We start from the raw sequence: 57,671 nt of genomic DNA on the forward strand, positions 1-57,671 counted from the left end.
GAATTTTAATTCAACATTCAAGGCCTGACCCAAGTCGTTTTAACCCAAGTCGTTTTTTTAGCCTGCCTCCAAGAATTACTTCATTTCTGCGATGATAGCCTGCAAGCCCTTCAGCGAAGCTTCGACACTTTGCATTGGTGTCATTCCAGCAGGATAAGATTCTTGTTCTACCACCAGCCATTGAGTGCCGCCTATGGTTTTATTGGCGGTGATTAAAGCTTTCCAGTCCGTGGTGTCTTTACCAATAATAGGATTTTCAGTATTACCGGGCTCAGGTGCTGAGGCCTTGTAGTGAGTGGTGATAGTACGGCCAGGATAAGCTTTGACAAAATCGACCGGATCTTTGCCTGCCACTTCAGTCCAGCCTACATCTTGCTGCAAAATCACTTTGCTGTTGGTGTTTTTACCAATCACATCCCAAGGAGTTTTCCCCATCTCACCCAGCATTTCTGGTTTATGGTTGTGATAACCGACCTGCATGCCATATGGCGTCAGTTTTTCCTGCACAGCAGCTAAATCGGCAGCTACGGCTTTTGCACCTTCCACGGTAAAAGCACGCTGATCCATTGGAATAATTAAATAATGGCAATCTATAGCTTTATAAAAAGCCACAGTAGCTTCAAGTTGCTCCGCGCTAAGCTTTTCAAAAGGTACATGGGCACCTGAAGCTTTTAATCCAAGTTTAGTTAAAAACGCTTTTAAAGCAGCAGGGTCATTGGCGTATTTGCCAAAAAAGCCTGCAAACTCAACACCATCAAAACCCATAGCTGCGAGTTTGGTGAGAGTCCCTTCAAAGTCGGCCTGCATAGCATCTTTCACTGACCATAACTGCACACTCAATTGAGGTGCAGTCTCTACAACCTGCTCTGTGTTGGCATAGCTAAAATCCGATGCTGTGCTGGCTAAAACCAGACTTAGTATCCCTGCAACTTTTGTCAGTTTATTGTTGAAAAAAAGCATACCCCTGTCCTTTTTATTGTCATTGAAAGCGATTTCAGAGTGCTTGATTTTCGCTTATAGATCAATGCTAAATGCGTTAGTTGGCGGTCAATTTTGGCAGTAAATGCTAGCAAGATTAAGTTGGGGCTTTACTCTGTATTGTGATTGCATCCCGCCAAGGCGTTTTGACATAAACAGGCTGGAGGTCTGAGAGCAACAGCGCACTGAATTTAACCGGGCAATCGCAATTTAGGCCAAAGCTTCAGCCAGTCTTTTTGCTGTATCCGCTTTGCAAAAAGTTCAGCTTTTGGGTTTTGTGGATTGAGTTGTACATCAAGACTCCAATTCTGCTCCAGGCCATAGGCCGCACAAAAGCTAAAAGAGTCATCTTGCTCCAGTCTGACGCCAACACAAGTTTGAATTTCAATCCATAGACTTATAGCTTCGGCTGTATTTTGATAAGGGGCATGGCCGTGCATCAGATGCATTCTGGCCTGATTACGCACTTGCCAGGGAACATCAGGCTGCAGTTGATTCAGCCGCATACTGAGCTGTTGCTCAGGCTCCATGGATAGGTCTGAGTCGTCAAAATACACCAGGTCGAGATCGTCTAGTGGCGTAGATGTGGGCACATTGTGCAGATGATCCCAGATGGCGTTGCGCAAAAAACCAGCTGCTACATAGTAGTCCCGCAGCTGCAATTGCCGGGCAGCTTTTAAACAGTCCATCCGAAAAGTATCACGGCGCAATAATTCTGTGGTCAGGGTCTGATAATTCGGCATGGAAAAGCACTAAGCTGTTTTTTTCAAATCATATAACAAACTCTATCTGGCAGCAGATAAAAAAAGCCCCTTGGCAGGGGCTGTCAAAGTCAAACACCCGGGGAGGTGTTATCAGGGATCGACTATCAGTGTGCCGGCGTTAACCACAGCACCTGATAAGGTAAAAGTTGTAATGGACCAGCAGCTAGCTTTTGCGCTGTCAGTTCATCGAACCAGAATTGGCCTGATAAAGAGCTGCAATGCTGCGGATGTTCAGAGAAATTCACTACTGCAACTAAGCGTTTACCGTCCAATTGACGCTGGTATAAAAACAGATGTGGATTATCATCCTGCAGTATTTCTGTAGTGCCTGATCCCAATAATGGCAGCTGCGCTCTGGTGCGGATGAGCTGTTGTAATTGCTGATAAATACGGCCAGACAGCGAGTCCGTGTTACCGGCGAGAGCCAACTGCTTGTCTGTGACTGCGACTCTGTTAACCCAACGGCTGTCGTCTTTTTTCGCAGGGTCCAGCACGTAGCTATAGTCATTTTTTAAACCCAGCTCGTCGCCCATGTATAACAAAGGTAAACCGCCGATACTTAAAATGACTGAATTCAGCAAATAGATCCGATGCAGTGAATGCTCAAGATGTATAGGGTTTGCCTCAAGTTCAGCCTTTTCGGCACCAACCAGAGAGGACAGCATACCAGCAACTCTGCAATCACCTGTTACAGGGTTTTGCTGGAAAGGCACGCCTGCGGCAAAACTACCTTCAAACTGCCCTGTATAAAACTGGTTTAAAAACTGGCGGTGATGATCTGGGTTAATACCCAATTGCCAGGCAATGCTGTCATCAAAAGTCCAACCGATATCATCATGACAACGAATGTAATTAACCCAGCTGCAGTTCGGATCAATAGCAAAGCGTTTTCGCAGGGACTCGGTTAATAATCTAGTATGGCGTGTCGCTAAACTTTCCCAGAGTAGCGCCATTAATAGCGGGTTATACGATAGCTGGCATTCTTCCGGTGCTATGTATTTCACCACTTCATCAGGGTGAACAATGGCTTCAGATTTAAATTGCAAAGCCGGTGCAGCTATACGTGCTACTGAGTTAAAAGCTTTGATTAAAGTATGAGCCTTGGGCAAGTTTTCGCAGTTAGTGCCGGCTTGTTTCCAGACAAAGGCCAGCGCATCTAAACGCAGCACAGAAGCACCCTGATTGGCCAGGAATAACATTTCTTCAGCCATTGCATTAAATACGGCAGGGTTAGCGTAGTTCAGGTCCCATTGAAAACTATTAAAGGTAGTCCAGATCCACAAGCCAGAGGTTTTATCCTGAGTAAAGCAACCGCGGCGAATTTCCGGGAAAATTTCGCGCAAAGTGGGTGCAAATTGATCGCGTTGCTGTTCTGTCAGGAAAAAATAAAACTCGCGATACTCTTTATCTCCAGCTTTAGCCTTTTCTGCCCAGCGATGTTCGTCAGAGGTGTGGTTAAAGACAAAATCCAGCACAGGTTTAATACCTTGCAGGTGTAATTGTTGCATCAGCTCAGCCAACTGCTGCATGGTACCAAGTTGCGGCATGGTGCTGCGGTAATCAGAGACAGCATAACCGCCATCACTGTTGGGCTCTGGAGCTTTGAACAGCGGCATCAGATGCAAGTAGTTAATACCGCTCTGTTTTAAGTATGGGATGCGTTTTTCCAGCCCGTTGAAATCTTTAGCGAATAAATCAACATAACAAGCTGCACCCAAAGCTGTTTCAGCCTTGTGCCAGTCTTGTGATTCTGCATCCTCCTTTCTTAAATAGGCCGGTCGTTGTGCGGAGCTTTTAGCCAACAGTTTTAGCAGCTGTTCGAGATGGTGGTAACAATCGTAGTTATCAGCATATAAATGCAGATAAAGCTCAAGCAAAGCGGGGAGTTGTTGTTCAAGCCGGACTTTAAGCTCTGGCCAACAGTCTTTAGCCACTGCTTTTAAAGATGAGCTTAATCGTTTAAGTATCTTTTGGCTTTCAATAGTCAGCAGCTCTGGGTTCTCCAGGAGCTGGGCTGTGGTTCTTGGCATAGAAATTCTTCCGGTCTTGAGCTGTAATGCTTGTAATAGAACTCCATTTTTAGCATTTTGGCAAGGCTTTTAGCGGTGAAAACTTTAAATTTAGTGTTGAATATTTACACTCGGGCTTTTACTAGCTAAAGTTGATCTGAAACGTTTTAGTTTTGCCTCTTTGTGATGGGGCATCCAACAGGAATAAAGCTGATGAAACCGACTCCGGTATGCTGTTTTGGTGAAGTGTTGATCGACTTTTTGCAGGATAAGACCCAGCCAGGTTTATTTCATCGTTTTGCAGGAGGGGCTCCGGCCAACGTGGCTGTTGCAGTCGCCAAGTTAGGTGGTCAAAGTAAATTTATAGGTATGCTGGGTAAAGATATGTTTGGTGACTTTCTGCAGCAGGAGTTGCAGAGTTATGGCGTCGATTGCAGCGCTGTGCGTCAGACTATGGACGCTAAAACAGCCTTGGCTTTTGTCGCCTTAAATGAGTTCGGTGATCGAAGTTTTTCGTTTTACAGGCCGCCAGCTGCAGATTTACTATACAAAGCAGAACATTGTCCGACTGAACTTTGGCAAGATAAAGGCATTTTGCATTTATGTTCCAATAGCCTGACTGAGCCTGATATAGCTCAAACCAGTTTTGCTCTGGTAAGACTTGCTCAGCAACATGGCTGGCTGGTGTCAGTAGATGCCAATTTACGGCACAATTTGTGGAGTGAAGGGAAAGCCAGCATTGATTTGGTTACTCAACTACTGGAAATGGCTGATCTGGTGAAACTAAGTGAAGATGAATTAACCTATCTGGCTGGAGAGCAAAATGCAGCACAATGGTTACAGCATATTTTAACCTTTCGGCCGTCCTGGCTGGTGGTTACTGCCGGAGCAGATGAAGTGCAAAGTTACAGTAAAACCAGTTCTTTTTCTGTTCCTGTAGCCACTGTCCCTGTGCTGGATACCACAGCGGCTGGCGACGCCTTTGTTGGTGCCTGGTTGTTTCAGGTCGCAGATAAGTTAGCGTCTGGTAGTAGCTTTTCTGATCTGTTGAGTCAAAGTGAACTGCAAAATTCGATTATCACTCAGGCAATCAAAGCAGGCTCCTTAACTTGTCAGAAGTTTGGTGCCTTCACTGCGTTACCTACTGCAGCAGAGTGGTGTTAATGTAGTCGCGCTGCTTATCCCCAGTTCAGTTTGCTGAAGCTGAGCTAACTGGTTATCAGGACACTCAGCTCTACACCGACTAAATAGAAAGGGCTAACGCAAGTTAGCCCTTTTTATTTAGTCGCAGTCATCCTTACTGCTTACCTTAGAGGCCACTGCTTCATGGTGCAAAGGGTCGACGCTAAGACCTTTTACACCTTGATGTCAATATTCTGACCCAGGTTGCCGACAGGAACCGGACTTGGCGACTGCAATGCCGGAGACGATTTTACAGCACTATCAAGCAACTGCATCGTTTGTCTCCCTTCCTGTTTTTGCTGGGTTTTTGCCAGACTGGCACCCAGTAGTTCATAGCTCTGGCTGACTGCAGCTGAGCCTACGGATTGTGTCATAGTCACTCCCATGCCATATTTCCATACATCGTATCGGCAAAAGGATCCCAGACTTTAGATTTTTTTTCAGGATCTGGAAAAAAATGAAGCCGCTCGTTGCAGCGAGCGGCTTCGGTCTTTAGGCGAGCGGAGTGACTTATGTTCCAAATGCCTGAAGTTGCTGAACTCTTTGTAAAAGTTCGTTTATTAACAGCTGATCTGTCAGTGGATCATGGCCGTTGATTGTGAGCGAATACCTGACTCCGGAATAATTGCAGGTAAAGTGCTGGCTTGAGCTGCAGGTTGCAAAGGGCGAATTGGTCTGGTTGGGCTTTTCTTTACTGTGCCTTTGAGCAGAGGCTCAGGTTTCAAATTACTTTGACCTATTTTCGCCGCTAAGCCTTGCTGAATATCGGCTATTGTATATCCTGCTTTGATTTTCATTCGCACATATGGAATACCAGCTGCTTCAAAAGCGCCGCTAACAAACCAGTCTGGCACCGCTTTATGACCGTCTTTGGTGTTATTATTCACTAAATCGACTGCAGCAACTATGCTCATATCAGTTGGATCGCAGAGCACAAAATCCAAGTATTTTGCGTTCAGTTTTACTGAAGCAGCTATACGAGACTTTGCATCAACATTGCTCTTCAATTCCAGAATGTCGGCCATTTTCACTCTGTTCATCACTTTGTACTTACCTTTAACCGCTTGTTCCAGCATGTTCAGGTAAGAACGTTCGACCTGAGTAAAAAGGCTGCTTTTTTTACTGAATGGAAAAGGGTTGCCATGGCTCATAAAACGGCTCGCTAAAAAAGCGGCAACCACAACCAACACTGTTAATACTAAAATTAATACTTCCATTAACGACCTCCGACAAACTTTTGACTCTGCAGTTCTCATTTTTTGACTGCATGGAGGGTTTAGCATAAGGCGTGCCAATAAGTTAGTGTTAATACTCTAATTTGTATAGCTTTGCTGAATGTTTGGCATATTGCCTATTGATGGCTGAAATGGTGGGGTTCGGCTTATAGTGAGATGACTTCCTATTGCTACAGACAAGGATCAATACAATGACAAGCAGCAACACTGCAGGATTAGAGATCAAAGGTCGTTTATCGGCTGAGTTCCAGACTATTTTAACGCCGGAAGCGTGCCGTCTGGTAGTTGAGCTGACTCGCGAGTTTCGAGCGCCATTAAAGCAATTACTGCAGCAGCGCAGCATCGAACAGGCGCTTTATGATTCAGGCGCTTTACCAGATTTTCGTGCTGATACTGCCGACATCCGTGCTGGTGACTGGACAGTTGCTGCTATTCCTGCCGACTTACAGGACAGGAGGGTTGAAATTACTGGCCCTGTCGATCGCAAGATGATCATTAATGCGTTAAACGCTGATGTAAAAGTTTTTATGGCCGACTTTGAAGACTCGCAAGCGCCAAGCTGGGATGGTGTGATTGAAGGCCAGATTAACCTAAGGGACGCCAACCTGGGCACTATCAGCTATAGCGATCCACTGTCAGGTAAGCAATATGCGCTGAGGGACAAACAGGCATTATTGATAGCCCGTGTTCGTGGTTTACATCTGTGGGAAAAGCATTTAGAAGTGGATGGCGAAGCTGTACCCGGTTCGCTGGTTGATTTTGCTTTGTACTTTTTCCATAACTACCAAACCCGTTTAGCCAAGGGGTCTGGTGTTTATTATTACCTGCCGAAGCTGCAAAGCTATAAAGAGGCGGCATGGTGGGATGCAGTATTCCGTTTTACTCAAACGAAGTTTAATCAGCCTGTTGGCACTATCCGCGCTACTGTGCTGATAGAAACTCTGCCAGCTGTGTTTGAAATGGACGAAATCCTGCACGCACTGCGTGAGCATATAGTGGCATTGAACTGTGGCCGTTGGGATTATATTTTCAGTTATATCAAAACTTTAAAGAATCATGCTGACAGAGTCCTACCAGACCGTCAGGTGGTCACTATGGACCAGCCGTTCTTATCAGCATATTCAAAATTGCTGATTAAAACCTGTCATAAACGTGGTGCTTTGGCTATGGGTGGCATGGCGGCCTTTATTCCGGCCAAGGATCCTGTTGCCAATGAAGCGATTTTAACCAAAGTAACAGCGGATAAAGAGCGGGAAGCCAGTAACGGTCATGATGGCACCTGGGTAGCGCATCCGGGTTTAGCAGCTACAGCTAATGGGGTCTTTAATAAATACCTGACGGATGGCAATACCAATCAGCTGCATATCAGCCGTGCTGATGATGCGCCTGTCACAGCCGCCGATTTATTGACACCAAGCGCAGGTGAACGCACCGAAGCAGGTATGCGCATCAATATCCGCGTCGCTTTGCAGTACATAGCGGCCTGGATCAGCGGCAAAGGTTGTGTGCCTATTTATGGTCTGATGGAAGATGCAGCAACGGCGGAAATTTGTCGCACCTCGATTTGGCAGTGGATTAAGCATGGCAAAACTTTGAACAATGGTCAGTTGGTCACGAAAGAACTCTTTGCCGAAATGCTGCAACAAGAAGCTGCTGTGGTACGCACAGAAGTAGGAGAGGAGTTATGGCAACAACAGCAGTTTGAGCGCGCTCAGGCACTGCTTTTGCAAATTACCACAGCCGATCAACTGGTGGATTTCCTGACGCTGCCAGCGTATGAGCTGTTAACGGCTTAATAAAAATGGGGTCAGCTCAGATTAGTTATGAGTAACTAATCTGAGCTGACCTCGTTTTAGTTTTTATAGATGCAACTCGTCTGCCACTTCTGTAATTAAGCGCCGCAGCCAGATATGACTGGCATCCTGATGCAATAACGGGCTCCAGATCATCTTCAGCTCGATAGACGGAATCGGAAAAGGTGGATCCAATACTTTCATGGTTACATCATTCTGATACAAAAGCGCAGCCCGTAAAGGCAAGGTCGCTATCAAATCTGTTTCTACCGCCAAATGCATAGCTACATGATAATTTCGGGTAAAGACACTGATGCTTCGCTGTTTACCGAACTTCGCCAAGGCTTCATCCACCCAGCCAAGCTTCTGCACATCGGCCGGATCCATGCCCACACCTACACCAAAACCAGTTTTACTGACCCAGATATGCTGTGCTTTGAGGTAAGTGTCTAAATTAAAGTTGCCAAGAATAGGGTTTAAGCTATTGACCAGACAAGCAAAACTATCGCGCCATATGGTCTTTTGATGAAAAGACTGTGGCAGCTGATCAAAGCGGTTTATCGCCATATCCACTTTGCCGTTTTCCACATCATGAAAGGTCACGTCTGACGGTGTCATGATATCCAGCGAGGTACCTGGCGCCTGAGCCCGTAGCTTTTTTAATAAAGCTGGAATAAGGGTAGAAGCCGCATAATCGCTGGCCATAATACGAAATACCCTATGGCTGTGTTCTGGCTCAAAATCTTTGTTCGGTTGTAGAGTTTCTTCCAGAGTGAGCAGAATCCCCCGCACTACAGGCGCTAATTCTTTGGCTCGTTCTGTTGGCACCATACCGTCAGAGGTACGGACCAGAATAGGGTCGTTCAGCAAATCCCGCAGTCGTTTTAAGCCATTACTCATGGCTGGCTGAGTGATATTGAGCTGGTTCGCTGCCCGGGTAACGTTTTTCTCCCGCAGTAATACGTCCAGATACACCAACAAATTCAGGTCAATTTTACTGATATTCATTTGTTTCCACTTTTTATAACTGACTAAGTCTCGATTGCATGCTTTATATATTCACACAATGAATGATGAGAATCAAAAAAATCAGCTATATGAATCCTCTTTTTGAAACCTATAGTGAATGTCAACAGAGGCAGTTACCAAATGCCGGCTAAACAACAGACAACAAAACGAGGAAGCATCATGTCAGCTTATCAACAGATCATTAAACAACTGGAACAAAGCTGCAAAGCGCAAGGAACAGGCTGGGCCGCTATCAATGCGGAGTCTGCTGCCCGCATGCAGTTACAAAACCGCTTTAAAACAGGGTTAGAGATTGCGCAGTATACTGCCGACATTATGCGTGAAGACATGGCTGCTTATGACGCCGACAGCAGTCAGTACACTCAGTCTTTAGGCTGTTGGCATGGCTTTATCGGCCAACAAAAACTGATCGCCATCAAAAAACATTTCGGCAGCACTAAACGCAAATACTTGTATTTATCTGGTTGGATGATTGCAGCGCTGCGTTCAGAATTTGGTCCTCAACCTGATCAGTCTATGCATGAAAAAACTGCAGTGCCTGCCTTAATCGAAGAGTTATACACCTTCTTAAAGCAAGCAGATGCCCGTGAATTAGGTGGTTTATTCCGTGAACTGGATGACGCCCGCGCTAAAGACGATCAAGCCAAAGCAGCCGAAGTGCTGGCTAAAATTGACAACTTCGAAACTCATGTAGTGCCTATTATTGCCGACATCGATGCTGGTTTTGGTAATGCCGAAGCAACCTATTTACTGGCGAAAAAGATGATTGAAGCCGGTGCCTGCGCCATTCAGATTGAAAACCAGGTGTCGGATGAAAAACAATGTGGTCACCAGGACGGCAAAGTTACAGTGCCTCATGCTGATTTCTTAGCGAAAATTAATGCAGTGCGTTACGCCTTTTTAGAATTAGGCATAGAGAACGGTATTATCGTTGCCCGCACTGACTCTTTAGGTGCTGGTTTAACCAAACAAATTGCGGTCACCAATGAAGCCGGTGATTTAGGCGATTTATACAATAGTTTCTTAGATGGTGATTACATTCAAAGTGCCTCTGATATTCAAAACGGCGATGTGGTGGTTAAAGCGAACGGTAAGCTGTTAAAACCAAAACGCCTGCAAAGTGGCTTGTTTCAGTTTAAACAAGGCAGCGGTGTCGACCGTGTAGTGCTGGATTGTATTACCTCGCTTCAGCACGGTGCGGATCTGCTGTGGATTGAGACAGAAAAACCTCATGTCGGTCAGATCGCTGAAATGGTCAATCGTATTCGTGAAGTGGTGCCTAATGCTAAGCTGGTTTACAACAATAGCCCGTCATTTAACTGGACGCTGAATTTCCGTCAGCAAGTTTTTGATGCATGGCAAGCTGCGGCTAAAGATGTATCTGCTTATGACAGAGCCAAACTGATGAGTGCCGACTACGACACCACGGAGCTGGCATTAGAAGCCGACAATCGCATACAGACTTTCCAGGCGGATGCTGCCCGTGAAGCAGGTATTTTCCACCACCTGATCACTTTGCCTACTTACCATACGGCTGCCTTGTCGACCGACAATCTGGCGAAAGAGTACTTTGGTGCTGCAGGTATGTTGGGTTATGTGGCTGGCGTACAACGCAAAGAAATTCGTCAGGGTATTGCCTGTGTCAAACACCAGAATATGTCTGGCTCTGACATTGGTGATGATCATAAAGAGTACTTCTCTGGGGAAGCTGCGTTGAAAGCCTCAGGGAAAGACAACACCATGAACCAGTTCTCCTAACCAACTGGTGCATGGCGACTATACCTAAGGTACTGACAGGGCTGAGGGTGGATGTCCCCGACCTAATTGCTGAAAAGAAGAGTGACTCAAAGTAATTGATGTCGCAGTCAACAACGCTGCGGCTTCAAGTACGAAGAGTATTTGATTTACGTGGTCGGGTTATACTGACATTGGCAGCCGCAAGGCTGCCTTTTTTATATGCGCAATAAGGCTTTAGTCTTGTCTTTATTACCTAAATCTGACATTTTCACTACCTCACTAGCTATTTAATTTAAACCAAAGGGAGCTTCATTATGATAAATGCTGTAAAGCATGCAAAACGTAACGCTTTGAAAAATAGTCTAAAAGTTGTAATTGTAGGCTTTCCGTTGGTAGGGGTTTTGGTAGGTACAGCTTTTGGCGTCATGCTGGGTGCTGGTTTTCATCTGGAGCAAAACTTATGGCAGTCACCAGCTGTGTTCTCGCTGGTCGTCGGTACAGCGTTATTACTGGGAGTGACTTGGTATTACGCTAAAAAAATAGAGCAGTTATAATCCAGCTAAGCTCTTCTGTACATAAAAAAGGCAATATGGCTTGGGCCATGAGTCCTGAATCCAGAATCATACAGAGATTATAAGCAACAGATCACCACCTGGATACAGAGCTTTTGCCCTGTCCGTCAGGTTTAAAAAATAACAATGGTTCTGTGCTTTTTGCTGCGGTATCTTGTTATTGCAAAGTAAAGTGTTGAGCAAAACAGCCAGAACTGCGAATTAACGCAGAAGTCTGACCAATAGGCTTGCTTTCTGGCTATTCAGCTATTGATATGGCAAATTAAGCGGCGTATGAAAATTTAAGTTCAGAATAATTATAAGGAAGGGAAATGGAAGGCTTTATTAGTGCGCTAAACAGCATAGTCTGGAGCCCGGCGCTGATTTACCTCTGCCTTGGCGCAGGCTTGTTCTACTCAATACTCACCCGTTTTGCTCAAGTGCGTCATTTCAAAGAAATGTGCAAACTGATGCTCAACAACAACGAATCTGACAAAGGTATCTCGTCATTCCAGGCTCTGGCTGTGTCTTTATCTGGCCGGGTTGGTGTAGGTAATATTGCTGGTGTTGCAGCTGCTATAGGTTTTGGTGGCCCAGGTGCTGTGTTCTGGATGTGGATAGTCGCCTTTTTAGGTGCCAGTACAGCTTATGTGGAATCAACTTTAGGTCAGTTGTACAAAGTTGAAGAAAATGGCCAGTACCGTGGTGGTCCGGCCTATTATTTTGAACGTTGTCTCGGCTGGCGCTGGCTGGGTATCTTGTTTGCTATTTCCGCCATTATCGGCTGCGGTATCTTTTTACCAGGTGTGCAGGCCAATGCGGTAGGTAATGCTATTACTCAGGTTTTTGGTGAAGGCACAGCTGTAGTCACCAGCTTTGGTGAAGTGGGAAGTCATAAGCTAATAGGCCTTGCTTTTATCCTGATTATCCTTGCTTTTATTATCTTCGGTGGCATCAAACGTATTGCTAACTTTACCCAAATTGTGGTGCCTTTTATGGCCCTGGGTTACATCATCCTGGCGCTTATTGTGGTGTTTCTTAATCTGGACAGAGTCCCTGCTATTTTTGGTTTGATCCTCAGTGATGCTTTTACAGCTCAGGCTGGTTTTGGTGCTGCTATCGGCTGGGGGGTAAAACGGGGTATTTATTCTAATGAAGCAGGTCAGGGCACTGGCCCTCATGCAGCTGCAGCAGCAGAAGTTGACCATCCCGCTCAGCAAGGTTTAGTGCAGGCATTTTCCGTCTATGTGGATACTTTATTTGTCTGTACAGCGACAGCTTTAATGATTTTGATGACTGGGCAATACAATGTTCAGACGGAAGATTTTAATGCGGCCACAGGTGCAGGCACTATGATCATGCAGAATATTGATGCATCCACTGTGGTGGCTTCACCTGCGTTTACCCAAATGGCTTTGCATAGTGTATTTGGTCAATTTGGTCAGGTGTTTGCTGGTCTGGCTATTTTCTTCTTCGCTTTTACCACTATTCTGGCCTACTACTACATCACAGAAACCAACGTCGCCTACCTGAATCGCCTATTCAACAATAAACTGCCTAATCTGGTATTTAAGTTGATATTGATGTTTATGGTTGCATACGGCACAGTCAACAGCGCTGGTTATATCTGGAATATTGGCGACTTGGGCGTGGGTATTATGGCCTGGGTGAATGTAGTGGGCATTCTGGTGATCTTCTTTATGTACAAGCCAACGATGCGCTGTCTGCGTGATTATGAAGAGCAGAAAAAGACTGGTGGTCCTGTAACTTTCGATCCCGTGAAGTTGGGCATTAAAAATGCGACTTTCTGGGAGAAACGCCTGGAACAACAGCAAAAAGATCAGAAGTAACAACTGATTATCGTGAAATTAGGAGCCGCAAATGGCTCCTTTTTTTTAAGAGGGAATTGATGGTGATTTGTAAAACCGAGCGTTTAACTTTGCGTGAGCTGCAGCTAAGTGACGCTGAGTTTGTTTTGCGTCTCTATAACGACCCCAGCTTCTTACAGCATATAGGCGATAAAGGTGTTCGTACTGTTGAAGATGCTGAACAGAATGTGCGACAAGGTGCGATCGCCAGTTATGCACAGTATGGCTATGGCATGTGGCTGGTTGAAAATCAGCGGGGCCAGGCCATAGGTTTATGTGGCCTGATTAAACGCGACTTCTTAGCTGAAACAGACCTGGGCTATGCTTATCTGCCTGAGTTTTTTGGTTTAGGTTATGCCTATGAAGCTGCAGTGGCTGTATTGGCTTATGTGGCAGAGCACAGCAGTTTAAAAACACTGGTTGCTATAGTGTCACCCGACAATCTGGCGTCTAAGGCCTTGTTACAGAAACTTGGGTTTGAGCAGGATGGTCAAGTGCTGGTGCCGGATAAAAATGAAATGGTCGATTTTTACCGTATTCAGTTAGATATAAAGCCTGCTACTTCGATAAATTAGAGCTCAAGCTTTTGCCTCTGTGATGAGGCATTGCAGTACAGCGAAGAAGAGGCTAACCCCAGAGTGGGTTGTTTTATTGATTTTTTGACTCAGAAGCTGGTGTTGTAGGAGGCTGTTGCTGCTTCTGCTGTTTTAAATACTCTTGATAAGTTCCGCCCTGACGTTCAAGACATTGAGCTTTAACTTGTGCCGGAAGCTGATTGCACTGAGAACGATGATCCCTTTGCATTCTTTCATACCACCATTCATCTGAGTTCCTGGGGCTGTAAGAACAGGCACTTTGCAACAGAACCAGCAGCAATATGGCAATACGCATAAAGAGTCTCCGTTTCAATAAGTTGATATAGCCAAAGTAACTGGAGTTGCAGCCAGATGACAAGAGCGTGAGACCCCATGAGTACAGTGTCCTATGTGATTGGGGCGAGCGCACGCAGTCAAAAAAGCTGCAGCTTCAAGTACGAAGGTTATAAAAGTATGCATGTCTCAAGGGCTGATTACCAGAGTTTTGTCCCTGAGTGCTCAGGCCACTGCTGTCATTAAAAGTTCATCAAAAAAACTCAAACGCCTGCAACACAACCTTTTATTCTGATGATAAATCAATTCATTGGCGCTCACTGTGCAAACCAAAAGACAACGTTCTCTGTTACCTGAACTGATCCGGCTGGAGGCACTGATCGATACTTTACCTGCAACTATTAAAGCCACAGAACTGGCCCGTTTTCAATCCGGTTTGCATTCATACCCCAGTTACTTGATAGAAATGGCAAGTTTTGACGCCAGCAAACCTACTTTGCTATTGACTGGAGGGGTACATGGTCTGGAGCGTATTGGCTCTGCAGTGCTGATTGCCTTTCTGGAAAGTTTGCTGCAAAGACTGGAGTGGGATCATGGGTTACAGCATCAGCTCAGCCAATTGAATGTTTTATTTTTACCTATGGTGAACCCTGTAGGTATGGCGACTCACAGGCGCAGTAATGGCAATGGTGTGGATTTAATGCGTAATGCACCAGTGCACTGTGAAGATAAAGCGGCGTTTTTAGTGGGGGGGCAGCAATATTCAGCTCGTTTGCCCTGGTTCAGAGGCAATCCGCAGCAACCTGAAGCTGAAAATCAGGTGTTGTTCGAGCTGGTGCGGCAAAAGTTATTTCAAAGCTCTTTTAGCATGGTGCTGGATTGTCACTCTGGGTTTGGCCAGGTCGACAGGATCTGGTTTCCTTATGCCAAAAGCCGTAAACCTCTGCCGCATTTAGCTGAACTCTACCGCTTACGCCAGCTGCTGTTTGACAGCTATCCGCATCAGGCTTATCAGTTTGAACCTCAGTCGCTGCATTATTTATGTCATGGCGATTTATGGGATTATTTGTACGACGAGTCATTGCAGCAAAACACTTTGTTTTTACCTTTAACTCTGGAAATGGGCTCATGGAACTGGGTGCGGAAAAATCCCTTTCAGTTGTTATCCAGTTTAGGTTTGTTTCATCCGGTCAAACCGCACAGGGTAAAACGGGTGTTGCGTACTCATTTAACTTTATTTCATTTTTTAATAGCAGCCACTGCGTCACACCAGCAGTGGCGGCGGGTGATGCATCCACGCATGCTCAGGCAAGAGGCAATGGAGCTATGGTATTGAATCCGGATAAAACCCCGGTACTTTTGATCCGTGGGCTATTACGTGAAAGCCGGCATTGGTTGGATTTCCCGGTTTTGCTCAGTGAGCAGCTGCAACGGCCCGTTTTGACTCTGGATTTGCCGGGTTGTGGTGCTTTACACAAAGAAAAATCGGCTGCCTCCATCCCAGCTTTACGCTCTGCACTGCAACAACAATTTGCAGCGCATTATCCACAATATCAGGGGCAGCAGCTTCATGTGGTGGCTATATCCATGGGCGGCATGCTGGCACTGGACTGGGCGCTTGATGCGCCACAGCAGGTGAAGTCTTTGTCGATGATTAACAGCAGCAGTGCTGGTCTAAGTCCGTTTTGGCACAGGCTGCAGATGCGTAATTACTTGAAAGTATTATTAGCTGTGTTGGCAGGTCCGATACAACGCGAAGAGCTGATCTGGCAAATGACAGTCAGTTCAGCACTGCAGCCTGAGGTGTTAAAACAATGGCAACAGTGGGCTATAGAGCAACCTGTCAGTAGAAGCAATGCATTGCGCCAGCTTTGGGCCGCCAGCCGTTTTCGGGCTGAACGCAAGCCACTTTGTCCGGTATTCATTCTTTCCGGTCTGGCGGATCAACTGGTGTCGCCACTATGCAGCGTAGCTCTGGCCAATCAACTACAAGCGCCTTTATTGACACATCCGACCGCTGGACATGATTTGCCTCTGGATGCGACAGATTGGCTGATAGAGCAGTTAATTTCTCATCTGTCATTCGATCATGAATCTAGATTGCGGTGTTAACTTCATAGATAAGTTAGTTTTTGTACTCTGGATCTAATGAGCACGTCAGTGGTTTGAGCTGGTTTAAACTCAGGGATATACAACTTCTATTAGCCTGCTGTCATGCAGTTTTCCATCTGCCCGGTTTATTCCGCCTAAGGAGGGGGCATAGTCATTATTGATGTTGAGTTTGAAGATAAAACACATAAAGCCAGCATTGACTCATGCACTGAAGTAAGTTGGATTAACACTCGAGATGAAAAAGTAGACTTGGTTTGGTAGTCGGCAGACACAGGCCGAAAAACAAGCTTGGCAGGCTCCTGGTGCAGCGCCTTAGCGCTGCAGAAAGTCAACATGAGGCTGAAGTACTGTACAAGGCAAATCCGTTAGCTGAGTTTTGTCAATTTCTACACAGACCTCTTTTAAATCACCCATGTAACTTTTTGATAGCGCAAGATAAAGTTTGTTGTCCTGCACTACAAAGGCCGCGATGTCGTGATCATAAAACTGCTGCCAAAAGTCAGTAACCAGCACAAAACTGCCTTGGGCGCGATACAAAGTACTGGTTGTTCCTGATGTTGCTCCGGCCATGTTGTTGGTTTCGACAAAATACATAGCTCCATCAAAGGGGTGATAGGCAATGACAGAGTTGGGTTTAGCTGTTGGGCCAAGCCAATAATAGAGCAGACTCATCAAGATAAACCTTGTGACCTTGTGTTTGAACTTTGCTTCTTTGCGTTTTAGCCCTACAAAAAAACAAAGGGAACTCAGTAGTATCACGACTATAGTTTCTAAGCCGCCACCCACAATTTCCCAATAAAAGCTGAGGCCATTCCACAAGAATATCGCCCAGAGGTAAAATGGAAAATACAAAATAAGGTGAGTAACAGCAGCGGAGCTCAGCGCTTTATTCAGATCAGTATTCAATTTCAATAGAGCTCCAGGCAGTGGAAATGATCTGGGAATGTCTTCAATTGTGGCTCTGTCAACAGACGCTACTGTTGTAACGAAGAGTTTGTTTTGAGTTATTAATTTTGTAAATTTGCTTTAATTAAATGCTTCATTTTGGTGCTATTTGAAAATCAGATGCGGTTTTCCCGCTATGTAGTTTTTACGAAAGATAGCAAAATAGGTTGTCAGCTCCTCTGCTGCTTTGCCATCACCAGCCAACTCCAACACAGCAATACCTACTTCAGCAGTACAAAGCTGATGCTCATGAGCGGCTTCGCGTAACTGATACAAGGAACTTTGTTCTGGTTGAATGCCAAGCACAGGAAAACCATCTAAATATGGGCTTTTACTGAACATCTTTTTGGCTTCGCGCCAGGTGCCGTCGAGCATGACAAAAAGCGGAATTTTATCGCCAGTGTCGACTGCGTTGATACAACGTTCAGCCGCCGCGTATTGCTGAGGGAAAACCACTATAGGGGCGTAGCGAGGATTTTTTAGCAAAGCCAGAAGCTCTGGATCAGGTTGGGTTCTGTCCCAGACAAAAGCAAAATTTTCCGGCGCTACATCGGCAATTAAACGCCCTGTATTGGTGGGCTTATAGGCTTCGCCTTTGTACATCACAAAACAAAAGGCACTGCGGCTGGATGGCGTTGGTTTGGCAGCACAAATACAATCCGGCACAGGCAATAAACACAAAGGGCAGCGAATAACCCGGCTACCACGGGCATTAAATACCCTGACCGTTTTTTGTAATTCGCGCTCTCTAAGCGCCATCACTGAATTGATATGAGACACAAACCGGATCCTTTCTTACCGCCAGACACCATGCCAAACGGGCGGCGGCATTGTACTTAAGCCTTAGTCTTTTGCATACTCTGCTTGATACAAAGCGTTAAAGCGCTGGCTTTGAGGATAAGGAAATACATCCTCGACTATTCCATCACGAATACGCTGCTGCTTCTCCTGCCAATAGCTGGCATCCATCAGTTCAGGATGGCTTTGAATTAACATCTGGCGTATATCATTTTGTGCTGTGACATAAGTGGTAATTTGCTCCGGGAATACATCACCAGGGCCCACTGAATACCAGGGCTCGTTGCTTAGCATATCGTCGTAGTTATCGGTTTTTGGAATAAAGCGAAAATTAACATCCAGCAGGTACTGCACTTCGTCGTAATCATAAAAAATCACACGACCGTGGCGGGTGACACCAAAGTTTTTCAGCAGCATATCACCAGGAAAAATATTGGCGGCAATCATATCTTTCAGTGCCTGACCATAATCCGCCATCATTTTTACTTTCTGCTCATAGCTTGCCTGCTCTAAATACAAGTTCAAGGGCAGCATGCGCCTTTCGATATACAAGTGCTTGATAATGACTCTATCGTCTTCAATTTGCATAGAGCCAACTATGCTTTGTTGCAATTCTTCCAGTAGTTCAGGGCTGAACCTGCTCAGCGGCAAGGCTACATCTGAGTATTCCATGGTATCGGCCATACGGCCCACTCTGTCGTGTTTTTTCACCAGCAGATAACGGGCTTTGACTGTGTCGCGGCCAAATTCTTTGGTGGGCGCAAACTTGTCGCGAATGACTTTAAATACATAAGGGAAAGAGGGCAGGGTAAACACCATCATGACCATGCCGCGTATGCCTGGCGCTGCGACAAACTGATCGCTGGATTTATCCAGATGCGTCAACAGTTCACGGTAAAACTCGGTTTTGCCTTGTTTATGCAGGCCAATGGATGAATAGAGTTCGGCCAGGGTTTTATGCGGCAGCAGCTCTTTCAGAAAATGCACCAAAGCCGAGGGAACCGTCATTTCCACCATAAAATAAGCGCGGGAAAAACCAAAAATAATGGTCATTTGTTGTGGATCTGTGATCAGCGTATCGACATAAATACCCTGATCTTCATTATGCAGCAGCGGGATAATAAAAGGCTGCTGACCGTCAGGAGTTACCACCCGTCCTACAATATAGGCGGCTTTGTTGCGGAAAAATAACGATTTTAAAATATCAAAGCGCACCAAGTGCACAGGGAAATGACCATGGCTGGACTGACCGATAAAAGTGCGTACCAGCAGGCGGATATCCCGCTCTAAATCGACAAATGGTGCCTGCAGATGAAAGCTGGCAACAATAGCTCTGATACTTTGTTTTAAACCATATTGAGCCGGAAAATAACTTTCATACACCGAAGCTACTGGAGCTGGTAAACGTTGTTTGCTTAAGGTGGACTCGACAAAAATATTCTGATTATGAAAATACTTACGCTCGTACAGTCGGCAAAATACTGAGTTATAAAAGGTTTCAGCCAGTTCAGCCTGAGGGTGAAATAACAAATACTGCTGGTACTGCTGCTTTACCTGTTGCCACAAACAGTCATTTAATTCAGTGCCCGTCAGCTTTTGTTGCAGCAAGTTCAGGGTTTCATTCACCCGCAAGTCGTAATAAGAAATGCGCTCCGAGCTGATACGTTGCAACTCCAGCCAGTTTTTTTCGGCAAAACCTTGCTGCGCCAAAGCGGTGATTTTTTGAAACAAGCTAAAATGGCGGCGAAAGCCTTTTAAAATAAGATCAGCTATTTCTGTAGCGTGCAGCATAAGCAGATATCCCGAAGTTCGTTGGTTTAGAAATAACTGAAATCCGACCAGATATCAAATGATGCTTCAAGTAAATAGTTGCTGCACTGAGTCTACAAATCTGGCTGACTGGTATTTATATCATACTGTGTTTGCTTCTCGGTGTTGCCTTGTCGAGCCACAGCCAGCTGTGGCGTTCGAAAAATGTACAGAAATCCACAGAAATAGGCGAATGCAGTCAGTAAAAGCGTAAGCCGATTGTATAAATCAGTTTATCTAAATGATGTATTGGGTGACCGGATTGAACACTGGCTTACAATCTTTCTTTTGCAGAAAAACCTGCCTTTGGGTTCTATTTTTCGTTGCACAAGCCACTGCATATTTACTGATCAGCGGCTTTGAAATCCTGAGGACTGAACCAGTATCTGCTGTCATTCACTGGAGTATCAGAGCTTAGCAGCGGGTTTTTCAGGCTGATCCATGGATCGGAACTATGGTGCTTCAGAGGAAATATGTGGCGCGTGAGCTCCTGTTGTTGCATATGTTCCAGTAATTCTCCGTCATCAATCATCTGCTCCAACCCTTGTTCAATCCACAGCGCCAAAGCTTCATTGCTTTTGTGGGTGAAAAAGTAGATAGCAAAAGGGTAGTGCAGCATGATCGGGTTATACCTTACCAATTCAGGATATATAGCCAGGCGTTTTTCCAGTTCAATCGCACCTTCGTGCACGCCACGCGGAAAATAATCACAACGTTTGGCTGCTACTTGGCGAAAGATATTTTCATAAACAGGAGCTTCTTCTACTTTTAAGCCTGAGTACCGCATAATTTCCACATCAGGCCAGAACGCGCCCTGGCAAGCTGTGAATTGCTGCAACTGGTGCAGGCTGCGGATGCTATTAAATGTTGCGACTGAGTCTTTGTGCAGAATAAACTTACGAAAGCCCATTAAACCGCGTTCCAATGGAATACGAATAGCGCGGAATTCTTGTTCTTTCTTTATATCCGTACCAACCCACAATAGATCCAAAAATTCTCCTCTGCTTAGTTCTCGCAAAGCGCGGCCTTGCTCCATCACAAAAGTGGTTTTTATTTCAGGTATGGTCCGCCCTGCTGCTGCTTTCGTCAGGGCTTTATTCAGTAAGCTGGTGTAGTACTGATGGTCGACGTCAAAGGTGGAATGAGGTTTAGTGATTAAAACCTGAGTTATTGTTTCTGAGCAGCTTGCTGCAGCGCTCATACAGCTGATCAAGGCGCAGACTAAGATTGCTGGAAATAACTTCATGAAAAACCTCATAGAGTCGGTATAGGTAAGTGTAAATGCCACCCACGCAAAGGCCTAATTTTATTCACGAGCGTTTTGTTATTGATAGAGAGGCTTAGCTTTGATGTTAAAATTAATTGTTAATGAATTGAATATTATTCTTCGATGGTCGTAAAAATCCGGTAAGCTACACCCCAGAGTCTAGGTTTCTTTTTAGGACAAGTTATGCTTGAAATGAATTTAATTGTAACTGGCGCTTTGGTATTGGCGGTACTGATCCTGATTAGCAAAACTGTGGTGATTTTGCCACAAAATATGGCTTATATTATTGAACGTCTCGGTAAATACTACGAAACCCAAACTGCTGGTTTGCAGTTTGTTATCCCTTTTATCGACCGTATTGCTTACAGGGTATCGCTTAAAGAAAGCGCTATTGATATTCCAAGTCAGTCTGCCATTACCAAAGACAACATAAGCCTGACCATCGACGGTGTATTGTATATCAAGGTAATGGAACCTTATAAAGCCTCTTATGGTATTGATAACTATGTGTATGCAGTGATCCAACTGGCTCAAACCTCAATGCGGTCTGAAATTGGTAAGCTGGATTTAGACAAAACCTTCGAAGAGCGCGACAGCCTGAATATTAAAATTATCCATGCCATTAATCAGGCGTCTGCAGCCTGGGGTGTGCAGGTCATGCGTTATGAAATTAAAGACATTAACCCGCCAGCTTCAGTATTAGACGCTATGGAAAAACAGATGCGGGCAGAGCGGGAAAAGCGAGCTTCTATTTTAGATTCTGAAGGCAAACGTCAGGCTGCCATCAACATAGCTGAAGGGGATAAACAAGCAACTGTATTGGCCGCTGAAGCTGAACGTGAACAGCAGGTTCTGAAAGCTGAAGGTGAAGCGCGTTCTATTACCTTAGTTGCAGAGGCAAAAGCCAGAGCATTAACCATGATAGGTCAAGCTGCAGCTACTCCAGAGGGGCAGGCTGCAGTGTTACTGGACTTAGCTTCGGAAGCCATAGCCGCCAAAAAAGCCATAGCCCGCGAATCTACCGTAGTGCTTATGGATAACGACAAATCGTCAGCTGGCAGCACAGTAGCTGAGGCTTTGGGAGTCGTTGCTGCTATTCAGAAATCCGGGGTTTTATCTTAAGGCACATTAGAGGGGCATTTATGGAGCTAAACTTGTTATCTGGCTTATTATTGCTGGCTTTACTCTGTCTGGCGTTGTTACCTTTTGCCATTCCCGGAGTATTGGAGGTATTACTGGCATTGGCCATTGCAGCTTTTGCCAGTGCTGGACTGATGTGGTTTGATTGGTTGCCGCAAGATGCCAGCCTAGTGCTGCTTACTTTGGCGATGTTAACGGCATTATCTGCAGTGTTGCTATGGAAGCCTTTACGTAAACTGCAAAAAACAGGTGTCCGCTTACAAGAAGACAGCGCTATATCTGATTTTGTTGGGACAGAATTGGTACTCACACAACAGGCGCGTAAAGACTGTGATAGTTATATTCAGTTTTGTGGTCTGGAATGGCGGGTGAGGTTAGATCCAGAAGAGACTGCGTCCGTGGCTGAGACTGGACAAACTGTTGTTATCAGTTCCGCCATGGTGGGTTTGTTACTTGTGAAAAATAAAAGTATCTGATGCTGTCTATCCGAAAGCATGTGAAGTCAGGGCAGCCTGCAAACCTGCTGTAGCAGAGATTCACTTTGGAACAGTGGGCTGCAAATACAACAAAGCCATAGCTTTAAGTACGTATAGCAACAAGCTATGGCCAAACGGAGCATTTAGTGGCGGGGGTTATCCCGGGTTCACATCAGGTTACTTAACCTGAACTCGGGATAATGAGTGTCGACTTTTTTCGATTTAATGAATTAAATCAACGAAGTAAAATTGTTATGTTAAGCAAACAAAGTCTCTGCTGACTGAATGCTTCGACACTCTCAGTTTAGGTTAATTTAATCTGAAGCCCTGCAGTTCAAATTCAATCAACCATTGGCTAAACATCGCAAAGGGCATAGGTTTAGCCAGTAAATAGCCTTGGATCGCATCAGCGCCGAGACGCCGGACAAAATCCAGCTCTTTTAAGGTTTCTACTCCCTCGATCACAGTATAAAGCTGTAGTGACTTACCCAGCATAACGGCATACCTTAATACAGTGTCATCATTCAATCGTACCGCCTGACACAATAAGTCACGGTCAATTTTCAGTTCTCTCAAAGGTAAACCCTGTAAGCGTGACAAAGAGGATTGTCCCACACCAAAGTCATCTAAAGAGATGCAAATATTAGATCGTTCCAGCAGTTTAAGCGCTTGTTCTGAGTCTTTGACTAAATCAACAAAAGCAGTTTCGGTCAGCTCTAGTTGCAAGGGCACAGTAGAGTTACTTGCGCTTTGTACGGCCGCTATCACCTTCGAAATCAAAGCGGTATTGCGCAAATCCAGTGGTGATATATTTATCGATAATCGCAGATAAACACCAGCGTCTGCTAATTGCTTTTGTAAAAGCAGAGTTTTATCGAGGACCCATTCTGTCACTTGGCTGATCATGCCGGTTTGTTCTGCCAAAGGTATAAAATCATCAGGTGCTATCTGGCCCATCTTGGGGTGATACCAGCGAATAAGTAACTCAGCAGCATGTATTTTTTGTTGCTTCAAATCCAGAATAGGCTGCACATAGAGTTCAAGTAGATCATCTTGCAGCGCAATATTTAGTTCGGACAACAGGTGAATATGTTCCAGGTTATGTTCCAGATACAATGGCTCATAAGGCAGGTAGAGCCCGGCTTTGTCAGCATGTTCTATGGTCGCCAAGGCTAAATCCAATGTATCAGAAGCTTTAGCGCAATCTGTCGGATAACGCACTGAGCTGTAAGCCGTGCCTAAATCCAGTTGCAGATTATCTACTTTCAATAATTGGTCCAACTGATGGCGCAATTGTTCAAACTGCGAACGAAAATCTGTCGGGGCAATAAGCACAGCATAACTGTCACGCTCCAATACAAATATAGCTGGATACTGAGCCTCTGTTTGGCGCTGTTGTTCGGTCCAGCGTTTGAGCAATTTACTAAAACCAACAATAGTGTGATTGGCCTCCTCAACCCCTAAAGCCCGTTCAATCTGCCGAAAACGCTGATGCTCGATCATCACCAGATAAAAGTTGCTGTTTGGTTGTCGATCCAGTTCTTCCAGCCTGTTGATTAAGGCCTGCTTATTCGGCAAACCAGAAATATGATCTTTTAGTGCCTCAGCCAGTGCTTTGTGCTGAATACTCTGGATATGTTGCTGTTGTGCAAGAATTTGCTGTTGGAAAGCAATTTTTTTATTCTTTTCCAGATACAAATTTTGCAACATAGCAAAGACAAAAAACAACGCAGATAAAGCGTTGCCTATTTCCATCGCTGAATTGGTCAAAACAACCACAGGCAGGTAACCTTTGCTGCGAAGTATCATCACAGCGATACCTGTTAACATGGTCAATAAGGCCATAGACAAAAACAGGGCATTGGTATGACGCTTATGGAGCAACCAAAAACTCGCCAACAGCATAAGGCTGCCAGTTAAAGCAGTGAGTTCCACGCCTATTTTTTTTAACCAATAGACACCCAGCCATGGACTGGCAACCAGCAGAGCCACTGCAAAAACTCTGATTAACTGAAATGGCCACATTAGCCAATTTGGAGTTTGAGTATTACGGAAAAACGACAGCATAAAAGTAGTAGCAAGCAGAGATCCCAGCACTGTGCCATAGTCGGTCACAAAATTGTTGTTCGGTGACTGAGGCCAGACATAGGCAAAGAGTAAGCCGTTAATTTCCAGCTGGATTAATACAATGGTTAAAAACATACCTGAAAATGCAAGGAAATAGCCATGGCGGTAAATCAGATAAAGCCCTGCAGAAAGTGCAATAAGACATAGAAAAACACCGCTGAACAGACTCTGAATAAATACCGACTGCTGTTCCTGTTGCTCCATATCAACCATGCTACTTCGTTGCAGCGGCAGCATATTTGCACCTTTGTTGGTTACTTTGGCAAAAAGCCACAGGTCCTCTGCACTGGCAGGTATTGGGATAACAAAGTTCAGCGTAGGTAAAGGTCGCAGATTGTAGACTTGTTGATCTCCGAGTTGGTAACTGTGTAGCAGTTTGAATTGCCTGTCCAGCACATAGAGTTCTAGCTGATCCAGAAAGGGTGCCAGTACCGATAGTGCGGTTTCAGTATCGCTGGGCGACAGGCGTGTTTTATACCAGTAGGCGTTTTGCTGATAGCCCAAACTGATGGAAGAACTGGGCAGAACTTGCCATTGCTCGGCTGGTTTGAAAATTAGTTGCTGTAATTCCGCGCTTTGTTCTGTCACAGGATAATAATGCACTTCACTCAATGGTTTTAACATCTGTTGTGGAACCAGATGTATCAGTAGTAATGCCATCAGCAGAAAAACACACAAGGCCAAAAAAAATAAGTGATGGAACAACGGGGATTGGCGAAAGGTCATAAAAGCTCAAATCGAATACACCTGATTTAACCTTAGCTGGCTGCACCTGAGATGCAACGGGCAAATTGATAAATTTAATAAAATTTTTATAGTTCGATGTTTTGTTCGAATTTATTGAACAGCCTTATCAATTTTTATTGCTTTTTAATTAAGCACTCAGGACTGATACTTAACTGGTGCCCCAAACTGACAGGCGCCAACGGATTTTTAGTAAAGAGGATTTTTATGCAAAGGTTTATAGGGATCAAAGCTCTGAGTTTAGCGGCGTTGACAGGAGTCCTACTACTGTCTTTATCTGGTTGCTCTCAAAAGCAGGCTTTGAACTCAGTTGTCTGGCAACAGCAACTAAACTTGCCTTCTGTACTGCAGTCTACTGTAGTGGCTCAAAACTTAGCGCTGACGGTAGAGGAAATAAGTTTTGACTGGCTGGATCAAAGTAGAAATAGGGTAGTACCAGCCTTATTGTTTAAGCCTTCCCATCAGCAAAAAGCCAAAGCGCTCATCGTATTTTCTCATGGTTTAGGTGGTTCGAAAGAACGTTATGCCTATCTGGGGCAATACTGGGCCAGCCAAGGTTACGCCAGTTTACATGTGCAACATGATGGCAGTGACCGTAAGGTATGGCGTGGTAACAGGCTTTTGTTACCTTTTCGCTTAATGGATGCAGCAGATGAAACTGAAGCTTTAGCCAGAGTGCAAGACGTGAAGTTTGCCTTGGATCAGCTCTTAGACTCAGACTATGCTGCAGATTTTGACCAACAGAATATCATGATGGCTGGCCATTCTTATGGCGCCAATACCTCTATGCTGTTAAGCGGCGCACAAGTTGAGCAAAATGGTCAGCTAGTCAGCCTGAAAGATGAGCGGATTAAAGCTGCTATTTTAATTTCAGCCCCGCCTTTTTATAACGATCAGCCTTTGGATCAAGTGCTGGCACAAGTGACTATTCCCACTTTGCATATCACCACCACTGAAGATGAAATTAAGGTGCCTGGTTATTATTCATCCCCATCAGACCGATTTGAGCTTTATTACGCTATGGCCAGCAGTTACAAAGTACTGGCAGTGTTCAGCTCAGGCAGCCACAATATTTTCTCAGGCTGGCGCCGTGATTCAGACACAGCACCGCAGCAACAAGTGATCAAAGCCGCCACTCAGGCTCTATCCAGCGCCTTTATCGAACAAGTCACCACAGGAGATGGCCGTGCTATGAGCTTGTGGGCACAACAGCATCAGGCTGTGTTATCCGATTTCATCCGTTCAGATTTAGTGGCTGTGCTGGATTAGATCATTGGTCTTGTGGCTTGAGTTGGTCTCCCAGCAATTGTGCCCCTAAATGCCCCACTTTGACATAAATCAGTGCGCCTTCAGCACCAGTAAAAGGCTGGTGCTTGCTCCAGCGGGGGCTGCGTAACCAGCTGCCTTTTGGGTAACTACCAAACTCGTCCTGAAACACCCCTTCGAGTACATAAATTTCTTCACCCCCTGCGTGCACATGAGGTTGAAAAGTGGTGTTGGGTGCCCAGCGCACTAAGGCTGTGTTGATACCATCAAACTGGTGCAAGGGTAAAACCTGTAAGCCTGGCACTAAACCCGGCAACCAATGCTGTTGTTCGGGTCGTATACACAACTGCTCTGTATCGTCTTGGCTGAATTGCCACAGTTTTACCAGTAGTAAGCAACCTTCTTTGGAAAATGGCGCGTGAGAGGTGCCGGGTGGATTACGTAAGTAAGTGCCAACTGGGTAATCGCCATTTTCATCGGAGAAGGTACCTTCCAATACCAGAATTTCTTCGCCGCCACCATGCTGGTGTGAGGCAAACTGGCTGTCGGGTAAATAGCGCACTAGGCTGGTCGCTTTGGCGACTTCCGCACCTATTCTATCTAAAGGCCTTCTGTGAATATCTTTGGCCGGAGATTCGAACCACAGAGCTTGCTCTGGCGTTTGCACAATGCGCTGACTTAAATCAGTATTTATTTCGGCACTCATTTGAGTCCAGGGTAATAAAGTCATTTTAACGATCTATCTCTTGTACTGAGTGGGACAGTAGCCACGATTAATTTCTGGAGATCGCAGCTTTAAATGTTTGGTAGTGCGGCCTGTGGTGCGTTTACGCCATAACTCAAAGCTGCTGCGTTTTAGCTCTTTACGCATCAGCTCAATCAACTGGTGCTGGTTTAAACCATACAAATCCTCTATGGCTTCAAAAGGTGTTCTGTCTTCCCATGCCATTTCAATAATTCTGGATAATTCTTCGGGACTGTAGCGGTTCACTTTGCTTTACTTCGTCTGTTGGCTGGTGCTGTCTTTACGTGAGTTGTGGCTATACAGACCAATACAAAGCCATAAATTACCATTTGGCATAATGATCTTCTGCCAGGCCTTTTACAGTGTTCAGTTCCAATCTTGTGCCATCTTGAAGCCACACAAAACCACTATAAAACCCAACATACTGGCGGAAGTTACTGGCAAGTAAAGCTATATTGACCTTCTCCTGACGGCAATACAAAGGTGTAAATTCAAGCTGAACTTCGCCGCAAAGACTGCCGACTTGCCATGCTTTTGTATGGTCTTTACGGTCAAACACAAAAGTGGCAGGACTGAGATGCTGAATATGGCCACCGAACCAAAGCGCATTTTCACAAAGCCCGGTTTCGTTCACTCCAGCAGCCATATTCAAACCAAAAGCTTTACCTTCAAGCATTGTATTGACACTGGCCCAGCGCCAGCTGGTGTGGCGGCGCATAAAACCTGCTGAAAAATCATAACCAGCTAACGCTTGAGCTAGATCCAAGGCTTTGCTTTGAAATTCGAGTGAGCCAGTCACCTTTAAGCCATTGGATTTTTCGGTGTAAGTAAAGCCGTTGTAGCCTGTAGGCGCACATAAAGCCATAGGCATTTGGCTGGCTTTTTCTATGGCTAAACTGGCCTTTAACTCTTTGGTATTTATGTTCAATTGCCAGTCAGTTAGGCTGGTTTTTATTGTTACCTGGTAAGCTCCAAACTGTTGTTTGGCTTCTCCGGTACTGGGCGAATCACTCATCCGGCAGCCCAAAGCTCCGGGCAATAACAAGCCTTTGCTGACAGCCAGGTTCATGTCAAAGCGATACAAATACGCGAAACCTGAGTTGGCATAACGAATATCGGCAATAGCGACAGCCAGTAACCAGTCAGAGCCTGTGACACAAATAAACTGAAACTGCTTATAGTGAAAATAACGGGCCAGGGCGCTGGCTTTGTTATCCATCAGATTCTGATAAATAAAATCCTGCAGATTAAAATCCACAACTGAAGCATCAAACAAACCAAAGGCCGGTTGGCCATTGGCTTGAATAAGTTGTGCTGGTGCTTTGGTCAGTAGTGGCTGATATCTGCTCATAATGCATCTTAGTAAAACCTTTGTTTTACTTTACTGCAAAGTGATCAGGCTGTGCCAATTAAATCCTTTTGCTGCATCAGCTTTGCAAGCTCTGATAAACAGGCCGGGTCGTCTATGGTGGATGGCACTGTATAGTCACTGCCAGTGGCTATTTGGCGTAGCAATTTACGCAATATTTTGCCTGAGCGGGTTTTAGGTAAACGCTGGACTATAATGGCTTTTTTAAAGCAAGCCAAAGCGCCTATTTCTTGTCGCACCATAGCAACAAGCTCTGTCTCAAGTTGGCTTTCACTGATATCCACACCATTTTTTACCAGTACCATAGCCAAAGGTTGTTGGCCTTTAATGGCCTCGTAAATACCTATTACACAACATTCGGCAACGGCAGGGTGGCTGGCGACTATTTGCTCCATTTCACCTGTGGATAAACGATGGCCTGCTACGTTAATCACATCGTCAGTGCGACCCATGACAAATAAATAGCCATCCTCATCTATATAACCACCATCGCCGCTGGCGTAGTAGCCAGAGAAAGTGGACAAATAACCATCGACAAAACGTTCGTCATTGCCCCAGATACTGCTTAAACAGCCAGGAGGTAACGGCAGCTTAAGCGCTATATAACCTTGCTGATTGGCAGGCACAGGCAAGCCACTTTCATCCAGAATGTCCACATTAAAACCTGGTACAGGCACTGTGGATGAACCTGCTTTGGCAGGCATTAATTCAAGCCCAGCTGGATTGGCGCTGATAGGCCAGCCGGTTTCGGTTTGCCACCAATGATCGATCACTGGTTTGCCAATCTTTTCGACCACCCAATGGTAAGTGGCAGGGTCAAGTCGCTCGCCCGCCATAAAAATATACTTCAGTGCAGATAAATCATAAGTTTGAAGTGCCGCTTCAGGGTCTTCTTTGCGAATAGCTCTAAAGGCGGTGGGAGCGGCAAATAACACATTGACTTTATGTTCGGCGCAGACCCGCCAAAAGGCACTGGCATCGGGCGTAAATACAGGTTTGCCTTCGTACAGCACTGTAGTGCAGCCTGAGAGTAAAGGCGCATACACAATATAAGAGTGACCAACCACCCAGCCGACATCTGAAGCTGCCCAGAATACGTCACCTGGTTTGGTGTCATACACAGCTTGCATACTGTAATTTAATGCCACTGCATGGCCGCCATTATCCCGCACAACCCCTTTGGGTTTGCCTGTAGTGCCTGAGGTATACAGAATGTAAAGCGGATCTGTAGCAAGCACTGGCACGCAGGCAGCAGGTTCTGCTAATAGCATTTGTTGTTGCCAGTCCAAATCACGGCCAGGGACTAAATCACAAGGTTGCTGCTGACGCTGATAGACAATACTGCAATTCACCTTATGACTGGCTTTTTGCAAAGCCTCATCCAATAGCGGTTTATAGGCAATAATGCGGTTAATTTCGATACCACAGGAAGCGCTGACAATAAGTTTTGGCTCTGCATCATCGATACGCATCGCCAGTTCATGTGAGGAAAAACCGCCAAAAACAACAGAATGCACAGCACCTAAACGAGCGACAGCGAGCATAGCTATGGCCGCTTCTGGGATCATCGGCATATAAATCACTACCCGGTCACCTTTTTCCAGGCCATTGGCTTTGAGTACACCGGCAAAAAGCGCCACTTGATCCCAAAGCTGCAAGTAGCTGTATTTTTTACTTTGTCCTGTGACAGGGGAGTCGTAAATCAAAGCCGTTTGATTGCCACGGCCTTGTTCAATCTGATGATCCAGCGCCATATAACAGGTGTTCATCACGCCGTCGCTAAACCATTGGTAATGATGATCATCCAGCTTTTTTAACATGCTGGTCGGCTTTTGATACCAGGCCAGTGTGTTGGCCTGTAAAGCCCAGAACTGCTCTGGATCTGTTTTTGCGAGCTCGCTATGCTGCTGATAAAGTGAGGTGCTTGCTGTCATAGAGGTACCCTGTCAGATTTTAGTTATAGCTATGCTTTTATGATCGCCTTACTTTAGCGAATTATGATGCGAAGCGAACTTAGACTTAAGGTGCATAGACTTTAGGTGTAGCCCAGTCAAACAGAGCATAAAACAAAAAGGGCATCAGTGTTAGCTGATGCCCTTTATTGATACATTGGCGAGACAGGCGGGTACTGTAGGGGCTGGGCTTGTCCCTGCCCGTCAACCGCCCCTACAGTAAATCCGATTTAAAATCAGACGTTTAAATAGTCCAAAATCCCCTCAGCCGCCTTACGGCCCTGAGCTATGGCTGTGACTACCAGGTCTGAGCCTAACACCATATCGCCACCTGCGAAGATTTTTTGCTGGTTGGTCTGAAGTGGGTAGGTGCTTTTTTCGCTGGCCACAACGCGGCCTTTGTCATCAAGCGCTACACCCATATCTTTTAACCACTGCGGTGGGCTTGGCTGGAAACCAAAAGCGACAATCACAGCGTCCGCTTCTAACACCTGCTCAGAACCAGGCACTGCTTCGGCGTTACGACGGCCTTTGGCATCGGCAGCACCCATAGCAGTAGTGACCACTTCCACACCACAAGCATGGCCTTCGTTGTTTAACTTGATGCCCAGTGGCTGCAGGTTAAACATAAATTCCACACCTTCTTCACGGGCATTTTGTACTTCTTTGCGCGAACCCGGCATGCTGGCTTCGTCACGGCGATAGGCCAATGTGACTTTGCTGGCACCCTGACGAATAGCGGTACGCACGCAGTCCATTGAGGTGTCACCACCGCCTAACACCACTACTTTTTTACCAGCCAGATTCACATACTGGTGTTCTGTCTGCCAGCCCATCAGATTGTTGATATTACCAATCAGATAAGGCAGGGCTTCATAGACGCCAGGTGCTTTTTCGTTAACTAAACCACCTTGCATTGGGGTGTAAGTACCTAAAGCAAGAAATACTGAGTCGTATTCCTGCAGCAGGCTGTCAAAGCTGACATCCACGCCCACTGTGGTATTTAAACGGAACTCAATACCCATAGCAGTGAAAATTTCACGGCGTAATTTCAGTACGTCTTTTTCCAGTTTAAATGGCGGAATACCAAAGGTCAGCAAGCCACCAATTTCTGGATAACGGTCAAATACCACTGGGGTAACGCCATTACGGATCAGTACGTCAGCACAAGCTAAACCAGCAGGGCCTGCGCCTATTACCGCCACTTTCAAACCGGTTTTCACCACGGCTGATAAATCCGGCCGCCAGCCCATTTCAAAGGCTTTGTCGTTAATGTACTTTTCAATAGAGCCTATGGTGACTGCACCAAAACCTTCATTCAGAGTACAGGCACCTTCGCATAATCTATCCTGCGGGCAAACCCGGCCGCACACTTCAGGTAAGCTATTGGTTTTATGCGACAATTCAGCCGCTTCAATAATCTTGCCTTCGTTTGCCAGCTTCAGCCACTGCGGAATATAGTTATGTACAGGGCATTTCCATTCGCAGTAAGGGTTACCACAGTCCAGGCAACGGTCAGCCTGACCTGAGGCCTGGGTATCTGTCATAGGTTGATAAATTTCTACGAACTCAATGGTCCGCTCACGGTGTGACTTCTTTGGTGGGTCAACCCGCTTTACGTCGATAAATTGATAAACATTCTGTGCCATAGTTGCCTCCCTTACATCGCCTGAACCCGCAGCTCATCGGAAGAGCGTGCGCGGTGACCAAGCAAGGTATTGACGTCACTTGTTTTGGGTTTAACCAGTTTGAACTTGCTTAAGTAGTTGTTGAAATCCGTCAGGATCCGGTGCGCTTTTTCACTGCCGGTGGCCTCAACGTGTTGATGCAACAAGCTACGTAAGTGTTCCTGCAGAATTGGTGTGCTGACATCCAGCGCTTCCACCAGTTCAGGGTTCACCCGCAGGCATAAGTCATCCTGTTCATCTAATAAATAGGCAAAACCGCCTGTCATACCAGCACCAAAGTTAACGCCGGTCTGACCTAATACCAGTACCACACCACCAGTCATATATTCACAGCAGTTATCGCCTGTGCCTTCTACAACTACTATGGCGCCTGAGTTCCTTACGGCAAAACGCTCACCAGCGCGGCCAGCAGCGTAGAAACGGCCACCTGTTGCACCATATAAACAGGTGTTACCTGCAATAGTGGCGTCGTCTTTGGCGTAGCTGACTCCCTTAGGTGGGAATATAGCAATTTGACCACCTGTCATGCCTTTACCTACATAGTCGTTGGCATCACCTTGCAGGGATAAATGCAAACCACCAGCGTTCCAGACGCCAAAGCTCTGGCCTGCAGTACCTACGCAGTTGACGACTATAGGGTCTGTTGCCATGCCCTGATTGCCATGATGACGAGCAATAAAACCGGATAAGGCCGCGCCCACTGAACGGTCGGTATTGCGGATAGGCACAGTTAAACGGCCACCGGTTTTATGTAATACCATCTCTTTGCAGCGTTTCACCAGTTCCTGGTTTAAGGCTCCATCGTCAAATGGGTCGTTATTTTGTACACAGAACAAGGATTTATCTGATTTGACACCAGAGGCCAATAAAATAGGACTCAGGTCTAATTTCAGTTGTTTCTGCGTTTCAGCTTGACGCACAGAAAGTAAATCAGTGCGGCCTATTAACTGTTCCAGCGAGGTGACACCCAGTTCTGCCATCAGTTCACGCACTTCATGCGATAAGAACTTAAAGTAGTTCATTACCATTTCTGGTAAGCCGTTAAAGTGATCGCGGCGTAAAGTAGCGTCCTGAGTCGCTACACCTGTAGCACAGTTATTCAGGTGGCAAATCCGTAAGAATTTGCAGCCTAAAGCCACCATAGGGCCAGTACCAAAACCAAAGCTTTCGGCACCTAAAATAGCGGCTTTGACCACGTCTAAACCAGTTTTTAAGCCACCGTCCACCTGCAGGCGAACCCGGTCACGTAAACCGTTTTCAACTAATGCCTGATGCACTTCAGCTAAACCCAGCTCCCAAGGCGAACCAGCGTATTTAACTGAGGTTAGCGGGCTTGCACCTGTACCACCGTCATAACCTGATACGGTAATTAAATCGGCATAGGCTTTAGCCACGCCAGTTGCAATAGTACCAACGCCAGGTTCAGACACTAATTTCACTGAGATCAGCGCTTCAGGGTTGACTTGTTTTAAGTCAAAAATCAGCTGAGCCAAATCTTCAATCGAATAAATATCGTGATGTGGTGGTGGTGAAATCAGAGTGACACCAGGCACCGAATAACGCAGACGCGCAATTTCAGCTGTTACTTTTTCACCAGGCAACTGACCACCTTCACCCGGCTTAGCGCCTTGGGCTACTTTGATCTGAATCACTTCAGCGTTTACCAGATAATGTGGTGTAACACCAAAACGACCTGAGGCCACCTGTTTAATTTTGCTGTTTTTCTCAGTACCAAAACGGCGTGGATCTTCACCACCTTCGCCTGAGTTAGAACGGCCACCTAAGCGGTTCATCGCTATAGCCAAAGCTTCATGAGCTTCAGGGCTTAAGGCGCCGATAGACATAGCCGCGCTGTCAAAACGAGGATACAGCTGCTCAGCAGCTTGCACTTGCTCTAAATCGACAGGAGTAGCATTGGCTTTGTTTAAGCTGAATAAGTCACGTAAATGCGCTACAGGGCGCTGATTGACGAAGTCAGAATAGACTTTGTAATCGGCATATTTGCCACTGCGTACAGCTTTTTGCAGGCTTTGCACTACATCAGGGTTATAAGCATGGTATTCGCCATCATGCACGTATTTCAGCTGGCCACCATGATTCAGTGGTTTACGTTTTAACCAGGCACTGTTGGCGCGGATTTGTACGTCTTGCTGGAAGTCAGCGAAGTCTGCACCCTGAATACGTGAAGGTAAATCAGGGAAACACAGCTTCATCACATTCTGATTAATACCCACAGCCTCAAACAGGTTCGAACAGCGATAACTCGCTACAGTCGAAATACCCATTTTTGACATAATTTTGTACAGGCCTTTGTTAATACCTTTACGGTAATTCAGCACCGCCTGACGGGCGGTCATATTCAGACTGCCTTTTTCCACTAACTGCTCAATAGTTTCATAGGCCAGGAATGGATAAATACCTGTGGCGCCTAAACCGACCAGCACAGCAAAGTGATGCGGATCACGAGTGGTTGCTGTTTCGATAATAATGTTCGAGTCGCAGCGTAACTGGTTATCCACTAACGCATGATGCACTGCGCCCACAGCCATAGCGGCCGGAATAGGGATCAAGCCTTGTTCGATACGGCGGTCTGTTAAAATCACCAGCACCACTTTTTCTTCACGCACCACACGCACTGCTTCAGCGCACACACGGCGCACTGCAGTTTCCATATCTTCGTCGTTCGGATCGAAGTTCAGCGAAATCGTATGGTGTTTATAGTATTTCTCGTCAGCCGCTTTTAACTGTTTTAAATCGCTGTACATCATCACAGGAGATTCAAACTGAATACGGCGGGCATAACCTGCAGTTTCACTGAAGACGTTGTGCTCACGGCCTATACTGGTTGCCAGTGACATCACGTGAGCTTCACGTAGCGGATCTATGGGAGGGTTAGTCACCTGGGCAAATAACTGACGGAAATAGTCATAGAAAGTACGGGTTTTTTGCGACAACACCGCCATTGGCGTATCGTCACCCATAGAACCCACAGCTTCCTGACCGTCTTTAGCCAGTACAGTTACTACCTGTTCAATTTCCTCATAGCTGTAGTTAAACAGCTTATGGAACACCATCATCTGATCGTCAGTAAAGACACGCTTGCCTATTAAGTCAGTTTCAAACTGCTCGTAAGGCACTAAACGTTGCACGTTGCTGGACAACCACTTGCGGTAAGGGTGGCGAACCATTAAATCCTGGTCAATTTCTTCTGAGCGCCAGATTTTTCCTGTCTGCGTATCCACAGCCAGCATTTCGCCCGGGCCAACGCGGCCTTTTTCCTGCACTTCATCAGGTGTGTAATCCCAGATGCCAACTTCAGAAGCCAGCGTAATTAATTTGTCTTTGGTAATAACAAAGCGGGCAGGGCGTAAGCCGTTGCGATCTAAGTTACAGGCTACGTGCTGACCATTGGTCATAACAATACCGGCAGGACCATCCCAAGGCTCCATATGCATGGAGTTAAACTCGTAGAAGGCCTTTAAGTTATCGTCCATCACCTTATTGCCTTGCCATGCTGGCGGCACCAGCAAACGCATAGCTCGGAATAAGTCCATACCACCGGCCAGCAGCAATTCCAGCATATTATCTAAAGAGCTGGAGTCTGAGCCTGACTGGCTGACAAAAGGTGCTGCAGTGGCTAAGTCAGGTAATAAAGGCGACGAAAACTTATACTGACGGGCTCGGGCCCATTGTCTGTTGCCTGTAATGGTATTAATTTCGCCGTTATGCGCTAAAAAGCGGAAGGGCTGAGCCAAAGCCCAACGTGGCATAGTGTTAGTAGAGAAACGCTGGTGGAATACGCAAATGGCGGTTTCCATCCGAACGTCTGCTAAGTCCAGATAAAAACGCGGCAAATCTGCCGGCATCATCAGGCCTTTAAATACGGTGACCAGGCAAGAAAAGCTTGGAATGTAAAAATCTGCATCCTCAGTCAGCTGCTTTTCGATACGGCGTCTGACCATATAAAGGCGACGCTCTAAATCATGTTCGCTCCAGCCTGGCTGGGCACTGACAAAGGCCTGACGAATTTGTGGCATAGAAGTAAGTGCTAAATCACCCAGCACTGACGAGTCTGTTGGCATATCACGCCAGCCGACTAAGGTCAGAGTCTCGCGGGTAATTTCCTGTTCAATAATAGCGCGCGCCAGTTCGGCTTTCACCGGATCCTGACTAAAGAAGAAGATGCCCACCCCATACTTTTTACCCAAAACCCAGCCTTTCTCCTCTGCAACAGCACGGAAAAAACTATCGGGTTTTTGCATTAACAGGCCACAACCATCACCTGTTTTCCCATCCGCTGAAATTCCACCTCTGTGCTGCATACGGTCTAAACCGCTGATTGCAGTGCGCACAATACGGTGGCTGGCGACGCCTTCTAAATGAGCGATCAGACCAAAGCCACAGTTCTCTCTTGCCTGACTGTGGTGATACAACGCCATGACTCTTCCTCCAAACTTGTCCTGAAAATTTTCACCTTCTCAGTTGAAATTGAAGCTTTATTGATTCTGTTCAGTTGCCTCAGTTACCTGGTATCACCAGGGCTATGAAACTTCTTTACTTGTCGTCAGGCTGCAATATCAAATGAATTGGGTATAAATGTAAAATTTGTGAATTATTATTCTTTTATTTGGCGTTTTTATCCCTGAAAGAAAACAACAGCTATGCTTTCAGTCAGTTAGGTGGTCCGCATTGTTGTTTTTATGGCGTTTAGACGTCTATCCATAAATAACCAGTTAGATATACCCAGTTCAGCCTGAAATTGCAAGACCAGTCTGCCGCATTTAACTGACTATTTTATCTGAGTCGGTAAATTGGCTGGTTTGTAATAAAATTACATAAAGAGGAGGTTTTTAGCGGTTTAAAGGCAATAACCTAAAAAAAAAGGCCGCTATTGCGGCCTTTTTTTGTAATTCTAACTATATTTTTATGCGGAACTTATGCGTGATAACCCTGTGACACACCCTTCACTGTGACAGCAACTGCATCATGGGCATGCAAAGATTCGTAGTGATTCACCCGCAGCCAGAAATCATCAAATTCTGACAATTGATTTAGCGCGTGTTTTAAACGACGGGCAGCATCTTCACAGAACATCAGGTTTTGCCCATTTAAGCGGGCAAACTCTTGCTCATCTGCGCGTTTAACTGCTGCCTGTACCGGAGTTTGCAGCGCATCTTCAATAGCGTCAATTAAAGCAATGACAGGGAAGTCTGTGACTTTATGGTTCAGCTGTACTTTTATTTCAGCAATAGAACGCTGGCTGTGCGGCGTAGCTACTATACCCTGAGTGGTGCCTAACCAGTCTTTGACTTGTTCCGCGTTGACTTGGGCGTGGCCTGCAAATTTAGCGACAAAAGCGTCCTGAATAAGCTGGCGTGCTAAGGCGGCTGAACAAGGACAAGTTGATGAGTAAGGCACGTTGACCTTCATCTCTACGCCTAACTTGCCGTCTTTCAACTGGCCTATGATAGTCACAGGGTAAGCTTTCCAGCCTTGTTTTTCAGTGATCAGTGCTTTGCGGCGTAAATGCAGCTCGAAGTCAAACTTCACAAAAGCATGAGTACTTAAGTCTTCATGGCTGCTGATAAATCCGTGCAGCAGTTCGCTTAAGGTCGCAAAGCTTAAACTTGATTCTGTTGATAGCTGATCTAACAGCAGATAAAGCCGCGACATATGAATGCCTTTGGCTTTTGGATCTTTTAAGTTTACAAAAGCTTCAACTTTGGCGCTGACCTGGCGTGGTGCTTCGCCTGCCACACTAAACATTAAGGGCAGTTCAATTTGGCTCATGCCAACCCATTCTAAAATACCTTCAGTGGTGGCGGAGGAATGGTTAGCTACATCTGGCATAGTGGTCGGCATGAATACTCCAATGTCGGTCAAATGCAAAGAATTTCAAACCCTGTTATAGCTGAAACCACAGCATACATTTGGTAGGGTTTTGAAAACGCCTTGCTGAAAATTTGGCGCACTTTATACCATAATTTGCCGCTCAGGCCGGTATAAAATCTGTGCACTCTAAGCTGATTTTTTTCGAATAGCTTAAACGAAAAAAGCGAATACCCGACTAAATTTGTCGGATATTCGCTAAATTGGGATGCAGTAATGTAAATTCAACTCTTAACAACAGCTATACCCAAAGTAATTGCTGCTGCAGGGCGTTGACAACAGCGTGCGACCCCAGCAGCTAATCCTATCTACAATCAAAAAGGCTGAGAGCAGGCAGTCAACAAAGCTGCATCTTTAAATAACCTGAACTCGGGATAACGAGTGTCGACCTATGTTGATTTAATCAATAAAATCAAAGGCGTAAAAGTATCTTTTCAAATAGCAAAACTCTTTTCTGACTGAATGTGCAGATTTTTATGGATCTCAAGGCGCTTTGTCGTACGCCATAGCAAGCTATGGCTAGACAGAGCAACGCAGAGAGGCGTAAAAAGATGCCTATTCAGTGGCGCGGCTTATCCCGAGTTCAGGTTAAATAGCACAGTTAGGTTATTGTTCGAAGGTACCTTTGACTATGGCTTTACCGTCTTTTACCAACAGACGGCCTTTGGCGAAAACATCACGAATGGTTAAATCACTTTTATGCAAAAGCACAAAGTCTGCGTCCATTCCTGTTGCAATACGACCTTTTTGTTTCAGCCCCAATACTGAGGCAGGTGCTGCAGTAATAGCGGTAATGGCATCAGATAAAGCCACCTGATATTCAAGCACTGCCTGACGCGCTGCCTGATACAAGGTTTGTACCCGACCTACTTCAAGCCCGACCAATTCTCCATGGTCGTTATAGACAGGCAAGCTGGCATTGCCATCTGAGCTTAATGTAAGGTGCATAGCTGGGATACCTGCAGCTAAAGCTCTGGCTAAAGCTGCTGCAGCGGCGACTTCGCCATGTTGTAAGTCGTAATTCGTTGTGCTGGTGGTGAAATCAATAACACCACCTGCTTTAGCAAACTCAATACCGGCATGAAACACCGCTTCGTTGCGGTTCATGTGGGTGGGGTAAAACTGTGACAATTTAAGCTCTGTACCCTCGATAGCCCGCCAGAGAGGTTGCAACAAGGATGCGCCGCTACCCACATGTACACTGACCAGACCTGCTTTGCCCGACAAGATACCACCCACTTTTGCGGCAGCTGCTACTTTGCGAATTTCATCTATGGTGGGTTGAGAAGACCGAAAATCGCTGATGGCTATTTCACCTACTCCGATAAACTTATCAATTAAGATCAGATCATCTGTGATATTACCCATTAAAGTACGGCAGGGAATTTCGTAAGAGCCGGTATGACAATAAGTACTGATGCCTTCGGTTTCCAAAGCCTGAGCTTTGGCTAACAGATTTGTTAAAGTTCTGGTGGTGGCGTCTGTGCCGAGCACGCCAATAGCTGTAGTGACACCACCTAAAGTGGCATCTGTTAACTGCATTTCTGGAGTACGACTGGCAAAACCACCTTCACCGCCGCCACCAATAAAATGCACTAAAGAATCAACAAAACCCGGCACTAAATAGCAATCGCTGGCATCAATGACTTCTATGGGTAAATTACAGTTACCTAGATCGAAATCGTTGTGCAAGGCTGCAATTTGCCAACCTGCAACTAAAAGATCCATTGTGCCCAAATCCGCAGGGCTTAATACATGGGCATTTTTAAATAGTTTTACTGCGCTCATTTTACGTCCTTATTGATAACCAATAGCTACTGCGAGCAGTATTGCTGTACTAGCCAATGCAAAAAGCCAGATTTGTAAACGCCAGGCAAACTTTGCCCATAACATCCAGTCAACCCGCACCACTCCCAGACAACCAATTAAAGAAGCGGAAGTGGGTACTATGCAGTTGGTTAAACCATCACCTAATTGAAAAGCTAAAACAGCTATTTGGCGCGATACTCCCACTAAATCAGCCAGCGGTGCAACCAAAGGCATAGTTAAAGCGGCCTGGCCCGAACCTGAGGTGACGAAGAAATTAAATACAGACTGAAAAATCAACATAAACCAGGCGGAAACATAGCTGGATACGCCATCAAAGCTGCTTCCTGCATAATGCAGCAAGGTATTGAGTATCGAGGGTTCAGTGGCATCGTCGCCGCCTAACAGCAACACTATCCCTTTGGCCATACCTACTATCATGGCGGCAGGTAGTAATTCGGCTGCACCTTGTTTAAAGGCGTCAGCAGCTCCATTCACCGTCATTCGTTTGCCAACAATACCTAAAATGGCTGTAGCTATACCTAAAGCAAAAAACTGAGTGGCAATCTCTGGAATGTAATAACCTCGGGCCACTACGCCCCAAATCACCCAGCTGATACCGGCGACAAAGAGCAATAAAATGGCAGCGTCTAAGGTGTTGAAGCTGGTGCTTTGTTGTTCTTGCTGTTGGGCGCGCAGTTTTTGATCTGAAGCAAAGCTGACAGAGAGCTGTGGGTTCTTTTTAATTTTTGCCGCATAACGCATGGTAAAGATGATGCCGAAAAGAGTGAATACAACCCAAAGCGCAATACGATAGTCAGCCCCTGACATCAGAGGTAAACCTGCAATACCCTGAGCTATAGCAACACTAAAAGGGTTCATCCAGGAGGTTGCAAAACCAATCTGAGTGGCGATATAAGTAACCAGCACAGTGGTAATAGCGTCATAACCTAAAGCTAGCATTAAAGGCAGCAGCACTATACAAAAGGCAATGGCCTCTTCACCCATGCCAAAAACGGCACCCCCCAAAGAAAACAGCAAAAACATTAGAGGGATGAATAAAAAGTCTATGTCTTTGGTTTTGGCTATTAATGCCAGAATACCGTTGTTAACAGCTCCGGTTTTCATAATGATGCCAAAGGCGCCGCCGGTTAGCAGAATAAAGGCAATAACCCCTATAGCTGCGCCCATTTTGTCACCTGAAACCATGCCTTCAAAGGCGTAGTTTAAAAAGCCAACCTGACCGCCTTCACCAAACAAAGGCACTGCTTTGTTTTGTTCCTCAGCAAAGGTGAAGCTGTTTGGGTCAATACGGGCTTTAACAGTTTCACCTGCGTCGTTTAGACTTTCCGGTAACATCTGAAAATAACCAGCCGGAATAAGGTGGGATGCAATAGCTGCCGCTATCATCACAAAAAAAAGTATGACAAAAGCATCCGGCATGCTAACCGGTTTTTTGCTTGTAACTTGCATGAGATTTACCTGTTTAATGCAGCCGGGTTAAAAGCCCGGCTTCTATTATTCGCTTCGAGTGCTGTTAAAACTTATGGCTTAGCGCAATACGGAAGCTACGACCTAACGCATCATGGTTAATAGAATCAAAACCACGGCTTGATCCATAAGCTGTTGGTGGATCCCGATCAAACAGATTGTCGATATTAAAGCTAATAGTGGTTTTGGCAAAATCATATCCCAAATTCATTCGCCAGGTAGTCCAGGACGAGACCTGACGTGTACCCTCTGCGTTTAATTGACCTAAGTCTTCCAGCTCATCCAGTTCGCGGCCACGCAGCCCTTCGATATCATCTTTGTAGGAATCCGTGTAATTCGCCGAAATACTGCTAAAAAAGTCCCCTCTGGACCAGCTAAAACGCACACCAGCTACAGTTTCAGGGTAACGCCAAGTGCCAATCAGCTCTTCAATTTCATCGGAACCTGCTTTGTTGCGTTCAAAAGACAAATAATGAGTGGCATCCAGGCTCAGGCCGAATCGACCTGCTTCAGTATCAAATCTGTGATCGTAGGCCAGATCTATACCGCTGACAGTTTGTTCGCCGGTGTTTTCCAACAGCAATACGTGGTCACGCAGCAGGGGTAACTCCGCAAAACGTGGGTCGTCGTAAGCTACCCAGGCATCCAGTATTTCTGCCATATTAGCGCCGTCTTGCTCAATGTTGAGACCTGCGTTGTCTGTTACATCACATAAAGCTTCATCAAAAGAAATACCTTGATTGCCTTCAGGCACCAGACCACAATGGCGTAAAGAAGCATCCCCAATAGCTCTTGCCAGAACACCAGTCATATTGGTATCGACCAGATTCTCATGTTCAAAACGCCAGTAATCCACAGTTAAAGTGCTGTCTTCAGACAAACTTAACGCAAAACCTAAACTGAAGGAGTCTGACTCTTCAGCCCGTAGTTCCGGGTTACCCAACTCCAGCACGTTTTCGCTGCGTTCATCACCAAAACCTTCGCAAAACAAATCAGCGACAGCCTGATTGGCGCTACAGTCAAAACTTGCTGTGGTGGTTCTGAGTTTCACACCAGCCTGAGTCAGAGAAGGGGCGCGGAACGAAGTGGCGTAGGAAGCCCTGACAATCAGCTCTTCCATGGGGCGATAGCTAAAGCCAATTTTAGGATTAAAGGTGCTGCCAAAATCATCAAAGTGATCATAACGTGCAGCAAGCTGCATATCTAAAGTACTGGCCAGTGGCACATTAAATTCAGAGAACGCTGCCCATTGAGTCCGTTCAGACGCTGATAAACTGGAACCAAAACCAAACACATCGACCAGATAACCATTTTCTGCCCTGGCAATTGCATTGTCTGAAGGGGTGTCAGTAATTTTTTCTTTGCGAACTTCAAGGCCAAAAGCAGAGCTGATAGTACCATCGTTAAATTCGATTAAATCTCCATTAAAACGCGAATCCCAGCCTATTACAGTACTTTTGCCGTTACGGTTTGGTTTTTCCTGCGCCAAAGCTAACAAGGCATCATTGTTGCTGTTATTTTGCAAGAAAGGGTTGTACATAGCACCTAAAGTACCGCTGCTGCAGCTTAAACTGCGATTTGCGGAGTTGTAGCTTGCGATAGAACCGTCAGAGCAGAGCTCTCCAGCTAAGGCTGCATGGTACTTATATCTGTTGTAAACGCCACTTGTTGCTACCTGATCAGATTTGGATTCTGAGTAAATTACCGCGGACTCCCAGCCCCAATCACCAATAGAACCTGACAAAGCACTGACTAAACGCAACGCATCAGTTTCTACTTCTACAGTGCGGGGTGTGCCAAAACGGGCATCAAAAGCAAAGCCATATAGCTCGCGGCCAGCGACCGTATCAAAAGGGTCTATATACAGCTGGTCAAGCAACGCATCCCGTAAAACAGGACCAAAAATATCCAGAGCACTTTCGTCAACAAAAGGGCCTTCACTGTCATCCAATTGGTTAATTGGCGCAGGGCTGGACAGAGCCACAGATTTGGTATTGCTGAAAAATACATCGGTATCCCAACTGATATCACCAAACTCTTTCTGGAAAATAGCACCAGTGGAGTAACTGGTTAGATCTGAGTTCAGTTGATCGTCTTCATTCGGGTAATAAGCGCAAATTTCTTCACCAAACTCTGTAGTCACCAGTTCTGTCGCACAGCCAGGTATTGCCAATTCATTACCTGAACGGACAGAGTTGAAATAAATATTGGGTGTGTTTTTTGGCAGGTAAGAGTACGAACTTTGTAGCAGGGGAGAGCGGGTAAACTCTCTGTCCTGAGCACTAAACGCATTGCGGTCAAAATAGTCAGCGAAAACTGTTAATTGGCCACCAGCCACTTGCTGACCAAACACCAGATTCAGGTTACGGCGGCTTTCGTCGCTGGACGCCGCACTGTCGCCATAAGAGACATTAAGCTCCATGCCTTCATAATCTTTTTTCAGTATGTAGTTAATAACACCGGCAACTGCATCTGCCCCGTAAATGGCTGATGCGCCAGTGGCTAATACTTCAATACGCTCAATAGCGGCTAAAGGAATACTGTTAACATCGACAAAGTTCTGAGTGCCAGCGGCAAAAGAGCTGGCTGCAACACGACGGCCGTTAATGAGTGTCAAAGTAGAAGCCGGGCCCAAACCACGCAATGATGCTGCGGCCTGACCTGCTGGTGTTGAAGTTGAAGTAGCGCCACTTTCACTGGTGGAGAAAGTTCCTTCACCGCCTCTCAGTTGGCCTACGTCTTTCAATAAATCAAAAATCGTATTAGCGCCGGACTTTTTAATATCCTCGCTGCTGATCACAACCAGCGGCTGAGCGCCTTCTAAATCGACACCTTTGAGGCGGGAGCCTGTGACTTCGATTTTTTCTATTGAATCGTTTTCAGTTGAAGTTTCAGTTTGAGCAGATACGGAAAAGCAGCAAGCCGCAACGGCCAGCGAAAGCATAGAGGGTTTGAACATTTTTTATTACCTGTTGCTTCATTACAGCCGTGCTTGCTCCGGCAACCCTGTTGCAGAGTGATGATAAGCAGACTGTTAGTTAGTGTGATTTAGTTTTAAATAGCAAAACAGCCAGCAGTGAGCTGGTGGTGTTGCTACTCGTTAAACCACTCCGACAGGTAGTAAGACGAGTAGTAATATGTAGAGAGACAAACCGCTTTCTTTAGCATATTACTTTACAGATGGTTAAGTTCAGATAGTGTTTAGATTTAACCGCTCTGTCATCTTCTGTCAATCATTACTGGCAAGTAAAATGGATGCCAGATAAAAAAAGTTTCTGACGCCGATTATTTAACCTGAACTCGGGATAAGCAGCGCCACTGAACGAGCATCTTTTCGTGCCTCTCTGCGTTGCTTTGTCTAACCATAGCTCGCTACGGCGTACGACAAAGCGCCTTGAGATCCACAAAAATCTGTGCGTTCAGTCAGCATAGACTTAAGCTACTTCAATGAATTCATTTATCTAATTGATTTGTAATGTTAAATTTAGAGTGTTCGACACTCATTATCCCGAGTTCAGGTTATTTAACTCTTTGGTTTCAGCCTGTGACAAAATTTAACGGGACAAAAACCCGCAGGATCTGGCAGACTTGCTGAACTGAAAACAACCTGTGAATCGGGTCTTTCGCCCCTTGTTGTTATGAATTGATTTTCAAAGGCAGATAATGCAGCAGAGTGTTCACCCGCTAGTCCGGCGTTTAGCTGGTTTTTTAACACAATGGGGTTGGTTACAGTGTTTTTGTCTGTGCTTTATTCTGTTACAGGCTCTGACAGGTGTGATGACAGGTCTGTACAGCCTGCTGATCCACGATATGGTACTGTGGTCCATGGTGCTGGGGGCTTTGCTTTTTTCGGCCTCTATAACGCCTGCTTTTTTATTGAGTAGCTTTTATCTGGTTCGTCACTTAGATGAAGCCTTGTTTTATTTGCAGGATTCAATTCGACAGGAAAAACTGTTGAATCAGAATATGCAGGAAACCATTCGTCAGCTGAATTTTGAAATTGAGGAGCGGAAAAAGGCGTTTCAGGCCAAACGTCGAGCTGTAGATGAGCTACGTCGCGAAATTACTGAACGTCGTAAAACACAGCAAGAGCTGGAAGAACAGAGTTTGTTAATCCGCTCCATAGTCGACAGTTCGCCTGATTTGTTTTATTACCGCGACGAAACAGGCCGTTTTGTCAGTTGCAATAAGATGTTTGAAATTATTATGGGTAAATCAGCCAAAGAACTGATAGGTCATTATCCGGCTGAACTTTACGATGCGGAATCCACTCCTATAGCCATTCTGACTGACCAGGAAATCTCGGCCAGCCGGGTTGAACTGACGTTAGATGTAGACTACCAGACCCCTGATGGCCGCATGTTGTGGTTTGAGATGCGCAAAGTGCCATTTTTTGATAAACAAGGCCGTTATATTGGCTTACTCGGTTTTGGCCGTGATATTACCTCTCGTAAACTTGCCGAGCAGGCGTTGGAAAAAGCTTTTCATGACAAGGGCAAGTTTATTGCTACCTTAAGCCATGAACTGCGCACACCGCTAAATGGCATAGTAGGCTTAACCAGACGTTTACTGGAGAGCCCTTTATCCACAGAGCAGCGCAGCTGGAGTAATACCATCTTCAGCAGTGCTGAGACTTTAGGTAATATTTTTAACGACATTATCGACTTGGATAAAATTGACCGGCAGGATCTGGATATTGTTTATCAGTCGGTACAACTCAACGAATTTGTCCATGATATTTGCAATTTTGCCCATCTAATCTGCCAGCAAAAAGGTCTGATCTTTATTGAACCAGAGCCAGTGCCAAATCAGCTCTATGTTCGTCTGGATCCTACAAGAGTTCGGCAGGTGTTATGGAATCTTATTAATAATGCGGTGAAATTTACGGCTCGCGGTTCAGTGCAACTGGAAGTTTTATTGACTACTGATAATCCGGCAGAGCTTTGTTTTAGTGTTTCAGATACAGGTATAGGTATAGTCGAGGCTGAACAGCAACGTATCTTTGATATGTACTATAAATCCAGCGATGGCAGGCGTTTAAGTATAGTGGGCTCTGGTATAGGTTTATCTGTATCCCGGGCTTTAGTTGAAGCTATGTCCGGTCAGATTAAACTTTGCAGTGTGCCGGGGCAGGGCAGTACTTTTAGTATGTATTTGCCTGCTGAACTCACCTCAGCGCCTGAAGCGGTGCCCCAGGCTTTGTATCCGGCTTTAACCATATTATTAGTTGAAGATGTACCTTTAAATGCTGAAATTGCCACTAACTTGCTGGAGCAGCGTGGCCATCAAGTCATTTTGGCAGAAACCGGCGAAGATGCTATGGCCTTGCTGGAAACCGAAGATGATATAGACCTGGTTTTGCTGGATATGCAATTACCCGATATGTCTGGTGATCAGGTAGCGCGTTTTATTCGCTCTGAACCCGATTTAGTCAGACTACCAGTGGTGGTATTAAGCGCTAATGTGCGTAAAGCTGAACAGCAACTACAGGATGTGCGAGTGGATGGCTCTTTAGCCAAACCTATTAATACAAATAAGCTGGACCAGATCCTGCACCAACTTTTTGGTGCTCCACCACCTAAAGAAATCAGCGCTGAAAAAGCTCAGGATCAACAAATTTTGGATCAGCAAACGCTGGACGATTATCTGCAGTCTTTAGGTAAACAGACTATGCTGCGCAGCGTGCAATTATTCACTCAACTCTTGCCTGGCTATATCAATAAAATGGTAGAAGCCGCAGTGCAACTGGAGATCAGTGAATTTCAGCAGGCGGCACATAAACTCAAAGGCGCAGCTGCTTCGGTAGGCCTATTGTGGGTGCACCATCAGGCAAAATCATTGGAACACTGTACTGAGCTACAAGGTATAGAAAAACAGCTGATCAATTTTCATTTAACAATAGAGCGGCACTTGGCGGCTCTGGGGGAATACATCGAACAATCTGTTTAACCCGTCAGCATCCAATGGAATTATAGAAGGATAGGTTGTAGGGGCTGGGCTTGCCCCTGCCCGTCCATCTGTACCGCGGTATCATTAGACGGGCGGGTACAAGACCCGCCCCTACAGTATTACTTTTCCAGTTTACCTACAAAGCGGTAACCTTCACCGTGGATGGTGCTGATTAACTCAGGGCTATCCATGTCTGACTCAAAATGCTTACGAATACGACGAATGGTTACATCCACTGTTCTGTCATTTGCTCTGAGTTCCCGACCTGTCATATGACGGATCAACTGCTCACGGGTGAAAATTTTACCTGGGCTATCCAGCATTAAACGCAGAGCACGGTATTCACCTTTAGGTAAACGGCGTGATACACCCTCAGGCGACGTCAGATTACGGCTGTTTTCATCCAACACCCAACCATTAAATCTGACCACGCTTTTATGCTCTTCCACTACAGGCTGAGATACGGTGCGATTTAACAGGTTACGGGCACGGATAGTCAATTCGCGTGGGTTAAAAGGTTTAGTCAGGTAATCGTCAGCACCTATTTCCAGGCCTAAAATGCGATCAACTTCACTGTCACGTCCGGTGAGGAAAATCAGCCCCAGGTTTTCTTTTTGGCGTAATTCACGAGCGAGGATCAGGCCATTTTTGCCGGGCAGATTGATATCCATAACAATTAAATTGATTTTGTGTTGTGACAGCTTCTGGTTCATTTCTTCACCATTTACTGCTTCAACCACATCATAGCCTTCGCCTTCAAACAAGCTGACCAAATTTAGTCGTGTTACTTCTTCATCTTCAACAATCAGAATAACAGGGGTCTGCATTATGCTTAAACCTTATGTGAACTTAGTTAAGTATTTGATTTCTATCTTTTTAGAAAGAAAGCGACTCGTGGTCGGTGCCCGCGCAATTATATAGACCACAGATTTTGTTAACAAGTTTATTTGTTAACAATTAGCTCGAGCTAATTTAAGTGGTTGAAAATTATATTGTTGTTAAAAAAATAACTTATTTGGGTATCACCGGAAAATCGATTTGAATATCGATACCATGATCCAAAGCACTCTCTAGCTGAATTTTTCCATTTAAAGCTTGTGTCACCAGATTATAAACCAAATGCATACCCAGGCCGCTGCCACCTTCGCCTCTTTTGGTAGTAACAAAGGGATCAAAAATACGTTTTCTAATATTCTCCGGCACGCCTGAACCGTTATCTTGATAGTGCAGGTAACAACGGCTATTGGCCAGAGTAACACTGATGGTCATAGTGCCTTGCTCTTTGTTTTCAAAGGCATGGATTAGGCTATTCATAATAAGGTTAATTAATATTTGACTGATAGGGCCTGGTTTGCTCTCGAACTCCAGCTGCTGATCACAATTCAGTATCACCTGGTGCTGCGTTTTTTTCAGGTTGGGCCTTAGTGACAGCACAACTTCATTCAACAACTGGTGCATGTTGAAGTATCTTCTGTTGTCGTTAGATTGGTCGACAGCTACTTGTTTAAAACTGCGGATCAGGTTTGCTGCGCGTTCAAGATTGCGGTAAATAATTCCAAGATTCTCTGCGCTTTCTCCCAAAAACTTTGCCAACTGGTTTGAGGTTAATTTCTTCTCATCAAAAGCTTTTTGTATCTCGGCCAATTTATCCTGCATCAAAGTTGAGGCTGTTACGCCAAGCCCTATAGGTGTATTTACCTCATGGGCTACGCCTGCCACCATTTGACCTAAACTGGCCATTTTTTCAGTTTCAACAATTTGATTCTGATACTGATGCAAGGTAGATAATGTATTAAGTAAATCCTGATTTGAGGTTTTTAGAGCCTGAGTTCTGTCGGTAATTTTTTGTTCCAAATCCTGGTTTAGCTGGCGTATTTCACTTTCAGCACTACGCAGCTTAGTAATTTGTTGTTCAGTTCTGTCCAGCATTGTGTTCACTGCCCGCCCCAGATTATGAAACTCAGTAATTTCCATAGCAGGCACACGAATTTGGTAGTCTTTTTCTTTGGATACTTTTTGTACTAGCGTTAACAGACTATACAGAGGTTGGGTAAAACGTCGCTGCAACCTGGTTGCGATAACGAAGGCACCTATTAAAGAGCAAAGTGCGATCAAAATATCAAACAACACTCTGTTTTGTACATAGCGGCTGAGTTCTTCCAGGCTGGCGCGAATGTAGACATAACCTAGTAATTTACCGTCAGACTGTATTTTTTTAGTCAGCTCCATTACGCCATCTCCAATAGTGGCGTTTTGATACTGTTCTGCTTTGTTAAACTGAGTAGGATAGGGGCCAACATCCCTTCTGTTGTAACTGGCGAAAAAGCTAAGCTCGCCATTTTCCTGTAGTTTATAAATATGAATGTTGTGTAAGCGGGATTCCGCAGCAAAAGAAGCAAGGCGGCGGTCTTCTATTTCTGAGTCATCTATTTCAATGGAACTTACGGCATTAAAAGCAATAATGGCTGCATAAGAGTAAAGCTGTTCAGATAAGTTCTTTTTTTCAGCTCTAATATCCTGCAAAGTGGCAATAGTGAGAGAGATACATAAAGTGATACTGCAAATCAGCATCACAACCCATATCAGTGCGCCTTTGATTGAACTCGCTTTTAAAGCTGGACCCATTAATCCTTCCGTCATCAGTCAATCCATACTCCAAGCTATAATATTGAAGTTACACGCATTTGCAAATTTTCACCAGTTAGTACGCTGACAAAAAATAAAACGGCTTCTAAGTCAAAATAATTGATGGTGCAACGAGGTGGCACTGCATGGTTCCCTGAGGCCATAGTGATGCTGTGTTCAATTCGATTGCAGCAATAACTCGCCGGTCGGGACTGCAAACAGCTGCCACTAACTCTTGAGGCAAGAAAATACAGATAACAAAGTTGCAGCTTCAAGTACGAAGGGTTTATAGTGAATACACTTGTGATGGAGGAGCGAAACCATGGACTTATGGGATAACTACAAAACGAGTGTCTTTTTGTGCCATCAACCTCTTGGTGACCAAATTAATTTTGCTATTATCAGCGCCCAAAATCCTTGCGGTCATGTTCAAACCCCTTCCAGAAATTTACTGCTCGATAATTATTTTGCCAATACCCTCGACAGCCTGAGTCTGCCTTACAGAGAAATTGTGGGATGTTCACCAGATTTGAGTTTTCGCGAGAAAAGCTGGGCTGTAATTTGTGATAAACCAAAAGCTATAAAGCTCGCTATTATGTTTGAACAGCACGCTATTTATTGGGTAGAACAAGGCAAGTTGTTTTTGGTTCCAGCTTTGTTACAGCAAGCTGAGGAGTATTTGGGGGAGTTTCATCCGCGTCAAATTGTAATGAGTTAGTACTGCAGATTCAGAACTAATTTTTCAAAACCTGCAGGATAGGCTCTATTTTTTGACCCAAAGCGTACTCAAGCCTGAGTCGTTTCAACTTTTGTTTATGAGCCTCATCTCTGTCCGTTGGTTCTGATAAAAACTCTTTAAAATCAGCGACACAGATACAGAGTATCGCCGGTTTTTCCATAGTGTCCAGCTGACCAAGCCGGTAAATTTGGTGAGGACAAGCTAAAGTGCGTTCTGGCGACTGAATACATTCAGTGGCGGCGGTACTTAAAGAGCATACACCCAGAACAGGCAACAGCGCTAAAGCCAGTCTCATCGATCGATCCTTTTATTTGCGGTCTTTCTTACAATAATAAACCACAAAACCATCGCGACGACCAAGTTCTTTTACCTGACCAAAGATCTCAGTGAGCTGAGCTACGTAAGGTAAATGCACGTTAGCCACTAAAGTTAAAGTACCGCCAGGTTTCAATTCATTAAAAGCGTCGCGGAAAAACTGCTCGCTGATATGGTAGTCGGTTTTTAAACCTGTGTGGAAAGGCGGGTTGCTGACAATATGGTCATAAGCAGCGCTGCGTGACGGAATACCATCAGCGGCTATAGTTTCGCCCGGCAATTTATTGGCCTTTAAAGTAGCAGCTGTAGAGCTGACAGCTAAAGTGCTGATGTCCGAAGCAGTTAGTTTGATTTCCGGGTGCTTTTTGACTAAAAAGGCACCGATAAAACCAGCACCACAAGCAAAATCCAGCACTTTACCTTGCTGAATATGGCCTAAATGCTCCAGCAGTAAGTTAGTTCCCAAATCCAGTTTGCCATGGTTAAACACGCCAGGCAAAGAGCATAGCTTTAAACTGATACCAGCTTTTTCGATACTAAACTGATGAAAGTCTGCAGTTTTGAGTTCGCTTTGTAACAAACCATCCAGCTCAAACCATAAACAGTGTTTGGCATTGTCATGCTTGAAGGCTTTTAACCCCAGCTTTTCAGCCTGATTACCTAAGCTTTTAATGCCACCTTTGTTATCGCCCACCAGATAAACTTCGGTTTTATCATTCAGTACAGTTTTAATCTGAGCTAAAGAGCTTTGCAGCTGATCTTTGCTTTTAGGGTAAAACAGCACCACCCTGTCTACTGTTAAATCAGTTGGTAAAGCGTCACCCAAATAACAAGGGCTTTTGCTTTGCTGCTGCCAGTTGTTAGCAACAGCCATGTTTGAGGTTAAACAAAACAGCTCCAGCTCTGGCGCTTTTTGTTTTAATTCAGCGGCCAGACGGTCGGCCATAGGTTCTACCAGCAGCACTTTGCCTGATAAAAAATCAATATTGCGCAGCAGCAGCTGACTGGTATTGTCCAACATATGAATCTTCCTTCTAGAGCGTGTTAACGCTTCGAGGTTAAATTTTGTTCGCTCTGGCGCCGCTTTGATCGCGAAACGAGGAGCGACGTTTAGTTAATCTAAATGAGCGACGAGTGACAATGAGCAAGGCGCCGCCAGACGAACCCGAAGGGCAGCGCCTGGCCGGCCTTTCTGCAGCGTTAAAGCCTGCTTATGTAGAATTACTACACCGCGCAGTCTTTGCCTTGCATAAAAACCGGCCAGACTGCTGCAAAAATAACCCTGAAGCGTCAACACGCTCTAAACATCAAATCCCAAACACCATGGCCTAAATTAACACCACGGTTTTCAAATTTAGTCAGAGGTCTATGCTCAGGGCGCGGCACATAGTCATTGGTCTCTGACAGGTTGCTGTAACCTTCGGCAACTTTCATCACTTCCAGCATATGTTCAGCGTAGTTTTCCCAGTCGGTGGCCATATGAAATACACCACCGATCTTTAATTTGCGGCGTAATAACTGGGCAAACTCGGCCTGCACAATACGTCTTTTATGGTGACGTTTTTTATGCCATGGATCAGGGAAAAACAACTGCACTGTGCTTAAGCTGTTGTCGGCAATTGAGTCGTTTAAAATTTCGATGGCGTCGTGTTCAAATACTCGCAGGTTTTTCACGCCTTCAGTTTCGGCTTCACCTAAACAAGCACCTACACCTGGTTTATGTACTTCGATACCAATAAAGTCTTTATCTGGCGCGGCTTTCGCCATTTGCACCAAAGATTTGCCCATGCCAAAACCAATTTCCAGCACTAAGTCGGCTTCACGGCCAAAGACTGCTGTCATATCGTAAGGCGTGGCCTGATGCTCCAGGCCCATAGTTGGCCAAAATAAATCTAAACTGCGCTGCTGGCCTTTGGTCAGACGACCTTCCCTTAAAACAAAACTACGGATGCGGCGCAGGTATTTGTTTTCCTGAAGCTCATCGTCCTGTGGCTCTGTATTTGGTTGTTCCGGGTGGGTCATCTTGGTCTCCAAAAAATGTGATGCAGCTTGCTACTGCATGAAGTGCTATCTAATGCGGCGCGTATTATCCTTGTTCTGCTGCTAATGCTCAACCGCTAATCTTGATTCAACAACAATACGAAAAAATGCTAGGCTGAGCGCCGCTTTGAAAAACTAACTTTGAGTGCTTAACGCCGTGCTAACTTCTGAGTATTTAACTTGCCCTGATCTTTTTGCCGATACTGTTGTTGATTGGCAAAAAACTGATGGCCGCAATGCCTTACCATGGCAACAAGACCCCAGTCCATACAGAGTGATGGTCAGTGAGCTGATGTTACAGCAAACTCAGGTAACTACTGTGATCCCGTATTTTCAGCGCTGGATGCAAAAGCTACCTGATATTCATGCCTTAGCAGCTGCCGACACCGACACTGTGATGGCGTTATGGCAGGGCTTAGGTTATTACGCCAGAGCCCGTAATTTACATAAAGCCGCTAAATACATAGTGTTTGATTTAGGTGAGTTTCCTTTTGAATTAAATGACTTATTAACCATTCCTGGTATAGGCCGTTATACAGCTGGTGCTATCCGCTCTTTTGCTTATGACGCTTACGGCCCCATAGTGGATGGTAATGTCAGGCGTTTATTCTGCCGTTTATTTGGAATCGAAGGTGTACCAACCACTTCTGCAGTGGATAAGAAGTTGTGGGCTTTGGCGGATGCATTAACGCCAAAACAAAACAACAGACGTTTTGCGCAAGCCTTGCTGGACTTGGGCGCTACGGTTTGCAAACCCAAGCAGGCTGATTGTTTAAGTTGCCCGCTGCAAACTCAGTGTGTGGCTTTTAATACAGGCCGTGTGGCCGAATTACCAACTGCTAAACCTAAAAAGATGACTCCAACCAAAGCAGGGCACTTTTTGTGGATAGAGCAAGGCGATAAGCTGTTGCTGCAAAAAAGACCAGACTCTGGCATCTGGGCTGATTTATGGTCTTTACCCCAGGTTGATGAAACTGCTGAGTCTTTGTTGCAAGCCAAACTACAGGGCCAGTTTCAGCATGTGTTTTCGCATTACAAGTTAGATGCTTCGGTTTGGCATCCGGTGTCAGGTGTATCCGAGCCTGCAGGCAGCAGTTGGTACAACAAAGAGCAAGTGCTAGAGATTGGATTACCTGCACCTATCCGAAGCTGGATTGAAAAGAACTGGCTGAAGAAAAGCTAACTGCTTGCGATGAAGTCGTTTACAATATCGACCTTTTTAAAAGCTAAGCATTGAGGTGAATAATGTCCCGTCAGATATTTTGTGTTTATTTGCAAAAAGAAGCAGCAGGTTTAGATTTTCAGCTGTATCCGGGGGAGCTTGGCAAAAAAATCTTCGACAACATCAGCAAAGAAGCCTGGGCTTTATGGCAGTCGAAACAAATTATGCTGATCAATGAAAAAAAGCTGAATATGATGAATCTTGAGCATCGCAAGTTGCTGGAGGAGCAAATGCAGCAATTTTTATTTGAAGGTAAAGAAGTTCAGATTGAAGGTTACGTGCCTAAAGCTAATTAAATCTGCTGGATATAGTGGACTGTAGCTGGTGCAGTTCACTGCCTTTCTCTATAATTTGCATTAGAAAAATTAATTCAACACCCGTCGTTTAAGGTTGCAGACTATGGCTCGGCGCTTACCCCCTCTTAATGCGTTAAAGGCTTTTGAAACTGCCGCCCGCCATCTTAGTTTTACTAAAGCGGCTGAAGAAATGTTTGTTACTCAAGCTGCTATTAGTCATCAGATCAAAGCACTGGAAGATCATTTAGGTTTAAAGCTGTTTATGCGGAAAAACCGCTCTTTGCTGTTGACTGAAGAAGGCCAGAGTTACTTTTTAGATATAAAAGAGATTTTTCTGCAGTTGCATGAAGCCACAGAGAAGTTACTGGCGCGAGGGGCCAAGGGGTCTTTGACCGTAAGTTTGCAGCCTAGTTTTGCTATTCAGTGGCTGGTGCCGCGTTTAAGTTTATTTAGTGAAGAGCACTCTGACATAGATGTGCGTATCAAAGCTGTTGACTCAGATGAAGGCTCGTTAACTGACGACGTAGATGTGGCAATTTATTATGGTCGTGGCAGCTGGCGGAATTTGCATGCTGATAAGCTGCATACCGAATACCTGTTGCCTGTTTGTTCGCCATTATTGTTAAACGGCAGCAAGCCTTTAAAAGACGTCGCTGATTTACGCCACCATACTTTGCTGCATGATGGTTCACGTCAGGCCTGGAAAGATTGGTTTGTTAGTCAGGGCTTTAAAAATTTCAATGTGAATCAGGGGCCGATTTTTTCGCATACAGCAATGGTGTTGCAGGCTGCTATACATGGTCAGGGTGTGGCTTTGGCGCATAACGTGTTGGCCAGGCCTGATATTAATTCAGGTCGCTTAATAGTGCCTTTTCACCATGTATTACTGAGTAAAGACTCGCATTATCTGGTGTGCCGTGAAAACCAGACTGAGCTTGGCAAAATTGTCGCGTTCCGGCAGTGGATGGCTAAACAAGTAGAGCTGGATCAGCAAGATTTTGTTGAGCAGCATTTTAATAATTCGACACCGGATTGATTAATGCCAGAGTTGTTAGTCCAAAGTGTTGTTAAAGCTTCAAAACCTATCGCCAGACTGCTGCTATGCCATGGTGCCGGAGCTCCGGTGCAATCAGAATTCTGCCAGCTGTTAGCAGAGCAGCTTACTGAGCAAAATATTGAAGTTTGGGGTTTTAACTTTGCTTATATGCAAAAGACCCTTACTGGCCACAGGCAGCTACCGGCTAAAATGCCGGTATTAATGGCTGAGCTGCTCGAACAAATACGCCAGGTACCAACAGATTTACCTTTGTTTATTGCAGGTAAGTCGATGGGCGGCCGGGTTGCCACTCTGCTTGCTGCATCGGATTTGTTACCTGCGCAAGTGAACGCAGTGATAGCTTTTGGTTATCCTTTTCACCCGCCGAAAAAAGATAGTTGGCGAATAGAGCATTTTGCCGATTTAAAAAGGCCCGTGCTGGTGTTGCAAGGAGAAAGAGACCCTTTTGGCAGCATTCAGGAACTGGTCAATAGGAGTTTGCCCGAGATAGCTATTAGGTGGCTAAAAAGCGGCGACCATGATTTTTTGCCATTAAAAAAATCAGGTTTGAGCCAACAGCAGCTTATTGAGCAAGCGGCTACTATTAGCAGGAGCTTTATTAATGAATGTATTCTGGAAAATTAACACTAGTCTGGCAGCCTTTTATGGCGCAGTGACTGTAGGTTCTGCCGCTGCTTTAATGCATTTATGGCGTGGCACTATAGATACAGAGCAACTGGCTGTGCTTTTAAGCGCAGGTTTTATTTTAGCTTTTCATGCAATGGCTTTATTGGCCTTATCTGCTTTTGACAAGCTGCAACAACAAAGCCCGTGGCTAAGCCGCATCTGCGCTTGCGCCATGCAAATAGGGCTATGGTTATTTGTTTATACTCTGGTAGCTGGTGTATTTAAGCTGCCTTTACATTTTTCAGCTCTGGCGCCTTTAGGTGGTCAGTTGCTTATTTTAAGCTGGCTGGCTTTGGCCATCAGCCCTTGGATCAGGAAATAATATGAGTAATTGGCAGGATAGACAATTTCCACAGCCGCAGGCTGCCCATCAGGGTGCTGCACATGGAGGTGCAGCATGAAAAATTGGCAGGATAGACAATTTTCACAGACGCAGGCTGCCCGTCAGGGTGCTGCACATGGAGGTGCAGCATGAAAAATTGGCAGGATAGACAATTTTCACAGACGCAGGCTGCCCGTCAGGGTGCTGCACATGGAGGTGCAGCATGAAAAATTGGCAGGATAGACAATTTTCACAGACGCAGGCTGCCCGTCAGGGTGCTGCACATGGAGGTGCAGCATGAACCAACTTTTGCTGTACTGCCGTTCAGGTTTTGAGAAAGAATGTGCTGGCGAAATTCAGGATAAAGCGGGGCAGCAAGAGGTGTTTGGTTTTTGCAAACTGACCAAAGACTCAGCTTTTGTCATTTTTGAGGCTTACGATAGTGACGCTTTAGCCGCCTTTTACCGTGACTATGACTTTACTAATTTCATTTTTGCCCGCCAGTGGTTTTTACTGGTGGATGATTTGCTGCAACTGGATCCGGCCGACCGTATTACTACAGTGGTCGAATCGGCAATAGCTGCTGAATTATCTGCTTTTGGTGAGATCAGGGTCGAATACCCAGAAACCAATGACGGCAAAACTTTATCTACTTTGGCCCGCAAACTGACAGTGCCTTTGCGCCAGTCGTTACGCAAAGCTGGCGTATTGCTGCAAAAAGAAAACTCCAGAGCTCCGGTGCTGCACTTGTTTATGCAAAGCGGCAGCAGTGCTTATTTAGGTATTTCTTACCCTGAAAAC

46 protein-coding genes (1 of these 46 running past the window's edge) are annotated in these 57,671 nt (G+C 45.4%); 19 read left to right on the top strand and 27 right to left on the bottom strand.

What is annotated here, in order from left to right; translation table 11 throughout:
* Positions 1–75 precede the first annotated feature (75 nt).
* From EMM73_RS08685 to EMM73_RS08695, 3 genes are all read right to left on the bottom strand, one after another.
* Positions 76–960: a sugar phosphate isomerase/epimerase family protein gene (locus tag EMM73_RS08685; RefSeq protein WP_127686051.1), complete on the bottom strand. Its 885-nt coding sequence runs from the start codon at positions 958–960 to the stop codon at positions 76–78.
* 209 nt (positions 961–1,169) lie between these two features.
* Positions 1,170–1,721 carry a nucleotidyltransferase family protein gene (locus EMM73_RS08690; RefSeq protein ID WP_222422637.1) on the bottom strand — a complete coding sequence of 184 codons (552 nt, stop codon included), beginning with the start codon at positions 1,719–1,721 and terminating at the stop codon, positions 1,170–1,172.
* Between the two features lie 125 nt (positions 1,722–1,846).
* Positions 1,847–3,772, bottom strand: coding sequence for an amylosucrase (locus tag EMM73_RS08695; protein ID WP_127686052.1), 1,926 nt, complete (start codon positions 3,770–3,772; stop codon positions 1,847–1,849).
* A gap of 192 nt (positions 3,773–3,964) precedes the next feature.
* On the opposite strand from EMM73_RS08695, the gene EMM73_RS08700 reads away from it, so the two are divergent.
* Positions 3,965–4,915, top strand: coding sequence for a carbohydrate kinase family protein (locus EMM73_RS08700; RefSeq protein WP_127686053.1), 951 nt, complete (start codon positions 3,965–3,967; stop codon positions 4,913–4,915).
* A gap of 191 nt (positions 4,916–5,106) precedes the next feature.
* On the opposite strand, the gene EMM73_RS08705 is transcribed toward EMM73_RS08700, so the two are convergent.
* Complete coding sequence (locus EMM73_RS08705; protein ID WP_127686054.1) at positions 5,107–5,307, bottom strand: hypothetical protein; 201 nt, start codon at positions 5,305–5,307, stop codon at positions 5,107–5,109.
* Between the two features lie 201 nt (positions 5,308–5,508).
* Positions 5,509–6,150 (bottom strand): DUF2726 domain-containing protein, encoded by a 642-nt coding sequence (locus EMM73_RS08710; RefSeq protein ID WP_127686055.1) that lies wholly within the window; start codon positions 6,148–6,150, stop codon positions 5,509–5,511.
* A gap of 209 nt (positions 6,151–6,359) precedes the next feature.
* On the opposite strand from EMM73_RS08710, the gene aceB reads away from it, so the two are divergent.
* Complete coding sequence (aceB, locus tag EMM73_RS08715) at positions 6,360–7,964, top strand: malate synthase A (RefSeq protein WP_127686056.1); 1,605 nt, start codon at positions 6,360–6,362, stop codon at positions 7,962–7,964.
* Between the two features lie 63 nt (positions 7,965–8,027).
* On the opposite strand, the gene EMM73_RS08720 is transcribed toward aceB, so the two are convergent.
* Positions 8,028–8,969, bottom strand: coding sequence for a LysR family transcriptional regulator (locus tag EMM73_RS08720; RefSeq protein WP_127686057.1), 942 nt, complete (start codon positions 8,967–8,969; stop codon positions 8,028–8,030).
* A gap of 180 nt (positions 8,970–9,149) precedes the next feature.
* On the opposite strand from EMM73_RS08720, the gene EMM73_RS08725 reads away from it, so the two are divergent.
* The 4 genes from EMM73_RS08725 (at position 9,150) to EMM73_RS08740 (ending at position 13,721) form a co-directional block, all read left to right on the top strand.
* Positions 9,150–10,748 carry an isocitrate lyase gene (locus EMM73_RS08725; protein WP_127686058.1) on the top strand — a complete coding sequence of 533 codons (1,599 nt, stop codon included), beginning with the start codon at positions 9,150–9,152 and terminating at the stop codon, positions 10,746–10,748.
* A 293-nt stretch (positions 10,749–11,041) separates the two neighbouring features.
* Positions 11,042–11,281, top strand: a complete 240-nt coding sequence (locus EMM73_RS08730; protein ID WP_127686059.1) for a hypothetical protein — start codon at positions 11,042–11,044, stop codon at positions 11,279–11,281.
* 329 nt (positions 11,282–11,610) lie between these two features.
* Positions 11,611–13,128, top strand: a complete 1,518-nt coding sequence (locus EMM73_RS08735; RefSeq protein ID WP_127686060.1) for an alanine/glycine:cation symporter family protein — start codon at positions 11,611–11,613, stop codon at positions 13,126–13,128.
* 59 nt (positions 13,129–13,187) lie between these two features.
* Positions 13,188–13,721 (top strand): GNAT family N-acetyltransferase, encoded by a 534-nt coding sequence (locus EMM73_RS08740; RefSeq protein ID WP_127686061.1) that lies wholly within the window; start codon positions 13,188–13,190, stop codon positions 13,719–13,721.
* 73 nt (positions 13,722–13,794) lie between these two features.
* Here EMM73_RS08740 and EMM73_RS08745 read toward each other — a convergent pair whose 3' ends face one another.
* Positions 13,795–14,037 carry a hypothetical protein gene (locus EMM73_RS08745; RefSeq protein WP_127686062.1) on the bottom strand — a complete coding sequence of 81 codons (243 nt, stop codon included), beginning with the start codon at positions 14,035–14,037 and terminating at the stop codon, positions 13,795–13,797.
* Positions 14,038–14,337: 300 nt separating this feature from the next.
* On the opposite strand from EMM73_RS08745, the gene EMM73_RS08750 reads away from it, so the two are divergent.
* The gene (locus tag EMM73_RS08750) at positions 14,338–15,351 is read left to right on the top strand and encodes a DUF2817 domain-containing protein (RefSeq protein WP_127686063.1); all 1,014 of its coding nucleotides are present in this window, start codon (positions 14,338–14,340) and stop codon (positions 15,349–15,351) included.
* Positions 15,342–16,127 (top strand): alpha/beta fold hydrolase, encoded by a 786-nt coding sequence (locus tag EMM73_RS08755; protein ID WP_127686064.1) that lies wholly within the window; start codon positions 15,342–15,344, stop codon positions 16,125–16,127. The genes EMM73_RS08750 and EMM73_RS08755 overlap by 10 nt, the downstream gene beginning before the upstream one ends.
* Before the next feature lie 312 nt (positions 16,128–16,439).
* Here the strand turns inward: EMM73_RS08755 and EMM73_RS08760 are convergent, their stop codons facing one another.
* The 4 genes from EMM73_RS08760 to EMM73_RS08775 all read right to left on the bottom strand — a co-directional run bounded on the left by EMM73_RS08760 (position 16,440) and on the right by EMM73_RS08775 (position 20,925).
* Positions 16,440–17,039, bottom strand: a complete 600-nt coding sequence (locus EMM73_RS08760; protein WP_127686065.1) for a hypothetical protein — start codon at positions 17,037–17,039, stop codon at positions 16,440–16,442.
* Positions 17,040–17,177: 138 nt separating this feature from the next.
* Complete coding sequence (locus EMM73_RS08765; protein ID WP_261373364.1) at positions 17,178–17,852, bottom strand: tRNA-uridine aminocarboxypropyltransferase; 675 nt, start codon at positions 17,850–17,852, stop codon at positions 17,178–17,180.
* A gap of 63 nt (positions 17,853–17,915) precedes the next feature.
* The gene (gene aceK / locus EMM73_RS08770; protein WP_127686066.1) at positions 17,916–19,661 is read right to left on the bottom strand and encodes a bifunctional isocitrate dehydrogenase kinase/phosphatase; all 1,746 of its coding nucleotides are present in this window, start codon (positions 19,659–19,661) and stop codon (positions 17,916–17,918) included.
* A gap of 361 nt (positions 19,662–20,022) precedes the next feature.
* Positions 20,023–20,925, bottom strand: coding sequence for a type 2 periplasmic-binding domain-containing protein (locus EMM73_RS08775; protein ID WP_127686067.1), 903 nt, complete (start codon positions 20,923–20,925; stop codon positions 20,023–20,025).
* 213 nt (positions 20,926–21,138) lie between these two features.
* Here EMM73_RS08775 and EMM73_RS08780 point away from each other — a divergent pair, with 213 nt between their 5' ends.
* Positions 21,139–22,068 carry an SPFH domain-containing protein gene (locus EMM73_RS08780; RefSeq protein WP_261373365.1) on the top strand — a complete coding sequence of 310 codons (930 nt, stop codon included), beginning with the start codon at positions 21,139–21,141 and terminating at the stop codon, positions 22,066–22,068.
* A gap of 20 nt (positions 22,069–22,088) precedes the next feature.
* The gene (locus EMM73_RS08785) at positions 22,089–22,562 is read left to right on the top strand and encodes a hypothetical protein (protein WP_127686069.1); all 474 of its coding nucleotides are present in this window, start codon (positions 22,089–22,091) and stop codon (positions 22,560–22,562) included.
* A gap of 309 nt (positions 22,563–22,871) precedes the next feature.
* Here EMM73_RS08785 and EMM73_RS08790 read toward each other — a convergent pair whose 3' ends face one another.
* Positions 22,872–25,313, bottom strand: coding sequence for an EAL domain-containing protein (locus EMM73_RS08790; protein ID WP_186435170.1), 2,442 nt, complete (start codon positions 25,311–25,313; stop codon positions 22,872–22,874).
* 327 nt (positions 25,314–25,640) lie between these two features.
* Here EMM73_RS08790 and EMM73_RS08795 point away from each other — a divergent pair, with 327 nt between their 5' ends.
* Positions 25,641–26,702 carry an alpha/beta hydrolase family protein gene (locus tag EMM73_RS08795; RefSeq protein ID WP_127686071.1) on the top strand — a complete coding sequence of 354 codons (1,062 nt, stop codon included), beginning with the start codon at positions 25,641–25,643 and terminating at the stop codon, positions 26,700–26,702.
* Position 26,703: 1 nt separating this feature from the next.
* On the opposite strand, the gene EMM73_RS08800 is transcribed toward EMM73_RS08795, so the two are convergent.
* The 10 genes from EMM73_RS08800 to EMM73_RS08845 form a co-directional block, all read right to left on the bottom strand.
* Entirely contained in the window at positions 26,704–27,429 is a 726-nt protein-coding gene (locus tag EMM73_RS08800) for a cupin domain-containing protein (RefSeq protein ID WP_186435171.1), read from the bottom strand.
* A 9-nt stretch (positions 27,430–27,438) separates the two neighbouring features.
* Positions 27,439–27,690 (bottom strand): TIGR03643 family protein, encoded by a 252-nt coding sequence (locus tag EMM73_RS08805; protein WP_261373366.1) that lies wholly within the window; start codon positions 27,688–27,690, stop codon positions 27,439–27,441.
* Between the two features lie 76 nt (positions 27,691–27,766).
* Positions 27,767–28,795 (bottom strand): DUF2804 domain-containing protein, encoded by a 1,029-nt coding sequence (locus EMM73_RS08810; RefSeq protein ID WP_127686072.1) that lies wholly within the window; start codon positions 28,793–28,795, stop codon positions 27,767–27,769.
* Between the two features lie 44 nt (positions 28,796–28,839).
* Entirely contained in the window at positions 28,840–30,747 is a 1,908-nt protein-coding gene (locus EMM73_RS08815) for a propionyl-CoA synthetase (protein WP_127686073.1), read from the bottom strand.
* Positions 30,748–31,001: 254 nt separating this feature from the next.
* Positions 31,002–32,414: an FAD-dependent oxidoreductase gene (locus tag EMM73_RS08820; RefSeq protein ID WP_127686074.1), complete on the bottom strand. Its 1,413-nt coding sequence runs from the start codon at positions 32,412–32,414 to the stop codon at positions 31,002–31,004.
* 11 nt (positions 32,415–32,425) lie between these two features.
* Positions 32,426–36,892, bottom strand: a complete 4,467-nt coding sequence (gene gltB / locus EMM73_RS08825; protein ID WP_127686075.1) for a glutamate synthase large subunit — start codon at positions 36,890–36,892, stop codon at positions 32,426–32,428.
* A 496-nt stretch (positions 36,893–37,388) separates the two neighbouring features.
* Entirely contained in the window at positions 37,389–38,315 is a 927-nt protein-coding gene (gene folE2, locus EMM73_RS08830) for a GTP cyclohydrolase FolE2 (protein WP_127686076.1), read from the bottom strand.
* A gap of 633 nt (positions 38,316–38,948) precedes the next feature.
* On the bottom strand, positions 38,949–40,130 hold the full coding sequence (iadA, locus tag EMM73_RS08835) for a beta-aspartyl-peptidase (RefSeq protein ID WP_127686077.1): 1,182 nt from the start codon (positions 40,128–40,130) through the stop codon (positions 38,949–38,951).
* 9 nt (positions 40,131–40,139) lie between these two features.
* Positions 40,140–41,621, bottom strand: a complete 1,482-nt coding sequence (yfcC, locus tag EMM73_RS08840) for a putative basic amino acid antiporter YfcC (protein WP_127686078.1) — start codon at positions 41,619–41,621, stop codon at positions 40,140–40,142.
* Positions 41,622–41,685: 64 nt separating this feature from the next.
* A complete protein-coding gene (locus tag EMM73_RS08845; RefSeq protein WP_127686079.1) occupies positions 41,686–44,598 on the bottom strand; it encodes a TonB-dependent receptor domain-containing protein in 2,913 nt (970 codons plus the stop codon).
* Positions 44,599–45,302: 704 nt separating this feature from the next.
* Between EMM73_RS08845 and EMM73_RS08850 the strand changes: the two genes are divergently transcribed.
* Entirely contained in the window at positions 45,303–47,588 is a 2,286-nt protein-coding gene (locus tag EMM73_RS08850; RefSeq protein ID WP_127686080.1) for an ATP-binding protein, read from the top strand.
* Between the two features lie 119 nt (positions 47,589–47,707).
* On the opposite strand, the gene arcA is transcribed toward EMM73_RS08850, so the two are convergent.
* Positions 47,708–48,415: a two-component system response regulator ArcA gene (arcA, locus tag EMM73_RS08855; RefSeq protein WP_127686081.1), complete on the bottom strand. Its 708-nt coding sequence runs from the start codon at positions 48,413–48,415 to the stop codon at positions 47,708–47,710.
* A gap of 184 nt (positions 48,416–48,599) precedes the next feature.
* Positions 48,600–50,228, bottom strand: coding sequence for a sensor histidine kinase (locus tag EMM73_RS08860; RefSeq protein WP_261373367.1), 1,629 nt, complete (start codon positions 50,226–50,228; stop codon positions 48,600–48,602).
* A 307-nt stretch (positions 50,229–50,535) separates the two neighbouring features.
* Between EMM73_RS08860 and EMM73_RS08865 the strand changes: the two genes are divergently transcribed.
* The gene (locus EMM73_RS08865) at positions 50,536–50,931 is read left to right on the top strand and encodes a DUF3293 domain-containing protein (protein WP_127686082.1); all 396 of its coding nucleotides are present in this window, start codon (positions 50,536–50,538) and stop codon (positions 50,929–50,931) included.
* A gap of 16 nt (positions 50,932–50,947) precedes the next feature.
* Here the strand turns inward: EMM73_RS08865 and EMM73_RS08870 are convergent, their stop codons facing one another.
* The 3 genes from EMM73_RS08870 to trmB form a co-directional block, all read right to left on the bottom strand.
* Positions 50,948–51,247: a hypothetical protein gene (locus tag EMM73_RS08870; protein WP_127686083.1), complete on the bottom strand. Its 300-nt coding sequence runs from the start codon at positions 51,245–51,247 to the stop codon at positions 50,948–50,950.
* Positions 51,248–51,259: 12 nt separating this feature from the next.
* The gene (locus tag EMM73_RS08875; protein WP_127686084.1) at positions 51,260–52,288 is read right to left on the bottom strand and encodes a class I SAM-dependent methyltransferase; all 1,029 of its coding nucleotides are present in this window, start codon (positions 52,286–52,288) and stop codon (positions 51,260–51,262) included.
* Between the two features lie 269 nt (positions 52,289–52,557).
* Positions 52,558–53,289 (bottom strand): tRNA (guanosine(46)-N7)-methyltransferase TrmB, encoded by a 732-nt coding sequence (gene trmB / locus EMM73_RS08885; RefSeq protein ID WP_127686086.1) that lies wholly within the window; start codon positions 53,287–53,289, stop codon positions 52,558–52,560.
* Between the two features lie 175 nt (positions 53,290–53,464).
* Between trmB and mutY the strand changes: the two genes are divergently transcribed.
* The 6 genes from mutY to rlmM form a co-directional block, all read left to right on the top strand.
* A complete protein-coding gene (gene mutY, locus EMM73_RS08890; protein ID WP_127686087.1) occupies positions 53,465–54,490 on the top strand; it encodes an A/G-specific adenine glycosylase in 1,026 nt (341 codons plus the stop codon).
* 62 nt (positions 54,491–54,552) lie between these two features.
* A complete protein-coding gene (locus EMM73_RS08895; RefSeq protein WP_127686088.1) occupies positions 54,553–54,825 on the top strand; it encodes an oxidative damage protection protein in 273 nt (90 codons plus the stop codon).
* 103 nt (positions 54,826–54,928) lie between these two features.
* Positions 54,929–55,861 (top strand): transcriptional regulator GcvA, encoded by a 933-nt coding sequence (locus EMM73_RS08900; RefSeq protein WP_127686089.1) that lies wholly within the window; start codon positions 54,929–54,931, stop codon positions 55,859–55,861.
* 3 nt (positions 55,862–55,864) lie between these two features.
* Positions 55,865–56,506, top strand: a complete 642-nt coding sequence (locus tag EMM73_RS08905; RefSeq protein ID WP_127686090.1) for an alpha/beta fold hydrolase — start codon at positions 55,865–55,867, stop codon at positions 56,504–56,506.
* Complete coding sequence (locus EMM73_RS08910) at positions 56,484–56,870, top strand: DUF423 domain-containing protein (protein ID WP_127686091.1); 387 nt, start codon at positions 56,484–56,486, stop codon at positions 56,868–56,870. Before EMM73_RS08905 ends, EMM73_RS08910 begins: the two co-directional genes overlap by 23 nt.
* Before the next feature lie 297 nt (positions 56,871–57,167).
* Positions 57,168–57,671: the 5' end (the start) of a 23S rRNA (cytidine(2498)-2'-O)-methyltransferase RlmM gene (rlmM, locus tag EMM73_RS08915; protein ID WP_127686092.1), read on the top strand. The gene runs 567 nt beyond the window's last position; 504 of the gene's 1,071 nt are visible here — the first part of the coding sequence; it begins with the start codon at positions 57,168–57,170; its stop codon lies beyond the right edge, outside the window.

Source organism: Rheinheimera sediminis (genome assembly GCF_004005375.1).
Taxonomy (GTDB): Bacteria; Pseudomonadota; Gammaproteobacteria; order Enterobacterales; family Alteromonadaceae; genus Pararheinheimera.

Coding starts and splice junctions, on each gene's coding strand:
- EMM73_RS08710 (WP_127686055.1), bottom strand. CDS start 6,150: ATGGAAGTATTAATTTTAGTATTAACAGTGTTGGTTGTGGTTGCCGCT.
- EMM73_RS08745 (WP_127686062.1), bottom strand. CDS start 14,037: ATGCGTATTGCCATATTGCTGCTGGTTCTGTTGCAAAGTGCCTGTTCT.
- EMM73_RS08780 (WP_261373365.1), top strand. CDS start 21,139: ATGAATTTAATTGTAACTGGCGCTTTGGTATTGGCGGTACTGATCCTG.
- iadA (WP_127686077.1), bottom strand. CDS start 40,130: ATGAGCGCAGTAAAACTATTTAAAAATGCCCATGTATTAAGCCCTGCG.
- trmB (WP_127686086.1), bottom strand. CDS start 53,289: ATGACCCACCCGGAACAACCAAATACAGAGCCACAGGACGATGAGCTT.
- aceB (WP_127686056.1), top strand. CDS start 6,360: ATGACAAGCAGCAACACTGCAGGATTAGAGATCAAAGGTCGTTTATCG.
- EMM73_RS08795 (WP_127686071.1), top strand. CDS start 25,641: ATGCAAAGGTTTATAGGGATCAAAGCTCTGAGTTTAGCGGCGTTGACA.
- arcA (WP_127686081.1), bottom strand. CDS start 48,415: ATGCAGACCCCTGTTATTCTGATTGTTGAAGATGAAGAAGTAACACGA.
- EMM73_RS08720 (WP_127686057.1), bottom strand. CDS start 8,969: ATGAATATCAGTAAAATTGACCTGAATTTGTTGGTGTATCTGGACGTA.
- EMM73_RS08725 (WP_127686058.1), top strand. CDS start 9,150: ATGTCAGCTTATCAACAGATCATTAAACAACTGGAACAAAGCTGCAAA.
- EMM73_RS08800 (WP_186435171.1), bottom strand. CDS start 27,429: ATGACTTTATTACCCTGGACTCAAATGAGTGCCGAAATAAATACTGAT.
- EMM73_RS08775 (WP_127686067.1), bottom strand. CDS start 20,925: ATGAAGTTATTTCCAGCAATCTTAGTCTGCGCCTTGATCAGCTGTATG.
- EMM73_RS08910 (WP_127686091.1), top strand. CDS start 56,484: ATGAATGTATTCTGGAAAATTAACACTAGTCTGGCAGCCTTTTATGGC.
- EMM73_RS08740 (WP_127686061.1), top strand. CDS start 13,188: ATGGTGATTTGTAAAACCGAGCGTTTAACTTTGCGTGAGCTGCAGCTA.
- EMM73_RS08895 (WP_127686088.1), top strand. CDS start 54,553: ATGTCCCGTCAGATATTTTGTGTTTATTTGCAAAAAGAAGCAGCAGGT.
- EMM73_RS08705 (WP_127686054.1), bottom strand. CDS start 5,307: ATGACACAATCCGTAGGCTCAGCTGCAGTCAGCCAGAGCTATGAACTA.
- EMM73_RS08865 (WP_127686082.1), top strand. CDS start 50,536: ATGGACTTATGGGATAACTACAAAACGAGTGTCTTTTTGTGCCATCAA.
- EMM73_RS08790 (WP_186435170.1), bottom strand. CDS start 25,313: ATGTTAAAACCATTGAGTGAAGTGCATTATTATCCTGTGACAGAACAA.
- EMM73_RS08685 (WP_127686051.1), bottom strand. CDS start 960: ATGCTTTTTTTCAACAATAAACTGACAAAAGTTGCAGGGATACTAAGT.
- EMM73_RS08875 (WP_127686084.1), bottom strand. CDS start 52,288: ATGTTGGACAATACCAGTCAGCTGCTGCTGCGCAATATTGATTTTTTA.
- EMM73_RS08695 (WP_127686052.1), bottom strand. CDS start 3,772: ATGCCAAGAACCACAGCCCAGCTCCTGGAGAACCCAGAGCTGCTGACT.
- EMM73_RS08810 (WP_127686072.1), bottom strand. CDS start 28,795: ATGAGCAGATATCAGCCACTACTGACCAAAGCACCAGCACAACTTATT.
- EMM73_RS08735 (WP_127686060.1), top strand. CDS start 11,611: ATGGAAGGCTTTATTAGTGCGCTAAACAGCATAGTCTGGAGCCCGGCG.
- aceK (WP_127686066.1), bottom strand. CDS start 19,661: ATGCTGCACGCTACAGAAATAGCTGATCTTATTTTAAAAGGCTTTCGC.
- EMM73_RS08785 (WP_127686069.1), top strand. CDS start 22,089: ATGGAGCTAAACTTGTTATCTGGCTTATTATTGCTGGCTTTACTCTGT.
- EMM73_RS08900 (WP_127686089.1), top strand. CDS start 54,929: ATGGCTCGGCGCTTACCCCCTCTTAATGCGTTAAAGGCTTTTGAAACT.
- EMM73_RS08905 (WP_127686090.1), top strand. CDS start 55,865: ATGCCAGAGTTGTTAGTCCAAAGTGTTGTTAAAGCTTCAAAACCTATC.
- EMM73_RS08690 (WP_222422637.1), bottom strand. CDS start 1,721: ATGCCGAATTATCAGACCCTGACCACAGAATTATTGCGCCGTGATACT.
- EMM73_RS08860 (WP_261373367.1), bottom strand. CDS start 50,228: ATGACGGAAGGATTAATGGGTCCAGCTTTAAAAGCGAGTTCAATCAAA.
- EMM73_RS08755 (WP_127686064.1), top strand. CDS start 15,342: ATGGTATTGAATCCGGATAAAACCCCGGTACTTTTGATCCGTGGGCTA.
- EMM73_RS08730 (WP_127686059.1), top strand. CDS start 11,042: ATGATAAATGCTGTAAAGCATGCAAAACGTAACGCTTTGAAAAATAGT.
- EMM73_RS08815 (WP_127686073.1), bottom strand. CDS start 30,747: ATGACAGCAAGCACCTCACTTTATCAGCAGCATAGCGAGCTCGCAAAA.
- EMM73_RS08870 (WP_127686083.1), bottom strand. CDS start 51,247: ATGAGACTGGCTTTAGCGCTGTTGCCTGTTCTGGGTGTATGCTCTTTA.
- gltB (WP_127686075.1), bottom strand. CDS start 36,892: ATGGCGTTGTATCACCACAGTCAGGCAAGAGAGAACTGTGGCTTTGGT.
- folE2 (WP_127686076.1), bottom strand. CDS start 38,315: ATGCCGACCACTATGCCAGATGTAGCTAACCATTCCTCCGCCACCACT.
- EMM73_RS08820 (WP_127686074.1), bottom strand. CDS start 32,414: ATGGCACAGAATGTTTATCAATTTATCGACGTAAAGCGGGTTGACCCA.
- EMM73_RS08845 (WP_127686079.1), bottom strand. CDS start 44,598: ATGTTCAAACCCTCTATGCTTTCGCTGGCCGTTGCGGCTTGCTGCTTT.
- EMM73_RS08700 (WP_127686053.1), top strand. CDS start 3,965: ATGAAACCGACTCCGGTATGCTGTTTTGGTGAAGTGTTGATCGACTTT.
- yfcC (WP_127686078.1), bottom strand. CDS start 41,621: ATGCAAGTTACAAGCAAAAAACCGGTTAGCATGCCGGATGCTTTTGTC.
- EMM73_RS08850 (WP_127686080.1), top strand. CDS start 45,303: ATGCAGCAGAGTGTTCACCCGCTAGTCCGGCGTTTAGCTGGTTTTTTA.